51 protein-coding genes (1 of these 51 cut by a window edge) are annotated in these 56,701 nt (G+C 59.3%); 30 read left to right on the top strand and 21 right to left on the bottom strand.

The window, feature by feature from the left end:
* The 13 genes in view from tagH to ACI2JR_RS07040 are tightly spaced (at most 50 nt apart) and all read left to right on the top strand, a layout consistent with a single transcriptional unit that may run on beyond the window.
* Nucleotides 1–1,358 carry the 3' portion of a type VI secretion system-associated FHA domain protein TagH gene (gene tagH, locus ACI2JR_RS07100; protein ID WP_462478215.1) on the top strand. It extends 436 nt beyond the left edge of the window, so the window shows 1,358 of its 1,794 coding nt (coding positions 437–1,794); its start codon lies off the left edge, out of view; its stop codon occupies nucleotides 1,356–1,358.
* Nucleotides 1,358–2,152, top strand: a complete 795-nt coding sequence (locus ACI2JR_RS07095; protein ID WP_132727283.1) for a PP2C family protein-serine/threonine phosphatase — start codon at nucleotides 1,358–1,360, stop codon at nucleotides 2,150–2,152. Before tagH ends, ACI2JR_RS07095 begins: the two co-directional genes overlap by 1 nt.
* Before the next feature lie 21 nt (nucleotides 2,153–2,173).
* Entirely contained in the window at nucleotides 2,174–3,163 is a 990-nt protein-coding gene (locus ACI2JR_RS07090; protein ID WP_132727280.1) for a hypothetical protein, read from the top strand.
* 9 nt (nucleotides 3,164–3,172) lie between these two features.
* Nucleotides 3,173–3,967 carry a type VI secretion system accessory protein TagJ gene (locus tag ACI2JR_RS07085; RefSeq protein WP_462478214.1) on the top strand — a complete coding sequence of 265 codons (795 nt, stop codon included), beginning with the start codon at nucleotides 3,173–3,175 and terminating at the stop codon, nucleotides 3,965–3,967.
* On the top strand, nucleotides 3,964–4,527 hold the full coding sequence (gene tssE / locus ACI2JR_RS07080; RefSeq protein ID WP_132727274.1) for a type VI secretion system baseplate subunit TssE: 564 nt from the start codon (nucleotides 3,964–3,966) through the stop codon (nucleotides 4,525–4,527). The genes ACI2JR_RS07085 and tssE overlap by 4 nt, the downstream gene beginning before the upstream one ends.
* Nucleotides 4,528–4,529: 2 nt before the next feature.
* A complete protein-coding gene (tssF, locus tag ACI2JR_RS07075; RefSeq protein ID WP_132727271.1) occupies nucleotides 4,530–6,401 on the top strand; it encodes a type VI secretion system baseplate subunit TssF in 1,872 nt (623 codons plus the stop codon).
* A complete protein-coding gene (gene tssG, locus ACI2JR_RS07070; protein WP_462478213.1) occupies nucleotides 6,398–7,450 on the top strand; it encodes a type VI secretion system baseplate subunit TssG in 1,053 nt (350 codons plus the stop codon). Before tssF ends, tssG begins: the two co-directional genes overlap by 4 nt.
* 50 nt (nucleotides 7,451–7,500) lie before the next feature.
* Entirely contained in the window at nucleotides 7,501–10,113 is a 2,613-nt protein-coding gene (tssH, locus tag ACI2JR_RS07065; RefSeq protein ID WP_462478212.1) for a type VI secretion system ATPase TssH, read from the top strand.
* A 26-nt stretch (nucleotides 10,114–10,139) separates the two neighbouring features.
* Nucleotides 10,140–11,567, top strand: a complete 1,428-nt coding sequence (locus ACI2JR_RS07060; RefSeq protein ID WP_462478211.1) for a serine/threonine protein kinase — start codon at nucleotides 10,140–10,142, stop codon at nucleotides 11,565–11,567.
* Between the two features lie 50 nt (nucleotides 11,568–11,617).
* The gene (locus tag ACI2JR_RS07055; protein WP_462478210.1) at nucleotides 11,618–13,579 is read left to right on the top strand and encodes a type VI secretion system Vgr family protein; all 1,962 of its coding nucleotides are present in this window, start codon (nucleotides 11,618–11,620) and stop codon (nucleotides 13,577–13,579) included.
* 22 nt (nucleotides 13,580–13,601) lie between these two features.
* Entirely contained in the window at nucleotides 13,602–14,660 is a 1,059-nt protein-coding gene (locus ACI2JR_RS07050; RefSeq protein ID WP_462478209.1) for a PAAR domain-containing protein, read from the top strand.
* 24 nt (nucleotides 14,661–14,684) lie between these two features.
* Nucleotides 14,685–15,119, top strand: coding sequence for a hypothetical protein (locus ACI2JR_RS07045; protein ID WP_462478208.1), 435 nt, complete (start codon nucleotides 14,685–14,687; stop codon nucleotides 15,117–15,119).
* A gap of 22 nt (nucleotides 15,120–15,141) precedes the next feature.
* Nucleotides 15,142–16,215: a hypothetical protein gene (locus ACI2JR_RS07040; protein ID WP_462478207.1), complete on the top strand. Its 1,074-nt coding sequence runs from the start codon at nucleotides 15,142–15,144 to the stop codon at nucleotides 16,213–16,215.
* 177 nt (nucleotides 16,216–16,392) lie between these two features.
* Here the strand turns inward: ACI2JR_RS07040 and ACI2JR_RS07035 are convergent, their stop codons facing one another.
* The 3 genes from ACI2JR_RS07035 to hpxD form a co-directional block, all read right to left on the bottom strand.
* Nucleotides 16,393–16,731, bottom strand: coding sequence for a hypothetical protein (locus tag ACI2JR_RS07035; RefSeq protein ID WP_462478206.1), 339 nt, complete (start codon nucleotides 16,729–16,731; stop codon nucleotides 16,393–16,395).
* Nucleotides 16,732–16,951: 220 nt separating this feature from the next.
* Complete coding sequence (locus ACI2JR_RS07030) at nucleotides 16,952–17,920, bottom strand: PDR/VanB family oxidoreductase (RefSeq protein WP_132727244.1); 969 nt, start codon at nucleotides 17,918–17,920, stop codon at nucleotides 16,952–16,954.
* A gap of 15 nt (nucleotides 17,921–17,935) precedes the next feature.
* On the bottom strand, nucleotides 17,936–18,973 hold the full coding sequence (gene hpxD / locus ACI2JR_RS07025; protein WP_132727241.1) for a molybdenum cofactor-independent xanthine hydroxylase subunit HpxD: 1,038 nt from the start codon (nucleotides 18,971–18,973) through the stop codon (nucleotides 17,936–17,938).
* 127 nt (nucleotides 18,974–19,100) lie between these two features.
* On the opposite strand from hpxD, the gene hpxR reads away from it, so the two are divergent.
* Entirely contained in the window at nucleotides 19,101–20,036 is a 936-nt protein-coding gene (gene hpxR, locus ACI2JR_RS07020; protein ID WP_132727238.1) for a LysR family hpxDE operon transcriptional regulator HpxR, read from the top strand.
* Here hpxR and hpxO read toward each other — a convergent pair.
* Nucleotides 20,015–21,169 (bottom strand): FAD-dependent urate hydroxylase HpxO, encoded by a 1,155-nt coding sequence (gene hpxO, locus ACI2JR_RS07015; RefSeq protein WP_132727235.1) that lies wholly within the window; start codon nucleotides 21,167–21,169, stop codon nucleotides 20,015–20,017. The two genes, hpxR and hpxO, sit on opposite strands and share 22 nt — an antisense overlap.
* 355 nt (nucleotides 21,170–21,524) lie before the next feature.
* Here hpxO and ACI2JR_RS07010 point away from each other — a divergent pair, with 355 nt between their 5' ends.
* The 3 genes from ACI2JR_RS07010 to uraH are packed head-to-tail and all read left to right on the top strand — an operon-like array spanning nucleotide 21,525 to nucleotide 23,711.
* Complete coding sequence (locus ACI2JR_RS07010; protein ID WP_132727232.1) at nucleotides 21,525–22,910, top strand: nucleobase:cation symporter-2 family protein; 1,386 nt, start codon at nucleotides 21,525–21,527, stop codon at nucleotides 22,908–22,910.
* Nucleotides 22,888–23,388, top strand: a complete 501-nt coding sequence (gene uraD, locus ACI2JR_RS07005; RefSeq protein WP_462478242.1) for a 2-oxo-4-hydroxy-4-carboxy-5-ureidoimidazoline decarboxylase — start codon at nucleotides 22,888–22,890, stop codon at nucleotides 23,386–23,388. The genes ACI2JR_RS07010 and uraD overlap by 23 nt, the downstream gene beginning before the upstream one ends.
* Nucleotides 23,385–23,711 carry a hydroxyisourate hydrolase gene (uraH, locus tag ACI2JR_RS07000; RefSeq protein WP_132727230.1) on the top strand — a complete coding sequence of 109 codons (327 nt, stop codon included), beginning with the start codon at nucleotides 23,385–23,387 and terminating at the stop codon, nucleotides 23,709–23,711. Before uraD ends, uraH begins: the two co-directional genes overlap by 4 nt.
* A gap of 52 nt (nucleotides 23,712–23,763) precedes the next feature.
* On the opposite strand, the gene guaD is transcribed toward uraH, so the two are convergent.
* Both guaD and ACI2JR_RS06990 read right to left on the bottom strand, forming a co-directional pair.
* Nucleotides 23,764–25,077 (bottom strand): guanine deaminase, encoded by a 1,314-nt coding sequence (gene guaD / locus ACI2JR_RS06995; protein ID WP_462478205.1) that lies wholly within the window; start codon nucleotides 25,075–25,077, stop codon nucleotides 23,764–23,766.
* Between the two features lie 101 nt (nucleotides 25,078–25,178).
* Nucleotides 25,179–26,675: an NCS1 family nucleobase:cation symporter-1 gene (locus ACI2JR_RS06990; RefSeq protein WP_462478204.1), complete on the bottom strand. Its 1,497-nt coding sequence runs from the start codon at nucleotides 26,673–26,675 to the stop codon at nucleotides 25,179–25,181.
* A gap of 144 nt (nucleotides 26,676–26,819) precedes the next feature.
* Between ACI2JR_RS06990 and ACI2JR_RS06985 the strand changes: the two genes are divergently transcribed.
* The 3 genes from ACI2JR_RS06985 to puuE (ACI2JR_RS06975) are packed head-to-tail and all read left to right on the top strand — an operon-like array spanning nucleotide 26,820 to nucleotide 29,228.
* On the top strand, nucleotides 26,820–27,536 hold the full coding sequence (locus ACI2JR_RS06985; RefSeq protein ID WP_132727221.1) for a GntR family transcriptional regulator: 717 nt from the start codon (nucleotides 26,820–26,822) through the stop codon (nucleotides 27,534–27,536).
* On the top strand, nucleotides 27,536–28,285 hold the full coding sequence (gene hpxA, locus ACI2JR_RS06980) for an allantoin racemase (RefSeq protein WP_132727218.1): 750 nt from the start codon (nucleotides 27,536–27,538) through the stop codon (nucleotides 28,283–28,285). Before ACI2JR_RS06985 ends, hpxA begins: the two co-directional genes overlap by 1 nt.
* A 10-nt stretch (nucleotides 28,286–28,295) precedes the next feature.
* Entirely contained in the window at nucleotides 28,296–29,228 is a 933-nt protein-coding gene (gene puuE, locus ACI2JR_RS06975; RefSeq protein WP_132727215.1) for an allantoinase PuuE, read from the top strand.
* Nucleotides 29,229–29,327: 99 nt separating this feature from the next.
* Here the strand turns inward: puuE (ACI2JR_RS06975) and hpxZ are convergent, their stop codons facing one another.
* Genes hpxZ through hpxW form a run of 4 tightly spaced genes read right to left on the bottom strand, consistent with a single transcriptional unit; the run spans nucleotide 29,328 to nucleotide 32,886 of the window.
* Nucleotides 29,328–29,714, bottom strand: a complete 387-nt coding sequence (hpxZ, locus tag ACI2JR_RS06970; protein WP_132727212.1) for an oxalurate catabolism protein HpxZ — start codon at nucleotides 29,712–29,714, stop codon at nucleotides 29,328–29,330.
* A complete protein-coding gene (locus tag ACI2JR_RS06965; RefSeq protein WP_462478203.1) occupies nucleotides 29,711–31,108 on the bottom strand; it encodes an AtzE family amidohydrolase in 1,398 nt (465 codons plus the stop codon). Before ACI2JR_RS06965 ends, hpxZ begins: the two co-directional genes overlap by 4 nt.
* Nucleotides 31,105–31,293, bottom strand: coding sequence for an oxalurate catabolism protein HpxX (gene hpxX, locus ACI2JR_RS06960; protein WP_132727206.1), 189 nt, complete (start codon nucleotides 31,291–31,293; stop codon nucleotides 31,105–31,107). Before hpxX ends, ACI2JR_RS06965 begins: the two co-directional genes overlap by 4 nt.
* A gap of 9 nt (nucleotides 31,294–31,302) precedes the next feature.
* Complete coding sequence (gene hpxW, locus ACI2JR_RS06955) at nucleotides 31,303–32,886, bottom strand: oxamate amidohydrolase (RefSeq protein ID WP_132727203.1); 1,584 nt, start codon at nucleotides 32,884–32,886, stop codon at nucleotides 31,303–31,305.
* Between the two features lie 353 nt (nucleotides 32,887–33,239).
* Between hpxW and hpxU the strand changes: the two genes are divergently transcribed.
* From hpxU to hpxK, 7 genes are all read left to right on the top strand, one after another.
* Entirely contained in the window at nucleotides 33,240–34,079 is an 840-nt protein-coding gene (hpxU, locus tag ACI2JR_RS06950) for a MurR/RpiR family transcriptional regulator HpxU (protein ID WP_132727201.1), read from the top strand.
* 213 nt (nucleotides 34,080–34,292) lie between these two features.
* Nucleotides 34,293–35,078, top strand: a complete 786-nt coding sequence (locus ACI2JR_RS06945) for a transporter substrate-binding domain-containing protein (protein WP_462478202.1) — start codon at nucleotides 34,293–34,295, stop codon at nucleotides 35,076–35,078.
* A gap of 9 nt (nucleotides 35,079–35,087) precedes the next feature.
* Nucleotides 35,088–35,753, top strand: coding sequence for an amino acid ABC transporter permease (locus ACI2JR_RS06940; protein WP_132727195.1), 666 nt, complete (start codon nucleotides 35,088–35,090; stop codon nucleotides 35,751–35,753).
* Complete coding sequence (locus ACI2JR_RS06935; protein ID WP_165905675.1) at nucleotides 35,753–36,409, top strand: amino acid ABC transporter permease; 657 nt, start codon at nucleotides 35,753–35,755, stop codon at nucleotides 36,407–36,409. Before ACI2JR_RS06940 ends, ACI2JR_RS06935 begins: the two co-directional genes overlap by 1 nt.
* Nucleotides 36,390–37,127, top strand: a complete 738-nt coding sequence (locus ACI2JR_RS06930; RefSeq protein ID WP_132727192.1) for an amino acid ABC transporter ATP-binding protein — start codon at nucleotides 36,390–36,392, stop codon at nucleotides 37,125–37,127. The genes ACI2JR_RS06935 and ACI2JR_RS06930 overlap by 20 nt, the downstream gene beginning before the upstream one ends.
* A 15-nt stretch (nucleotides 37,128–37,142) precedes the next feature.
* On the top strand, nucleotides 37,143–38,384 hold the full coding sequence (locus ACI2JR_RS06925) for a pyridoxal-phosphate-dependent aminotransferase family protein (protein ID WP_132727189.1): 1,242 nt from the start codon (nucleotides 37,143–37,145) through the stop codon (nucleotides 38,382–38,384).
* Nucleotides 38,381–39,643: an allantoate amidohydrolase gene (gene hpxK / locus ACI2JR_RS06920; RefSeq protein WP_132727186.1), complete on the top strand. Its 1,263-nt coding sequence runs from the start codon at nucleotides 38,381–38,383 to the stop codon at nucleotides 39,641–39,643. Before ACI2JR_RS06925 ends, hpxK begins: the two co-directional genes overlap by 4 nt.
* A 382-nt stretch (nucleotides 39,644–40,025) precedes the next feature.
* On the opposite strand, the gene ACI2JR_RS06915 is transcribed toward hpxK, so the two are convergent.
* Nucleotides 40,026–40,859: a helix-turn-helix transcriptional regulator gene (locus ACI2JR_RS06915; RefSeq protein ID WP_132727183.1), complete on the bottom strand. Its 834-nt coding sequence runs from the start codon at nucleotides 40,857–40,859 to the stop codon at nucleotides 40,026–40,028.
* A 250-nt stretch (nucleotides 40,860–41,109) separates the two neighbouring features.
* Between ACI2JR_RS06915 and ACI2JR_RS06910 the strand changes: the two genes are divergently transcribed.
* Complete coding sequence (locus ACI2JR_RS06910; RefSeq protein ID WP_462478201.1) at nucleotides 41,110–41,877, top strand: phytanoyl-CoA dioxygenase family protein; 768 nt, start codon at nucleotides 41,110–41,112, stop codon at nucleotides 41,875–41,877.
* 56 nt (nucleotides 41,878–41,933) lie between these two features.
* On the opposite strand, the gene ACI2JR_RS06905 is transcribed toward ACI2JR_RS06910, so the two are convergent.
* The 5 genes from ACI2JR_RS06905 to ACI2JR_RS06885 all read right to left on the bottom strand — a co-directional run bounded on the left by ACI2JR_RS06905 (nucleotide 41,934) and on the right by ACI2JR_RS06885 (nucleotide 46,952).
* Nucleotides 41,934–42,275 carry a PTS fructose-like transporter subunit IIB gene (locus ACI2JR_RS06905; protein WP_132727177.1) on the bottom strand — a complete coding sequence of 114 codons (342 nt, stop codon included), beginning with the start codon at nucleotides 42,273–42,275 and terminating at the stop codon, nucleotides 41,934–41,936.
* Between the two features lie 15 nt (nucleotides 42,276–42,290).
* Nucleotides 42,291–43,166, bottom strand: a complete 876-nt coding sequence (locus tag ACI2JR_RS06900) for a [formate-C-acetyltransferase]-activating enzyme (RefSeq protein ID WP_462478200.1) — start codon at nucleotides 43,164–43,166, stop codon at nucleotides 42,291–42,293.
* On the bottom strand, nucleotides 43,132–45,429 hold the full coding sequence (locus ACI2JR_RS06895; RefSeq protein ID WP_462478199.1) for a formate C-acetyltransferase: 2,298 nt from the start codon (nucleotides 45,427–45,429) through the stop codon (nucleotides 43,132–43,134). Before ACI2JR_RS06895 ends, ACI2JR_RS06900 begins: the two co-directional genes overlap by 35 nt.
* 105 nt (nucleotides 45,430–45,534) lie before the next feature.
* The gene (locus ACI2JR_RS06890; RefSeq protein WP_462478198.1) at nucleotides 45,535–45,855 is read right to left on the bottom strand and encodes a PTS fructose-like transporter subunit IIB; all 321 of its coding nucleotides are present in this window, start codon (nucleotides 45,853–45,855) and stop codon (nucleotides 45,535–45,537) included.
* A gap of 20 nt (nucleotides 45,856–45,875) precedes the next feature.
* Complete coding sequence (locus ACI2JR_RS06885) at nucleotides 45,876–46,952, bottom strand: PTS fructose transporter subunit EIIC (RefSeq protein WP_462478197.1); 1,077 nt, start codon at nucleotides 46,950–46,952, stop codon at nucleotides 45,876–45,878.
* 308 nt (nucleotides 46,953–47,260) lie between these two features.
* Here ACI2JR_RS06885 and ptsP point away from each other — a divergent pair, with 308 nt between their 5' ends.
* Complete coding sequence (gene ptsP / locus ACI2JR_RS06880; protein ID WP_462478196.1) at nucleotides 47,261–49,762, top strand: phosphoenolpyruvate--protein phosphotransferase; 2,502 nt, start codon at nucleotides 47,261–47,263, stop codon at nucleotides 49,760–49,762.
* A gap of 36 nt (nucleotides 49,763–49,798) precedes the next feature.
* Here the strand turns inward: ptsP and ACI2JR_RS06875 are convergent, their stop codons facing one another.
* Nucleotides 49,799–50,884 carry a tartrate dehydrogenase gene (locus tag ACI2JR_RS06875; protein ID WP_462478195.1) on the bottom strand — a complete coding sequence of 362 codons (1,086 nt, stop codon included), beginning with the start codon at nucleotides 50,882–50,884 and terminating at the stop codon, nucleotides 49,799–49,801.
* An 82-nt stretch (nucleotides 50,885–50,966) separates the two neighbouring features.
* Here ACI2JR_RS06875 and ACI2JR_RS06870 point away from each other — a divergent pair, with 82 nt between their 5' ends.
* Entirely contained in the window at nucleotides 50,967–51,920 is a 954-nt protein-coding gene (locus tag ACI2JR_RS06870; protein WP_165905657.1) for a LysR substrate-binding domain-containing protein, read from the top strand.
* Nucleotides 51,921–51,964: 44 nt separating this feature from the next.
* Here ACI2JR_RS06870 and puuE (ACI2JR_RS06865) read toward each other — a convergent pair whose 3' ends face one another.
* The 4 genes from puuE (ACI2JR_RS06865) to puuR all read right to left on the bottom strand — a co-directional run.
* Complete coding sequence (gene puuE, locus ACI2JR_RS06865; RefSeq protein WP_462478194.1) at nucleotides 51,965–53,230, bottom strand: 4-aminobutyrate transaminase; 1,266 nt, start codon at nucleotides 53,228–53,230, stop codon at nucleotides 51,965–51,967.
* A 47-nt stretch (nucleotides 53,231–53,277) separates the two neighbouring features.
* A complete protein-coding gene (locus ACI2JR_RS06860; RefSeq protein ID WP_462478193.1) occupies nucleotides 53,278–54,558 on the bottom strand; it encodes an NAD(P)/FAD-dependent oxidoreductase in 1,281 nt (426 codons plus the stop codon).
* 2 nt (nucleotides 54,559–54,560) lie between these two features.
* On the bottom strand, nucleotides 54,561–56,048 hold the full coding sequence (gene puuC / locus ACI2JR_RS06855) for an aldehyde dehydrogenase PuuC (protein ID WP_462478192.1): 1,488 nt from the start codon (nucleotides 56,046–56,048) through the stop codon (nucleotides 54,561–54,563).
* Between the two features lie 239 nt (nucleotides 56,049–56,287).
* On the bottom strand, nucleotides 56,288–56,701 hold a 414-nt coding region (gene puuR / locus ACI2JR_RS06850), incomplete at its 5' end, for an HTH-type transcriptional regulator PuuR (RefSeq protein ID WP_462478191.1).

The following is a 56,701-nucleotide window of genomic DNA, read 5'->3' as shown; positions in this document are numbered from 1 at the left end:
TGCCAGCGGAAATCTGGGACAGCCTGATGCAGGAGTTTTCCATTTCCGACAGCATCTCCAGTAACCGGGTGAAACCGCAGCCAGCGGCGGCGCATAATCCTTTTGACGAGCCGCAGGCCGCGGAACGTAACCCGGAAGATCCGCTGGCGATGTTCAACGACAGCGAATCGCCGTTTGTCCGTGAAAACATGGCGACTGACAAATTGTTTGCTGATGACACGCCGTTTAACAGCGACGGCATCTTTGCCGATCTCACGCCGACCACGCTGGTCCCGCCGGTGGAATCATCGGTCGAACCGATGATCAAAGGAAGCGAGGAAGAGCTGGATCCGCTGGCACTGTTTGCCGGGGGGGCGACGACGAAAGCGGCGCGTAACGACGATCCGCTGGGGCTGATGGGGGGGGCGCCGCTGACGCCGGTTGAAGCTTTTAGTGCGGCAGAAACGCCCCTCGCGCCACAGCCTGAAGCGTCCTCGGAGCCGGATGCCGCTTTTGACTCCCCGCTGTGTATGCAACAACCGTCGCCGAAGCCGCCTGCCGTGCAGCAGCAAGAGCAGTTGCAAGATGCGCTTCACGCCTCGCCGACGCCGGGAGAGCGCGAAGCGGCAGAGGCTATTCCGTTGCCTACCCCGCAGGCGGTGGTGCGCCACGCCGCGCAGACGCCGAAAGGGCGCCTGCGCATCGACCCCGTAAGCAACGCGTCACCGGCTGACTCCCGGCAGCAGCCTGCAAACGGCGATGTTCTGCAGGGCGAATTACTGGAAGCGCTGCTGGAAGGAATGGGGCTGGGGGATATGCAGCCGGTCCCGCAGTTCGACCGCGAAAATATGCGTCAGCTGGGACAAATGCTAAGCATGTTCTCCCAGGGGACCGTAGCGCTGCTCTCCTCCCGCTCGATTCTGAAACGCGGCGTCAAAGCCGATATGACCATGGTGCTGGATGATGCCAATAATCCGTTCAAACTGCTGCCATCGGGGAAAACGGTACTGATGCAGATGTTTGGCGCGCGGATGCCGGGCTTTATGCCGCCGAAAAAAGCGGTGCGCGATGCGCTGATCGACCTGCAGGCGCACCAACTGGGGATGATTTCCGGGATTCGCGCCATTATCGCCGCCATGCTGCAATCCTTTAATCCGGAGCAACTGGAGGAAGAGGCGAAACGCGATGGCGCCACCTCGCGGCTGGCGCTCCCGGCAAGCCGCAAGGCCGCGCTGTGGGACTATTTTGTCCGTACCTATGGTGAAACCGCCGGTGAGATTGAAGATGATTTTCACACCCTGTTTGGCGAAGCGTTCCTCTATGCGTATGACATGGAAGTGAATCAGTACAAGGACTCACAGAGCGGATCGGAAGAATAATGGACATTACAACGGCCTCACTTTCCCGCCAGGGGACGCGCGCCAGCAACCAGGATCAGACCGGGGAAAACGTCGGCGATCGTTCCGCCTGCTTTGTGGTGTGCGACGGCATCGCCGGCCTTCCCGGGGGCGATGTTGCCGCGGAACTGGCGCGGAATGCCATTCTGACCCGTTTTGATGGTGAAAATCATCTCAATGCGCAGACCATTCGCGAATATGTCCAGGCGGCGAATCGCGCCATCCTCAACGAGCAGCGCGCGACGCCGGATTACCGGCGAATGGGGACCACGCTTGTCAGCCTGTTTATCGATCGTGATTACAAGCTGGCCTACTGGGCACACGCTGGAGACAGCCGTCTGTACCTGTTTCGCCGCGGCTGGCTATACCACGTCACCACCGATCATAGCCTGGTGCAACAGATGAAAGATGCCGGGCACCAGACCGACGAAATCAACAGCAACCTGCTGTATCGGGCGCTGGGCATGGCCAGTGAAGGGCCGGAAGCCAGCTATAGCGATGTCGTACCGGTGGAAGATGGCGATGCCTTTTTACTCTGTACCGACGGTTTCTGGCACTGCGTGGGGGAAGAACAGATGAAATCATCCCTGCAGATGGTGAACACCCCGCAGGAATGGCTGACCTTGATGAACCAAATTATTCAGAAAAACAACGAAGGCGCTCAGGCTTCGCAGGATAACTACAGCGCCGTGGCGGTATGGATGGGGAGTCCGGAGGAGGCGACGTTATTGCATTCGCTCTCGGACGCCGCTCAGTTTTTCCCTCTGCGGGATTGATACAGGCTTACAAGGATTTTTATGAAACTTTGGTTAATGGGCGCGGCGCTGCTCGCCGTCACCGGCGTTACCCAGGCGGAAAACTACCGGATCGTGCAATCGCCTTCGCAAAAGCTGGACGTCTGGATCGATAACATTCAGGGCAACGCCCCGCAGAACTGGTGTGCCAACGAACTGGCGCTGCGCATTGTCGCCAATGGCAACAAAAACGTGAAGGTACTGGCCAACTTTTTGCCGCGGGTAGGTACGCTGCTGGAGCATCAATGCGCGCGTTTACAGCAGGTGAACTGGACGCTGGTGGACGCCAGTAACGGACATATTGCGCAGGGGACCGCGGCAAAAAATAAAAAATGGGCGGTGCAGGTCTCCGCCGATACTGCGGCTGCGCCTCCTCAGGCGCCTGCCGCCCCGGCGCTATTGCCGCCAGCAGATAAAGCTGAAGCGCTCTCTGCCGCCGCCGACCGTACGCCGTGGCAGGAGTTTACCCTGATAGACGGCTGTCGTCTGCGAACCTTCTGGCAGGATAGCGCGAATGCTCCGGCGCTGTTCATTCCGGCGGGTGCGTCGGGAAGCTGCGAGAAAGGCGGTTGGTTGACGGGACGCTATGTGATTAGCCAGCTGAACGACGGCGCGGAGAAACAGAGTACCGTCACCTTTGTCCATGGCTTCCCGGTCATCGGGCTCAATGAGGCCGTTGAACCGAACAAGCTGCTGATTACCGCCGTGAATAATCAACGCATGGTGGTCAGTCACGAACAGGCCACCCAGAGCTGGATGATTCTGCCCTACGTTTCCGCGCAGAACGGCTGGCGGATGGACGGCACGCTGGCGATTGAAATTTCTGCTGAACAGGCCAACGACGCCGCCCGCCTGCAGGCGCGCGTTGATGCGGTGCGCAAAGTCTGGACTCCGTGGCTGGCACCAGAGACCAAATTAAACGTGGTGCTCATCGATGGGCTGCATCCTCTGTTACGTAACCCGGCGGCGAGCGCCTACCGCGCAGCGCATTAAGGAGCGCCTATGAACACGCTTTATCAACGGCTGGCGGGCGAGTCCGTCGCCTCTGCGCTACAGCGCCTGGAAAATGAGATCAAAGCGGATCCCGCAGACGCCGATCTGCGGGCGGCGTTTGTGCAGTTTCTGTGCCTCAGCGGTAACTGGTCGCGAGCGCAGAGGCAACTGAAAAGCTGGCTGGCGCTGAAACCGCAGGCCCGGCCTACCGTTACCTTGCTGGAACACACCCTGCAGGGGGAACAACAACGCGCTGAAGTGCTGGCTGGCCGGGCGCAGCCACATATGCCTGAACACCCGTGGCCGTGGCTGGCGACGCTGGTCTCGGCGCTGGCTCAGCCGCCGGAAGCGGCTCATCAGCAGCGGCTTCATGCGTTTGAAGAGGCGGAAGCTAACCCCGGCGAACTCGGGTTCCCGGAAGGTCAGGCGCAGCCGTTTGCCTGGCTGATGGACGGCGATGCCCGTCTGGGGCCGGTTTGCGAGGTTATTGTTAACGGTCGTTACTTCTGGTTGCCGTTTAGCGCCATCGCGGAGATCCGTTTTCAGGCTCCGGCCAGCGTTACCGACCTGGTGTGGCGGCATGCGCTGGTGCGTTTGCGTGATGGCAGCGAACAGGTCTGCCAGATCCCGGCGCGTTACCCTCTGACCCCGGCATCAGAAGAACGTTTTATGCTGGCCCGGGCGACGGAGTGGCAGGCGCTGGATGAGGAGGGGATGTTGTATCAGGGACACGGACAGAAAGTGTGGCTCAACGATAGCGCAGAGTTCCCGCTGCTGACGTTAGAAGTGGTGACCTTTGAATGAATAAATCGCTTCGCGATGGCGATGTACTGCTCAGCGGCTGGCAGGCGCGCAGTAAAAAAGAGACGGTGGGCGCACGGGATAAAATGCAGCCTTCGCTGCTTGATCGCCTGACGGACAACCACCCGCAGACGCAGCAAGAGTCGGTTAACAGCAATTTGATTACCCACACGACCTTGCGTCGTCACGTATTGCGCGATCTTCAATGGCTATTTAACACCATCAACCATAGCGACCCGCAGACGCTGGCCGAGCTGGCGCACGTTCGCCGTTCGGTTGTCAACTTCGGCGTTGCGCCGCTGGCCGGGAAGCGGATGTCGGATATTGAATGGCAGGATATTCAGCGCAAATTAACCGAAGCCATTCTCAACTTTGAACCGCGCATCCTGCCACAGGGGCTGCAGGTGCGCTGCGTTTCCGATCCCCGCTCGCTGGATCTGCATAACGTGCTATCCATCGAGATTAAGGGGCGTTTGTGGTGCGTACCGTACCCGCTGGAGTTTTTGTTTCGTAGCGATGTGGATCTTGAGAATGGTCATTTTGAATTAAAAGACGCGGGGTAACGATGGAAGGCAAACTGCTTGAATATTACAACCGCGAACTGGCCTATCTGCGCGAAATGGGCGCCGAATTTGCTGAGCGCTACCCTAAAGTCGCCGGGCGACTGGGAATGCGCGGTATCGAGGTCGCGGATCCTTACGTTGAACGCATGATGGAGGGCTTCGCCTTCCTGACTTCGCGCGTACAGCTGAAAATGGATGCCGAGTTCCCGCGCTTTTCTCAGCGCCTGCTGGAGATGATCGCCCCGAACTATCTGGCGCCGACGCCATCCATGGCTATTGCTGAACTGCAGCCTGACGGCAATAAAGGCGATCTGAGCAAAGGCTTCGTGGTACCCCGCGGCACCATGATGGACAGCCAGACGCTGAAAAAAAATGGCGTTACCTGCAGCTATACCACCGCCCATGACGTGACGCTGCTGCCGCTGCGTATCGAAAAAGCCGAACTGGGCGGGCTCCCGGCGGATGTGCCGCTCGCCGCGCTTGGCATGAGCCAGCGTGGGGCGACCAGCGCGCTGCGCATTCGCGTCTCCTGCGACGGGGCGCAGAATCTTGGGCATCTTGATTTTGACCGTCTGGCGTTTTTCCTCAGCGGCCCGGACATTGAAGCTCTCAGTCTGCTCGAACTGGTGATGGCGCACCAGGTGGGCTGCCTGTGTCAGACAACGGGCAGCGAGCCGCGCCGCCTGACGCTTGGCGATGACGCCCTGCAGCAGGAAGGATTTGCTGCCGATCAGGCGCTGCTCCCGGAAGATCTGCGCAATTTTGATGGCTACCGCTTGCTGCATGAGTATTTTGCCTTCCCGGCGCGCTTTCGTTTTATCAGCGTGAATGGGCTGGGCGAGCTGATAGCCGGCTGCGGCAACGAAAAATCCTTTGATATTATTATCCTGCTGGATAAAACCGACGAACGGCTGGAGCAGGTGGTCGATGCCAGCCACTTTGCGCTACATTGCACCCCGGTGATTAACCTGTTTCCCAAAATCGCCGCCCGCCAGAAGCTGAGCGATAGCCAGCATGAATACCATCTGGTGGTCGATAACATTCGCCCGCTGGATTACGAAATCTATGCCGTCAGAAAAATCCACGCCAGCGCCGACGGCCAGCGCGACGACCGCGAGTTCCGGCCGTTCTGGAGCTCCTGGAGCGGTGACGGCGGAAATTACGGCGCTTATTTCTCCCAACGTCGTGAACAGCGGGTGCTATCGGAACACGCGCTGCGCTACGGTACCCGCACCGGCTATACCGGCTCGGAGATTTTTGTTTCGCTGGTGGATGAGCAGCATGCTCCCTGGCAGGAGGCGTTGCGCTATATTACCGCCGAAGTGCTGTGCACCAGTCGCGATCTGCCGCTGGTACTACAGCAGGAGCTAGGCCAGTTTGTGCTGCCGGACTCATTGCCGGTTAAGTCATTGAAAATGCGCAAAGGGCCAACGCCGCCGCGTCCGGCATTGGCTGAAGGGTTGAGTACGTGGCGGCTGATCAGTCAGCTGCAAATGAACTATTTAAGCCTGATGGATAGCGACAATGGCGAAGGCGCAGCCGCCCTGCGCCAGCTGCTGGGGTTGTATGCCAGCCTGGCGGAAACGGCGATTGCGCGGCAGGTTGAAGGCGTACGCAGCTGTGTGCTGGAGCCGGTACATCGGCGGGTGCCTGAGCCGGGGCCGATTGTTTTTGCCCGCGGCATTGGCATTACTTTAACCGTCGATGAACGCGCATTTTCCGGCTCCAGCCCGTGGTTGTTTGGCAGCGTGATGGAACGCGTTTTTGCGCGGCTGGTATCGCTGAACAGTTTTACCGAGTTTACGCTGTGCAGCCAGCAGCGTGGCGAGATAGGTTACTGGGCGCCGCGGATGGGCAAAAGGGCGCTGATATGAGTGACCCGCAGGCAAGCACCACCACCATCCATCGTCTGACGCCATTAGCCGAGAATTTCTGGCGTGGGGTGATGGCCGCGCCCTGGCAATATGATCTCTTTCAACTGCTGCGGCGGCTGGATGCCCAGGGAGGGGAACGTTACCCGTTAGGCCGCGCGCCGCTGCCAAAATTTGAGTCGTTGCGTATTGGCCAGACCCCGTCCATGGGCTTTGCGCCGGCGACGTTGGCTTCTGCCAGCAAGCGTGAAAACAGCGCGTTGCACGATATTTCAATTCTGAGTTTTGGCCTGTTTGGCCCTAACGGGCCGCTGCCGGTGCATTTGACCGAATATGCTCGCGAACGCATCCATCACCACCAGGATGACAGCCTGAGCGCCTTTGCAGATCTGTTCCATCATCGCCTGACGCTGCTGTTTTATCGTGCCTGGGCGGATGCACAGCCGACAGTTTCTCTCGACCGGAAAGATAACCCACGCTTTGAACGTTATCTGGCGGCGCTCATCGGTATGGGGCAACCTGGACAGATGGAAAAGGGCAAACTCAGCCCGCATGCGCGTTTTACCTATGCCGGGCATCTCACCCGCCACAGCCGCGACCCGGAAGGGCTGGAGAAAATTCTGCGCAGCTACTTTAAGGTGCCTGTGCGGATTATCTGCAATGTTCCGCAGTGGATGCCGTTGAGCCCGCGTGATCGGGCGCAACTGGGGGCTGGACGTCGGCTGCCGCGTCTTGGCGTGTCGGCATTTCTCGGCGTGGCGGTACGCGATGTCCAACATAAATTTCTCCTCGAAATCGGGCCGCTCAGCGCCGATGAATATGCCCGCTTCCTGCCGGGAGAAGCGCAAATTAACGCCTTACGCGACTGGGTTCGCCAGTATCTGGGCATTGAATACCAGTGGGATGTCCGGGTGCTGATTCGCGCCGCCGAGGTCTCCTCAGCGGTGCTCGGCGGCGGTGGCCGACTGGGTTACAGCACCTGGCTTGGCGTACAGCCAGCCCCCGCACCGCGAGGTGACTTAGTGTTTAGCGTGGAGATGTCGCAGACGTGACGCCTCCTTCTCTCTGACGCCCCTTTTTAATGTTATCAATGGAACCGAACATGTCAGAAATCAGCCGTGCCGTCCTTTTCGGCAAACTGGATACGCTGTTATTTACGTCGCTGGAAAGCGCCACCGCCTTTTGCAAACTTCGCGGAAACCCGTATGTCGAGCTGGTGCACTGGCTGCATCAGCTGATGCAGCAGCAGGATGGCGATCTGCAGCATATTGTGCGCCGCTTCGCGCTTGATGAGCAGGTGCTGACCCGGGATATCCTTAAGGCGCTGGATGCCTTGCCGCGCGGCGCCAGCTCGGTGTCCGACCTTTCCGAACACATCGACAGCGCCGTCGAACGTGCCTGGGTTTACGGCTCGCTGAAATATGGCGTCAACCGAATTCGCGGCGGTCATCTGATTATCGGACTGCTGAAGACCTGGAATCTGGCCAATGTCCTGCAAGGGATCTCGTCGCAGTTCAACCGGATCAATGTCGAAGCGTTGAGCGAGGACTTTGATACGCTGCTCTCTGCAAGCAAAGAGAGTCAGCAGGCGGGGCCGGAGACCGGCGATAACGAGGCGCTGCCGACGGCTCAGGGGACACTGGCCCGCTACGGACAGAATCTCACCGAACGGGCAAGGGAAGGCAAAATCGACCCGGTTGTCGGGCGTGACGAAGAGATTCGCCAGATGGTCGATATTCTGATGCGTCGCCGCCAGAACAACCCATTGCTGACCGGCGAAGCGGGGGTGGGGAAAACGGCTGTTGTCGAAGGGCTGGCGCTGCGCATCGCCGCAGGCGAGGTTCCGCAATCGTTGCACAATATCCAACTCTGGCTACTGGATATCGGCATGTTGCAAGCCGGGGCGGGGATGAAAGGTGAATTTGAAGCCCGTCTGCAGGCGCTGATTACTGAAGTGCAGTCCAGCCCGACGCCGATCGTGCTGTTTATTGATGAGATCCATACCTTAATCGGTGCGGGCGGTCAGCAGGGAACCGGCGATGCGGCGAATCTGCTGAAACCGGCTCTGGCTCGGGGGCAACTGCGGACCATCGGCGCAACCACCTGGGCGGAATACAAAAAGTATATTGAAAAGGATCCGGCGCTGACCCGCCGTTTCCAGACGGTACAGATCCACGAACCGGATGAAGAAAAAGCGCTGCTGATGCTGCGTAGTACCGTTTCACCTTTGGAGATGCACCATCGGGTTCTGCTGCTGGATGAGGCGGTAAGCGCGGCGGTTAAACTGTCACATCGCTATATTCCGGCGCGACAGCTGCCGGATAAAGCGGTAGCGCTGCTGGATACCGCCTGCGCCCGGGTCGCCGTCAGCCAGAGCGCCCCGCCGCCGCCGCTGGAGGATTGCCTGCAGCGTATCGCCGCGCTGGATGTGGAGATTGACATCGCCGAGCGGGAAACCCGGCTGGCGATTGGCGACAACCATCGCGTTGAACAGCTGCGGCTGACTCGTCAGCAGCAGGAGGCGGAGCGTGAAGCGTTGACCCTACGCTGGGAGCAGGAGCGGGCGCTGATCAATGAGGTGATCGCTCTTCGCGCCGGGCTGCACGAGGCTGAGCCTGAGGCGCAGCCCGCATTGCGTGCTGCCCTGGCGGAAAAACAGCAGGCGCTGCAAGCGCTGCAGGGCGATATGCCGCTGTTGTTCGCGGCGGTTGATGAAAACGTGGTGGCGGCCGTAGTCTCCGACTGGACCGGGATCCCGCTGGGGCGGATGGTGAAAAATGAGATAGACGCCGTACTGAGCCTGGCCGATACCCTTAATCAACGGGTGATTGGCCAGCGCCATGGCCTGGAGCTGATCGCCCGACGCGTTCGCACCTCGCGCGCTCGCCTTGATGACCCGAATAAACCGGTTGGGGTGTTTATGCTTTGCGGCCCTTCCGGCGTCGGGAAAACCGAAACCGCGCTGGCGCTAGCCGAGTCGCTATATGGCGGTGAACAGAATGTGATCACCATTAATATGAGCGAGTTCCAGGAAGCCCATACCGTTTCTACCCTTAAAGGTGCCCCCCCGGGCTACGTTGGCTACGGGGAAGGCGGGGTTCTGACCGAGGCTGTCCGCCGTCGTCCCTATAGCGTGGTGCTGCTTGACGAGATTGAGAAGGCCCATCCTGACGTGCATGAAATTTTCTTCCAGGTCTTCGATAAAGGCTGGATGGAAGACGGTGAAGGGCGGCATATCGACTTCCGCAATACCATTATTATCCTGACCTCAAACGTCGGGACCGAGCTGATTAGCGCCATGTGCGCTGACCCGGATCTGATGCCGGAACCGGATGCGTTAAGCGGCGCGCTGCGCCAGCCGCTGCTGCAGGTATTTCCTCCGGCGCTGTTAGGCCGCCTGCTGGTGGTCCCGTACTATCCGCTTAGCGACGACATGCTGGGCCAAATCGTCCGCCTGCAGCTGGCGCGCATTCAGCGCCGTCTGCAGGAGAACCACCGTATTACCGCCAGTATCGACGATAGCGTGGTCGCGCAGATCGTTGAGCGCTGTACCGAGGTGGAATCCGGCGGGCGGATGGTCGATGCCATTTTGACCAATACCTTATTGCCGCAGATCGGCCAGATGTTGTTAACCGCCAGCCGCAACAACGAGCGATTCCGACATCTGCGCGTGAGCTTTGAGCAGGGCGAGTTTCATTGTCAGTTTGCCGCGTAACGCAATCATTAAGTGAGTCTTTAACCATGACGGATCACGAAAACCACCGGACTGTCCTGAACGCGCTGCCGCTCGGGTATCGTTTTAACGAGTTTGAAATTAAGGAAGTGATTGGCGGCGGCGGCTTCGGCATTGTGTATCGCGCCTGGGATCATCAGCTGGAACGCACCATCGCGATCAAGGAGTTTATGCCATCGTCGCTGGCGGTGCGGAATGAGGATATGACCCTTGCGCTGCGCAGCGAGCGTTTCAGCAAAGCGTTTTCCGCCGGTCTGAACAGCTTTATTCAGGAGGCGCGCCTGCTGGCGCGTTTTAACCACCCGAACCTGGTACACGTGTTGCGCTTCTGGGTACAGAACGACACCGCCTACATGGGGACGCTATTTTACAGCGGCAGCACGCTCTCGCGCCTGCGGGAGACGCAGCCGGAGCTGATTAACGAAGCCTGGATCCGCCGGATGCTGCCGATGCTGTTCGGCGCCATCAAGACGATTCATGACGAAGGGTATCTGCACCGGGATATCTCCCCGGACAACATTCAGATTCAGGATAATGGTCTGCCGGTGTTGCTCGATTTTGGTTCCGCGCGCCGCACCATCGGCAACCTCGCTGATGAAACGGAAACCATGCTCCGCCCGGGCTATGCGCCTATTGAACAGTACACCGATGATAACGAAAGCGAACAGGGGGCATGGACCGATATCTATGCTGTCGGCGCGGTGCTGCATACGCTGATTGTCGGCTCACCGCCGCCGGTCAGCGTGGTACGTAGCATTCAGGATAGCTATCAGCCTCTGGCGGAACGCCAGCCGGCAGGCTATTCACAGGCGCTATTGCAGGCGGTGGACAAAGCGCTGGCGCTGCGCGTCGAAGAGCGCCCGCAGTCGATTGCGGCCTTTGCCGAGCTGATCGACATGTCGGTATCGAATGTTGACGATGTGCTGACGGTGAAGAAACCCGGCACGATGTTGGCGCTGGTGGAGGAAGAAGGGGAGCCCGTCGTCAATAGTTGGCGTCGTTATAAAGTCCCGGCGATGGTGGCTGCGGGGGTTGTCGTTGGCGTCATTGCCGGAGGGATGCTGTTCAGCGGTGGTCATGAGGCCCCGGCGGAACAGACCGCCAGCGCCCGGCAGGCACCGCAGCAAGCCCGGCCAGTGGCATCACCCCAGGCGAAGGCGGTAACAACGCCTGCTGCGCCTCCCGCCGCGAAAGACGCTGCGCCAGCGGCCGTGGAGGCGGCGCCGGTTGCTCAGATTTATGTCCGTATGCGCGAAGGCGAGAAGCTGAAGCTCAATGGCGAAGTGAAAAGAGCCCTCCCGGCAAGTAATGGTTTTGCCTCGCTCAGGCTGGCGCCAGGCCGCTATGAGATTGTCCTGCAGGGCAACGGGCAGACTCGTTCGCAAAGCCTGAACATTGCGAAGCCGGGGACCTGGCTGATTAATCCGTCTCGTTAATCTCTTGTGCCATGTCGTGCGCGCGTGGCCAGTTAATCTGGATGTTGCTTATGTTTAACCGAATTACCGTTCAGCTCCCGGTGGAGGGGCTGCTTTTCTGGAAACTCTCCGGCCGTGAGGCGATGTCCGGGTCGTTTGCCCTGACTCTGACGCTGCTCGGCACCGATGCGCGTATCGACCGCAGTACGCTGTTGGGCCAGGCGGTTACGGTGACCATTCCCACGCAAAATCTGCTCACCTCCCGCTACATCAATGGCAAGGTGACGCGCGTGGCGGTGAGCGCGACCGAGCTGTCCGGCACCCGTTACGCGGTCTATCAGCTGACGGTTGAGCCGGATCTGTGGCCGATGAAGCGCGACCGTAACCTGCGTATTTTCCAGGGACAGACGGTACCGCAGATAGTCAAAACGCTGCTCGGCGAATATCAGGTGAATATTGAAGACCGGCTGAGCGGCAGTTATCGGGTGTGGGACTACTGCGTGCAGTACCAGGAGAGCAGTTTCGACTTTATCAGCCGGCTGATGGAGCTGGAGGGGATTGCGTATCACTTCCGGCACGAGGCGGACAAGCACACCCTGGTGCTGACCGATGCGGCGGAGCAGTATCAGCCGTTCAGCGGCTACGAGGTGATCCCGTATCACCAGACGTCGTCGGGCGGGAGTACCGATGAAGAGGGGATTGGCCAGTGGGCGCTGGAAGACAGCGTGACGCCGGGGATCTACAGCCTCGATGACTACGACTTCCGCAAGCCCAACGCGTGGCTGTTCCAGGCCCAGCAGAACCCGGCCTCACCGTCGCCGGGGAGCATTGACGTGTACGACTGGCCGGGGCGCTTCGTCGAGCACAGCCACGGCGAGTTCTACGCCCGCATCCGCCAGGAGCGCTGGCAGGTGGAGCATCAGCAGATCCGGGCGACGGCGACGGCGATGGGGATCGCGCCGGGCGCAACCTTTACCCTGAGCAACGCGCCGTTTTTCAGCGACAACGGTGACTACCTGACCACGGTGGCGGAGTATACCTTTGAAGAAAACCGCTACGCCAGCGGCGACGGTGGGGCGACGGTACACCGCATCGACTTTACGGTGATCCCGGCATCGGTGGCCTATCGCCCGGCGCAGGCGACGGCGTGGCCGCGGACCTACGGCCCGCAGACGGCGAAGGTGGTGGGCCCGCAGGGCGAGAGCATCTGGACGGATAAATACGGGCGGATCAAGGTGAAGTTCCACTGGGATCGTCTGGCGAAAGGGGACGACACCAGTTCATGCTGGGTGCGCGTATCGAGCGCATGGGCGGGTCAGGGCTTTGGCGGGGTGCAGATCCCGCGGGTGGGCGATGAGGTGGTGATCGATTTCATCAACGGCGACCCGGACCGGCCGATCGTCACCGGGCGGGTGTATAACGAAGCGAGCATGCCGCCGTGGGCGCTGCCAGCCGCGGCGACGCAGATGGGGTTTCTCAGTCGTTCGAAGGATGGCTCTGTCGACAATGCCAACGCCCTGCGTTTTGAAGATAAAGCAGGCCATGAGCAGATCTGGATCCATGCCGAAAAAAATATGGATACGGACATCGAACATTCTGAGACCCACGACGTGGGGGTGGACCGCAAAAAAACGGTCGGACAAGATGAAAATATTACGATAAAGCGCAATCTAAAATCTGCTGTCGGTAATAATGAAACGCATAATATAGGTAATAAACACATTATAAATGTTGGTAAAGATCAAACGGCGTTAACCCTGGATAAAGAAGGTAATGCGCTGCTTGAATCCGTGACCAGTATTAAGCTTAAAGTGAAAGACAACTATATTCTGATTACGCCTGATGCAATTGAAATAAAAGTCGGGGAAGGCAACCTTACGGCTGAAGCAGTGACACAGGCCATATTCAAAGGTGACGAATTGACATCGCTGGGCGACGGTGTGAATACCGAGTTGAAGGCGAATAACACGGTGAGCATAGTGGGTAGCAATCTTACCGATATCAAAGGCGCGCTTGTGAAAGTTAACAGTTAATTTGCCTACAGAGAACGCGATTATGGGAAAACCTGCCGCCAGAGCGCGTATTGACACAAGTGCGCATACTGGCCCAATTCAAAGCGGAAGCCCGAATGTCATTATTGGCGGATTTCCGGCGGCACGGAAAGGCGACCCGCTTTCATGCTCTCAGCATGGGCAGGGGAGCATCGTCGGGGGTTCAGCGACGGTATTTGTTAATGGGTTACCTCTCGCCCGGCAAGGCGATAAAACGCTTTGTAATACCGCCGGTACTCCGGCAGCAGCGGCGGTCAAACCCGCGCCTCCGCAATACTGGGGAGGAACGCTGGCGAAACAGGCGGGTGAAGATGGCGCCATGCATGGCGATGTTTTTGATGCCCGGGTTCTTGGCGCTTACGCGAGTCTGGAAGATAAAACCGGATTAGGGAAACCGGACACGGCGACTGCGGGCTTTGCCCTGGCAGACATCACCGTCGGGAATATGAAAAGCCAGTCTCTGGCGCGCGGCGAACTGCACACCAAATTGGCTGTCGCCAATGCCAGTGGCACGCTGGTGGTCGATCAGGCCGATTATGCCGGATTAAACGCCAGCGCCTCCGCGACAGGGATGCAATATGGTGCGACGGGCGGTCTTGGAAAAGAAGGTACCCTGTATGGGGGCGTCGGCGGCGATTTTACCGTCGGCACCGCCGAAGCAAAGGCCGTCAGTGAGCTATACAACGGGAATAAAGGGCGCTATGGCTTTAATGCTGAATTAGGGGCAGAAGCCGCCGGAGTTAAAGGAGAGGGCACGGGCAAAGTCGATCTTCTCGGCGTGATTGTTGCCGATGGCAAAATCGGGGGCAGTGTCGGCAGCGCCGGCGCCTCTGCGGGGGTGGCGGCGTATATCGATGAAACGGACTATTCCCTTAACCTGCGGGCTGCAGGCGAGGTCGCGCTAGCGCTTGGGCTCAAAGCGGATGCGAATATCAAAGTGGCGCTCAAACCTATCATTGACTGGATTTATGATGACGATGATAAAAACAACCCGCCCCCCACCGTTGGGGACGACGATGGTGTGATTAAGACGGGGTGTGTTACAGTCCTGGTAGGAGATTAAAATGTGTAAATGGGGAACGTGGTAATGAATTGGTTTTTCTTTATTCTCTTTTTGATTCTGACGTTGGCGCTGATATGGAATGGGAAAGATCAGTTCAGCAAAAAACAGTGGTTCAGGACGGGCTTAATGCTGCTCCTGGTGCTGGTTGCGACGGTGGTCATCAGTTTTATTTTTAAATATCTGGCGCAGTCCTTTTCATTATTTTCTGTGGCAACGGCGAAACAGTATTCGATCATCTTTTCAATGTCATTGCTGTGTCTCTGGGGATTAAAAGTCGTCGTGGTTCTGCTTTGTACTATTTTTGCCGGGATTATGGGCGGCCATAAAACGCACAATGCGCAAAATTATGAAAAGTTATCCTCGGTATCACGTGTTGTCGCCCCGAGCTTACTTATCGTTGCAAAAGGCTTAGTCTCTTTGGGCAGCGTGCTGATATTTTCAGGTTTATGGCTTAAATAAGTACTATGGTTGAGGGTGTACGATGGATACTGAAAAAAAATATCTTTTCCCTCTCGAATTGCAGGATCAGGCGCAAGCGGTTCGGGATGGCTTTTGGAAATGTCTCTACACCTCTGCAGAAAAAGAGATGTTGCATTACTGGATCCTGCTTCCGCAGAGCGTTAAGCCCGTTGAGCTGCGGCCCGTTGTTTTTCAGGACGTCGGGCTAACCAACATCGGGCGCTACATCACCGAGGATACCTCGCCCTACGTTGAAGTCTGGGCGGCTTATGAGCATTGCCGCTGGGAAATGAATGCATCAGACTGGCTGATAAATAAGCTCGATTTGATGGGCGAGAAGATTCTGCACCAGCGGATCATCACGCACCCCTCCGGCAGCGGAAAATTTGCTGATATTCTGACCAGTAAAACGATGACCTCAGGTGATGAAGTTGTTTCACGTTATAGCGTGCAAAAAGATTACAACCCCATAAATGGCGGCGGTAATTACTTTTTAATTAAAACGTCCTGTGCCGCCCGGGATTACAACGCGCTTGCCAATCAAATCTTGCTGATTGCGATCAACTGGGACCTGATGCATCGCAGCAATATGATGCTTGCGGAACTGTTAAAAACCGTCAGCCTGAGTAAAAAAAATGATAGTGGGTTTAAAATTCCTGATTCATGGCAGGTGAGCACGCTGGCTGATAATCGTCTGGTGATAGAACACACGTTTAACGAGATTAATCATGGAGTGATTAATCTCTGTATCTACCGGCAGGATGATTATCACAGCGAAGGCGATATTTTCAAGGTCGCCACTGCACGCTTTAATCAGCACGATCGCGCAGTCTCACTGTCTGCAACGGATATTGTTAGCGTCCCTAACGAGATCAATACCGCCTTTACGGGCGATATCTATACCTGTTCAGGAGAAGTGGTAAGCGCTGCTGAGAATGTCCGGGCGGCTTATCAAATGTGCATTTTTAAAATTAATGATTTGTGGTGTTACGTTGAGGTTGTCGGCCCTCATCGCAATCATCAAAACTACTATTTTGAAGCCAATATACGCTGCCAGGAAATCATTCTGTCAACGTTTCGTATTGAAAAAAGCTAAGTGTTTCTACCGTAGATAGCGGCGATCAAAAAAGCCAGCCAATCACTGGCTGGCAAATACTCGGATAGAACTATATTTTATGGTTGGTGCTAAGTCTGTGCTGAACACCTGTCCGGAAACGGCGCTGCGCGCCACGCCATACCCGGACAGCTGGTCAGCACGTGTGACGTGGCGAGGTCAGCGGGGGGAGAGCCACTTCCTGCAGCTGTAAATAAAGGCGCTGGAACGCTGCGTTAAGGCCGCAATTTCCCGGGGCGTCATGCCATTGCGCAGATATTCAACGATGGCCTGCCGGTCGGCGGCAATATTATGCCGACAGTTATATTTTGCGCTTTCCTGCTCCAGCCGCCGCTGTTTCAGCAGCGCCGCAATCTCAGACTGCTTGTGTCTGGACTGGGCCTGGACTTCCTCGTCGCCGAGTTTTTCTATCTCAGCCCATAGCGCGAAGGCGCGGCGTAATAAACCCTTTCCCTGCAGGCTATCGGCCTGAAGCCGTCTCTTCTGTGTGGTATTCATAATGGCGCCCGGCGTTTTGGGTTATGATGTATTTGTCATACAAATATGGCGGAAATGGATTAATAAGTGAAATGAATAATTTTTATTAAGAACATGACTAACTGGAATGATTTCTTATCTTATTGATTTAAATGAAATTATTTGGCTATGTTCAGGAGGGAGAAAGACGCGATGCCTGAAACGTCAGCGTTGATTTGCAGGCATCGGCGTAGCAGAAAGGTTATAAATCAATCACTAAGCTGGCGGAGCGGCTGCGGGAGCAGCACAGCGCGATATGCTGCGCGCCGGCGCACTTTTCTGCCTCTGACTGCACCGTATCGCGGTGGTCCACCTCTCCGGCGATCACCGGCGTCAGACAGGCGCCGCAAATCCCCATTTCACAGGAGAGCGGAACGGCAACGCCGTTTTCCTGCAGCACCTGGGCGATGGTCTTGTGGCCCGGAACCGGCCAGCTTTCCCCGGAGGAGGAGAGGGTCACGGTAAAGATCCCATCCTCTCCTGCGCCGGCGCTGGGCGGCAGCGGTTGAAAGGCCTCGCTGTGTACCTGCGCCTCGTCCCAGCCTTTTTCCGCGGCCGCCTGACGCACGGCGGCCATAAATCCCGGCGGCCCGCAGAGGTACAGACGCTGGTCGGCCTGCGCCTCGTTCAGCATCGCCGCCAGATTGACCCGCGGGCTGTGCCCTTCGCTGGAGCAATGAATCATCACACTCCCTTCCGGCAACGTCCTCGTCATTTCAGCAATAAAGGCGCCATTTTCCCGGCGTTTAACATAGTAGTGCAGCGTAAACGCTATCCCTTCGTTTGCCAGCTGTAGCGCCATCGCATACAGCGGAGTGATGCCGATCCCGGCGGCCAGCAGGGTCACGTGGCGTGCGCGCTGCAGCGCAAACAGATTGCGCGGCGGCGAGATCGCCAGCGTCTGGCCGGGGCGCAGCGTCTCATGGATATAGCGCGACCCGCCGCGGGAATCGCTCTCCCGCGCCACGCAGATCAGATAACCCTCCGTCGCGGTGTGCGAGCCGGTTAACGAGTACTGGCGGATAATCCCGCAGGGCAGGTGGACGTCGATATGCGCTCCCGGCTGCCAGTCGGGGAGCGGTGCGCCATTTGTTCCTGTCAGCCTGATGGCGAGGCAGTTATCCCCCTGGCGCCACATGCCGTCGACCATCACCTTCAGAACGTCACTCATGACTCTTCTCCCTCTTTACACCAGGAAAAACTCACCGAAGCCCATCTTCTTCAGGCCGCGCCGATAGGCAATGGAGCTGCGGTCGGCGGGGATATGCGCTTCGAGCGTCAGATCCAGCGGCAGCCTCTCCGGACGCTGGGTCTCCACCATCAGCCGATCCTCTTCAAATACCCGCAGGTTGAAGGCATAAACCTCCTCCTCCGGCACGTGCAGGTCGAAATTGCGCGCGATGGGGGCAAACATCCGCGTCACCCGTGACGAAACCGGCGAAGCGGCGTTCATGATCACCAGCCTGGCTTCACCGGGAAAGTGGATGGTCAGGGTGGCGGTAAAGGGCAGGTGCATTTCGAAGTGACGTAGCCACTGAAACCCTTCCGGCGCGCGGAACCCGGCGCTGGCCGGATAGTTGCCGACCGAGCTCCAGTAGTCGGCGACAAAACCGAACGGCGTCTCCTGCGGATTGTAGGTCGGCACCACCTGGTTATCCGGATCGGCGAAGGTCTCGGTATGGATCCAGGCGAAGTGGGCGACGTCAAGAAATCCCTCAACCTGGCGTCCGGCGAAGCCGTTCACTTCAAACGCCGGGCAGGTGAGCTGCTGAAAACCGTCATCGTGCCAGTGGGGCATCGTCGGCAGCGGCTGCGGATTTTCCGGGTCGAAGGCCAGGCAGGTCCAGATCAGCCCGTAGCGTTCCTCTACCGCGTAGCTGGTCAGGTGCAGCTTCGCCGGCACCGGCTGGTCCGGGCTGGAGGGGATGCGGTTGCAACGGCCATCTTCACCGAAGCGCAGGCCGTGATAGGGGCAGACGATCCCTTCTTCATCATGAAAGCCCAGCGTCAGCGGCACGCCGCGGTGCGGGCAGACATCGCGGGCGACCACCACCTGTCCCTTGATGCGATAAATCACCAGCTGTTCATCCAGCAGCGTAGCCTTCACCGGCGCGGGGCCGATATCACAGGCGCGGGCGACCGGGTGCCAGCATTTCGCCAGGCGTAGCCAGTCCTCCGGCTCGAAGGTGCAATGGGCGGGTGGGGTGGGCTGTGGTCTGTTCATGGTCTTCCTTCCTGCTCACATAAATTGATTTGTTTAATTGTTGTGAGTTTATTGTTGTCATATTAGGGTGTTGACATCCATCAGCATTAATTCACTAACCCGTTGCAAAAAAGAGTACAGGTGAGGTATGAGTCCATTTTCGCGTTTTGCGCTCTATTTTTCTGAAGTCGCCCGCAGCGGCAGCCTGCGCCGGGCGGCGGAAAAACTGCATATCTCGGCGTCGGCGATTAACCGCCAGATCCTGCAGGCCGAAGAGGCCTTCGGCACGCCGCTGTTTGAACGGCTGCCGGAAGGGCTGCGCATGACCACCGCCGGGGAACTGCTGTATGACAATCTGCTGCGCTGGCAAAAAGAGTTTCGTCTGACCCGGCAGAAGTTTGATGAACTGCAGGGGCTAAAGCGCGGGACGGTCAGCGTCGGGATGGTGCAGGCGCTGGCGGAGGGCAGCTTTGCCGCGGCGCTGGCCGAAATCATCGGCGTCTGGGACTGGCTGGAGCTGGTTTTACAGGTGGCGGACAGCCATACGGTCAGCGAAAAAGTGCGCCAGGCCGATCTCGATTTTGGCCTGATTCTTGACCCGGAAGGCCAGGCGGGGCTGAGCGTGCTGGCGTTTGTTGAGCTGGAGATGGGGGTGGTGCTGCGCCCGGATCATCCCCTTGCCGGCTCGACGGTGCTGTCACTGGGGGAGCTCAGCGAGCAGCGCCACATCCTCCCCGGCGCGCCGCTGATTGTTCATGACCGGGTGGGGATGCTGTATCGCCACTATGATTTTTCCCCGACCAACGCCATCAGCTGCAACGATATCCGGTTGATTAAATCGCTGGTGCTCAAAGGCAGCGGCGTGACGGTGCTGAGCCTGCTGGATGTGCTGGACGAGGTAAAAAGCGGGCAGCTGGCCTTTATTCCGCTGCGCAATAAGCTGCTGCGGCCGCTGACGCTGGCGCTGTGCACGGCGCCATCGCGCCAGCTCTCTCGTCCGGCGCAAATGGCGATTCAGAAACTGACGGCGGTGATGGAGGAGATGCTGGCCGTCCGCGAGCTTCAGCCTAACGGGCCGCCCTGAATCGTCTCGCACAGGCCGTTGATAATGCGCTCGCCGGTCTCCTCTTTCAGCTCCTGATACCAGGCCTGAGTCAGCGCCATATCTTTGCCGTGGGTGATATCGCAGCGCTTGCGCGCCTTGAGGATCAGGTCGCGAACCCGCTCGCAGCGCAGCGCCTCATACTGGCGCAGCGCGGAGACGATATCCTTGTTGTCGCGGAAAATCGCCCCCAGTACCACCGCATCCTCCATCGCCGCGCAGCCGCCCTGGCCGATATCCGGCGTGGTGCTGTGTCCGGCGTCGCCGAGCAGCGCCACCTTGCCGTGCACCAGCTTGTCGAACGGTTCAATATCGTGAATTTCAATACGGTTGGTGGTCTCCGGATTGAGGGCGGCGATCAGTTTTTGTACCGGCGGCGCCCAGCCGCTGAAGTAGCGGGTCAGATCCGCGCGCAGGGTACTGCGATCCTCGGCCAACCCGGCGGGCAGCGGAACATCAAAGAAGAAATAGAAGCGACCGTTGGCCACCGGCATCAGCGACACGCGTTTGCCCTCGCCGACAAAGGTTGTCCACTGATCGGCAGGGGCGATGCTTTCATCGATCTCCACCAGACCGTTCCAGTTGACGTAGCCGGCGTAGCGGCGCTCGGGCGTATATCCGAGGACATAAGGCCGCAGGGCCGAGTGGCTGCCGTCGGCGGCAATCAGAAAATCGCCGTGGGCCGTCGTGCCGTCGGTAAACCACACGGTCACGCCATCGGCGCTTTCTTCCGCGCGGGTCACCCGTTTGCCGAACTGCACGGCGTCACGTCCCCAGAAATCGAGCATTTCCCCCTGCAGTTCGCTGCGTGAAACCGGGCAGGGACGGCCCCGGGTCCGTTCAACCAGCGGCGCCAGGCTAAAGCGGGTCAGGATCTCACCGCGCTGATACTCCTGATAGGCCAGATAATGCATTGGGCCGCCGTAGGTTTCGATAATCTCGCCCATGCCCAGACTGTGCATACATTTCACGCCGTTGGGCCAGATGGAAATCGCCGCGCCGACCGGTTTGATCTCTTTCACCGCTTCAAACACTTCGCAGGTTATTCCCGCGTTCTTCAGCGCTACCGCTGCACTCAGACCGCCAATACCGGCGCCGATCACTAATGCTTTCATTCTCTTCCCCTTATGTTGCGTCGTTATGGGGTTGAGCAATTTGCGTACCAGATCGGCCGGGGCGCGAAAATCGGGGGGGGGTGGCCGAAATCGCGCAGGGGTTGCATCGTAATGGTGCATTATCAGGTCATTGTTGCCTTTTTATGAATCAAAAATTTCCATATTTAATTTTAAGAACCTAACGTTTCAGTGGCGTCAGAAAGACGTTGCAGGAGATAGCAAAAGAGCGTCGTTTTTAGTTCATTGATAAATAATGATTAATTTTGCCTTTAACAACAATTTTCCCGCGAAAGGCGACTCTGGCCTGCTTTGTGCACCAGGCAGATAACGCTTATTCACAACGGGATGTCATAACATGTCTGATGACCAGAACAGCAGCTTACTTTACGGCCTGGAGCAGCGGATCCCGCCCCTTCCGGCCTTCTTCAGCGCCCTGCAGCATGTGCTGGCGGGGCTGGTAGGAATAATCACCCCGCCGCTGATTATTGGCGCTACGCTGGGGCTCGGCGAATGGCTGCCGTATCTGATCAGCATGTCGCTGCTGGCCTCCGGTATTGGCACTTTTCTGCAGTCCAACCGCATCTGGGGCATCGGCGCCGGGATGATCTGTATGCAGGGCACCAGCTTCGCCTTTCTCGGCGTCGCTATCGCCGGAGGGATGTGGGTCAAGGCGCAGGGCGGCGGTCCGCAGGATATTATGGCGATGCTGTTCGGCGTTAATTTTGTTGCCGCACTGGTGCCGGTTATCGTCAGCCGGTTTATTGAGCCGCTGAAGAAGCTGTTCACCCCGATTATTACCGGGAGCGTGATTGCGCTGATTGGTATCAGCCTGATCAAAGTCAGCGTCATTAACTGGTGCGGCGGCGAACAGGCGAAAGATTTTGCCAGCCCGGGCAATATTGCGCTGGGGGCCGGGACGCTGGGGGTTATTGTGTTGCTGAGCTGCGCCAAAAACCGCTGGCTGCGTCTCTCCTCCGTGGTGGTGGGGATTGCCGTCGGCTGCGCGGCCGCGGCGCTGAGCGGCAAGTTTCATCTCAGCCCGATCGGCGAGAGCTGGTTCCGCTTACCGGCGCTGTTCCCCTTTGGCTTCCAGTTTAACAGCGCGATCTTTTTACCCATCGCGCTGGTCTCGCTGGTGTGTATTCTGGAGGCGGTGGGCGATCTGACCGCCAATTGCCTGATCTCCCATCAGTCGATTGATGACGGCGCGTTCCGCTCGCGGCTGAAAGGCGGGATCCTCGCCGACGGTATCAGCTGCATGGTGGCCGCCATGCTTTGTGCATTTCCGAATACCACCTTCGCGCAAAATAACGGCGTGATCCAGATGACCGGCGTCGCCAGCCGCTACGTCGGGCGCTATATCGGCGCGATCCTGATTATGCTGGGGCTGTTCCCGCCGTTTGGCGAGATTCTGCGGCAAATCCCCACCCCGGTATTAGGCGGAGCCACCATGGTGATGTTTGGCTGCGTGGTGGCGGCGGGGATCCGTATCATTACCCAGACGCCGCTCACCCGTCGCGATATGCTGATTGTCGGTCTGGCGTTTGGTTTTGGTCTCGGTATTGAAGCGGTTCCGGCGTTTCTCTCTCACTTCCCGCCGATCGTCGGCAACCTGTTTGGCTCGGCGGCGACCAGCGGCGGGCTGGTGGCGATTGTCCTGAATCTGGTTCTTGCGGAAGAAAAAACCGCGGTAGCGGCGGTAACGCCAGGGAGCAATGATGATCGCGCTCAATCACTTTAATCAACTGGCGCACGCGGACGCCGTGCGCCTTCTGGAACCCTGCGTGGCGATTCCCGCGTGGACCGCGGCGCTGGTGGCGGGACGTCCGTACCCAAGCCTTTCCGCTCTGACGGCCTGCGCGCAGGAAAGTATGCGGGGCTGGGGGGAGGCGGAGCTGACGCAGGCGCTTAGCGCCCATCCGCGGATCGGTGAGAGAGCGGCCGGGGAGCAGGCGCACGCCGCGCTGTCGCGCCAGGAACAGTCGGCGGTCAACCCCGACGATGCGCTGCTCGCCGAGGCTTTGAAAGAGGGAAATGCCCGCTACGAAGCCCGCTTTGGCCGGGTTTTCCTGATTCGCGCCAAAGGGCGCAGCGGGGAAGAGATCTTGCAGGCGCTGACCCAGCGCCTGCAGCACAGCGAGGCGCAAGAGGTTCAGGCGGCGCTGGCGCAATTACGTGAAATTACCTTATTAAGACTGACAGGAGTCGTTGGCCCATGAATACGCTGAGCACCCATATTCTCGATATTTCGACCGGTAAACCCGCCGAAGGCGTCGCGGTGAGCCTGCTGCGGGAGGGGCAATGCCTCGCCGCCGGCGTGACCGATAGCCATGGCCGCATTGGCGAGCTGGCGCCCGGCGCGCTCGGTCCCGGCGCTTATCAGCTGGTGGCGGAGCTGGGGGCGTGGTTTGCGCGCGACGGTCGCCGGACGCTGTATCCCCGGGCGCAGATTGATTTTGTTATCGATGAACCGGCGGATGACCATTTTCATCTGCCGTTTTTGATCGCCCCCGGCGGCTGGTCAACCTATCGGGGGAGCTAGTCTGAACCCTGCGGCCCGGCTCAGGTCGTCACGCCTGCGCCGGGCATTACCATCAGATATCCCCCTGCCATACGCGCTCGCCATTGACCCATGTCTCGCTGATATTGCGTTCATCGCCTAAGGTCATCAGCACAAACAGCCGCTCAAACACCTCCTGACAGCGGCCGATCCGCAGTTTTTGCAATGGCGTTACCGCGGGGTCGATAACCACAAAATCGGCCTCTTTACCGGGCTGGAAATTACCGATCTTGTCATCGAGACGCAGGGCGCGGGCGCCCCCCAGCGTCGCATGATAAAACGCTTCGCTGGCGCGCAGGCGGTAGCTCTGGAGCTGCGCCACCTTGTAGGCTTCGCCGAGGGTACGTAGCATGCTGAAGGTGGTGCCCGCGCCAACGTCGCTGCCGATGCCGATGCGCACCTTCTGCTGCCAGCTGGCGGGCAACCGGAACAGCCCGCTGCCGAGAAACAGGTTTGAGGTCGGGCAGAAGGCGATCGCCGAGCCGGTCTCATGCAGGCACCGCCACTCCTTGTCCGCCAGATGGATCCCGTGGGCAAACACGCTGCGCTCGCCGGTCAGCTGATAGTGATGGTACACATCCAGGTAGTGCTCATGCTCCGGCCACAGACTCTTCACCCACGCTACTTCATTGAGGTTTTCGCTCAGGTGGGTCTGGAGCCAGGTATCCGGAAACTCTTCCCGCAGCCGCTGAACCGCCGCCAGCAGCTCCGGCGTGGAGGTGGGGGCAAAGCGCGGGGTGATGGCGTAGCCGAGGCGGCCGCGCTGGTGCCAGCGCTGGATCAGTTCGCGGGTCTGCCGGTAGCTCTGTTCGGCGGTTTCAGTCAGATAATCCGGCGCATGGCGGTCCATCATCACCTTGCCGGCCAGCAGGCGCATATTCAGCCGCAGGGCTTCGTTAAACAGCGCATCGACCGACTCCGGGTGCAGCGTACAGAAGACCAGCGCGGTGGTGGTGCCGTGGCTCAGCAGCTGGTTGACAAAAAATTGCGCTATCTCGGCGGCGTAGGCTTCATCGGCGAACTGGCTTTCCACCGGGAAGGTGTAGGTGGTCAGCCACTCCAGCAGCTGTTCGCCGAAGGCGCCGATCATTTCGGTCTGCGGGTAATGGACGTGCGCATCGACAAAGCCGGGCAGCAGCAGCTTACCGCGCAGGTCGGTGTAGCCCTTGCGCGGATGCAGATACGCCTCGCCCACCTGCCACGGCAGCAGCGCCTGGATTTTGCCCTCGTGAATAAACAGGATGCCATCGTCAAGATAACGCGCATGGCGGGCGATATCGTCAGCGCTCTCGGCCGGTTGGGCAATATCAAAAAACGCGCCGCGTAGGGCGGTGTGGTATTCAATCATGGTGCAGCCTTATCAGTTCCGTGAAGACAGACTTATAGAGCAAGAACAATGCCAGTTTGCCTGAAGTGAACAGGCCGCGGCGAGGACCGCGGCCGGAGGGGTTACTCTTTCTGGGCCACGACGCCGGCGTGGAAACGTGACGCGCCGGCGGCCTGACGCTCGTCGCGGGCAATCCAGCGATAGGCGACGCCGCTGAGGAACACGCCGATAAACCAGCTGAAGTTGGCCACTTCATGCAGGGCCGGGATAAAGCTGATGATCAAACCGATGGCGACCGAAGGCAGCAGGGCGGCAATCGCTTTTGGGTTAAAGCCGTTGCGATACCAGTATTTGCCTTTCGGCGAGTCATCAAACAGGTCGTCCACCGAAACCTGTCCGCGCTTAATCAGGTAGAAGTCGACGATCAGGATGCCGAACAGCGGGCCGATAAACGCGCCTAAGACATCAAGGGTGTAGTGAATCAGTTCGGGCGAGTTGAACAGGTTCCACGGCGTCAGCAGAATTGACCCTACCGCGGCGATCATCCCGCCGGTACGGAAGCTGATTTTCTGCGGCGAGCAGTTGGAGAAGTCAAACGCCGGTGAGACAAAGTTGGCGACGATATTGATCCCGATGGTGGCTGTAATCATTGTCAGCAGGCCAATGGCGACCGCCAGATCGTTACCCACGCGGCTGACGGTTTCAATCGGGTCGGTAATCATCCGGCCGAACAACGACTGGGTGCCGGAGACAATCACCACGGTGACGATCGAAAACAGCAGGAAGTTGAACGGCAGGCCCCAGCGGTTACCGCGACGGATTTCGCCCATGCTTTTCCCGTAACGTGAGAAGTCGCCGAAGTTCAGCAGCGGGCCGGAGAAATAGGAGACCACCAGCGCGGTGGCGGTGATCATCTGCCAGGTCTGCTCGCCGGCGGTCAGCGATTTGCTGGCCAGGGTAAAGGAAATGCCGTCGAATCCGGTTTTGTATACAATCCAGCCCGCCAGCGCCAGCATCACCACGTAGACCGCCGGTCCGGCGATATCAATAAAGCGCTTAATGGCGCTCATTCCGTGCCAGAAAACCATCGCCTGCAGCAGCCACATGGTGGCGAAACATAGCCAGCCGAGATGCGACAGGCCAAGGAAGGTGGCTGCGGTTAATGTCGCCAGCGCAGGCCAGAATTTGAGCAGCACCAGCATCAGCGCGTTGGCCGCCAGATAGGTCTGAATGCCGTACCAGGCGAAGGCGATCAGCCCGCGGATCACCGCCGGGATATTGGCGCCGAAGACGCCGAACGCCTGGCGACAGATCACTGCATAGGGCACGCCCGCCATCTGGCTAGGCTTCGCCACCAGGTTCGCGCACAGCTGGACAATGCAAATCCCCACCAGCAGACAGAGAAGCACCTGCCAGCTGGCCAGCCCGAGGGTGAAGAAACTCGCCGCCACCACATAGCCCCCCATGCTATGCACATCCGACATCCAGAAAGAAAAGATGTTGTACCAGCTCCAGTTCTGGTCGCGCGTCGGCGCCAGATCCTCATTACACAGCCGTGGACTGTAGCCGACGGTGGAGTCAGCGCCCTTAACCTGATGGGTATTTTGTCTATTTGGCATGAAACCTGCTCCTCTGAATGAAAACCCTTGTACGTTGCTGACAGCAGCTGTTGCAGGATTCAGGCCAGAATGGTTAATTTTGTATACAAGAAATTTATTTTATGTATACGATTGGATATCAAAAAGTAAATCCGGAGTGGGTGAATGCGTAATGAAAACCGTCTGCAGGCCGCGGCAGAACTGCATGACAAGGATGAATCCATCTATCAGGCCCTGATGACGGCGATTGTCGAACATCAGCTGCTGCCAGGCAGCAAATTGCCGGAAGAGGCGCTGGCGGAGGCGTTTGGCGTGAGCCGGACCGGGATCCGTAAAGTGCTGCAACGACTCAATGCTGTGCAAATGGTGACATTAACGCCCAAACGTGGTGCACAGGTGGCCAGCCCGACGGTGGAAGAGGCGCAGGAGATCTTCCGTACCCGTGCGCTGCTGGAGGTGGCGAATCTGCCCGAGGTGCTCGCCCGCTGTCAGCCGCCGCATCTGGCGGCGCTGGAGGCGATTATTCACCAGGAGCAGCAGGCGCATGAAGCCTACGATGGCCCGGCGGCGATCCGCTACTCCGCCGATTTCCACATCCAGCTGCAGGCGATATCCGGTAACCAGGTGCTGACCGAAATGGTTACCCGCCTGAGTCAGCGTTCTTCCCTGGTGATTGCCGCCTGGGGGGCGCCGTGGCGCCAGGGCTGCCGCTGCGACGATCATCAACAGCTCGTCGGCCTGCTGCGGGAAAAAGCCCTGCCGGCTCTCAGCGCCGCGTTGACGCACCATTTTGAACATATCGTCGCCAGCTTGTGTTTTGAACGCGCTGGCGAATGCCTGCCTGATTTCGCCCGGCTGTTTGCCGGTTACAAGGAGCCGTAATGGCCGCACTCTGTATACAAGTGATTAATCCCAACACCAACGTCGGGATGACCGAAACCATCGCCACCGCCGCTCGGGCGGCCGCCGCGCCGGGGACCGATATCGTCGCGGTCTGTCCGCAGGACGGCGTCCCGTCCATCGAAGGTCATTTTGATGAGGCGATTGCCGCCGTCGGCGTGCTGGAGCAGATCAAAGCGGGGCGCCAGCAGGGCGTGTCGGGCCACATCATCGCCTGTTTTGGCGACCCGGGGCTGCTGGCCGCGCGCGAGCTGGCGCAGGGGCCGGTGATCGGCATTGCCGAAGCGGCGATGCATATGGCGACGCTGGTGGCGACCCGCTTTTCCATCGTCACCACGCTGCCGCGCACGCTGATTATCGCCCGCCATCTGCTGCAGCAGTATGGTTTTCAGGACCACTGCGCCGCGCTGCACGCCATTGACCTGCCGGTGCTGGCGCTGGAAGACGGCAGCGGCCTGGCGCAGGAGAAGGTGCGCGCGCGCTGTATCCGGGCATTAAAAGAGGACGGCTGCGGGGCCATCGTGCTGGGCTGCGGCGGGATGGCGACGCTGGCCCAGGAGCTGACCCGCGAACTGCAGGTGCCGGTGATCGATGGCGTCAGCGCGGCGGTGAAGATGGTCGAGTCGCTGGTGGCGCTGGGTCTGTCGACCAGCAAGCGGGGAGACTTAGCGTTCCCGGAGGCGAAAACGTTGAGCGGTAAATTTCAGGCATTGAATACATTTTCAATTTAAGGGGTGGGAGATGACGTCAGCAGAACAGAATTACCCTCGCGACCTGCGAGGATACGCCGGTCAGCCGCCGCACGCGCAGTGGCCGAACCAGGCGCGCATCGCCGTGCAGTTCGTACTCAATTACGAAGAGGGGGCGGAAAACCATGTCCTGCACGGCGATGCGGGATCCGAACAGTTTCTCTCCGATATTATCGGCGCGGCCAGCTATCCCGATCGCCATATGTCGATGGACTCGTTATATGAATACGGCAGTCGCGCCGGATTCTGGCGCATCCATCAGGCGTTCCGCGCGCGCGGGCTGCCGTTGACCGTGTTTGGCGTCGGGATGGCGCTGGCGCGTCACCCGGAAATCGTGGCGGCGATTAAAGCCGCCGACTACGACGTGGTCAGCCACGGCTGGCGTTGGATCCACTATCAGCATATGGATATCGACATGGAGCGCGAGCATCTGCACAAGGCGGTGCACGTCTTAACCGACCTGTTCGGCAAGCCGCCAACCGGCTGGTACACCGGGCGGGATAGCCCCAATACCCGTCAGCTGGTGGTTGAGCACGGCGGTTTCGATTACGACAGCGACTACTATGGCGATGATTTACCCTTCTGGACCGAGGTGCAGTGCGGCGACGGTTCGCGCAAGCCGCATCTGATCGTCCCCTATACCCTCGACGCCAACGATATGCGTTTCGCCACCGCCCAGGGCTTCAACACCGCCGAGCAGTTTTACACCTATCTGAAAGACAGCTTTGATGTGCTGTACGCCGAGGGGGAGCAGGCGCCGAAGATGATGTCGATCGGCATGCATTGCCGGCTGTTAGGCCGCCCGGGGCGCTTCCGGGCGTTGCAGCGTTTTCTGGATTATGTGCAGGAGCATGAACGGGTGTGGGTCTGCACCCGTCAGCAGATCGCCGATCACTGGCGGCAGGTGCATCCATACCGGCCTTAGTGTCGGTTTCCCCGGCGCCAGCGGCTGACTCGGGAAACCGGGTCGGCGGATTGTGCGGTAGCCCGGCTATGCGCAGCGTCAGCCGGGCGAGGCGCGAGGTTAGCTCAGCAAACTGACCTGCGCGGCGACAATGCGCCAGCCAAACGGAAAACGGACCCAGGTTTGTTGCTGGCGGCCGATGCGATCGCTGCCTGCGCGGGTAAACTCGGTGCTGCACACCGCATAATCCTCGCCAAAGGTGGTGATCACCGTATGGCGTAATTCGCGCTGTAGCCCCGCCGCCGGGCGAGCGGCGCGAAAGGCGCGAATTTCATCGATCCCGTAGAGGTTCTCCCCGGCGCCCAGGCGCACCGTGCGCTTATCGTGCCAGAACAGCTCATCCAGCACTTCAATGTTGTTGCTGATCAGAGCCTCTTCATAGCGATAAAAGGCCGCCGTGACTTCGGCCAGCACCAGCGGCCGGTTAATATTATCCTGATTCATCATGCTGCTCTCTCCGCAGGTCGGGCATCGCTGATGCCCATTGCTTCCAGGACACGCGCCGCGCGCAGGCAGGCCTGTTCATTAAACGGCGCGGCAATCAGCTGCACCCCAATAGGCCGTCCCGCAGCGGTGCGTAGCGGCACCGTAACTACCGGCAGCCCTAAAAAAGAGATCGGCTGGGTGAGCATGCCCATGCTGGCGCGAATCGGCAACGCCTGGCCGTTGATTTCCATGGTGTGCTCACCGATGACGGTGGCGCTGCACGGCGTTGCCGGGGCGATCAGCACATCGGCGTGGGCAAATAGGGTTCTTGCCGCCTGGCGGGCATGGCGGCGAAAACGCTGCGCCTGCAGGTACCAGGCGGAGGGGATCATCGCTCCGGCCAGCAGACGTTCCCGCGAATTCGGTTCAAAGCGCTCCGGTTCGCGCCGCAGCGCCGGCAGGTACTGGTTGCCCCCTTCGGAGGCGCTGATAATAAACGCCGCCGAACGCGCCAGTTCGGCTTCGGGGAACAGATGCTCTTCCCGGGCATCGAGGGCCTGGGCGACGCGAGCCACCGCGGCACGCGCATCGTCATCGCACCAGCGGGTAAAATAGCCGCCGAGCACCCCGCAGCGCAGCCCTTCCGCACCGCGCTCCAGCAGGTGGCTGGTGGGGGCAACGGCGCGATCGGCCTGAAAATCATCGTCAGGATCGCGCCCCTGCAGGACATCGTATACCGTTGCCAGATCGTCGACGTGACGGGCAAACGGGCCAATATGGTCGAGGCTGGCGACGAACGGGTGGCTACCGGCGCGCGACAGACGGCCAAACGTCGGTTTCAGGCCAAAGATCCCGCACAACGAGGCTGGAACGCGGATCGAGCCGTTAGTGTCGCTACCCAGCGAGAAGTGAACCAGCCCGGCGGCAACCGCCGCCGCCGAACCGCCGGATGAGCCGCCGGCGATGCGTTGCAGATCGTGCGGATTATGCGTGGCGCCGTAGTGGCTGTTTTCCGTGGTAAACCCGTAGGCGTAGGCGTCCATATTCAGCATTCCGGAGAGCAGGCCGCCCGCGGCGTGGATCTGGCGGACCGCCCAGCCGTCCACGGCGGCAGGCGGCTGGGCGCTGAATAGCCGGGCACCGGCGAGAGTCGTTTCACCGGCGACATCAAACAGGTTTTTTACCGCATAGGCGATCCCCGCCAGCGCGGGCAGCGGCTGCTTTGCCCGGCGCAGGGCGTCAATATGATCGGCTTCGGCGAGCATCCGCCGTTCGGTGATCTGGGTCCAGGCGTTGAGCTGGGGGTTAACCCGCGCAATATCGTCCAGGGTACTGCGGGCCATCTCTCTGGCGCTCAGCTCGCCGTCGGCCAGCGCGCGCTGAATATCGGCGATAGTCATCTCATTGAGCTTCATGCTTTGTACACTCCGGCAATCTCCAGGCGCTGATCGAGCGGGTAGGCCATCAGCGGTTCGGCCATCGCGGCAATGCGGCTGAACTGCAGCTGCAGTTCGCCGCGGCGGGCGTCGTCCAGCTCCAGCGCGAGGATCTGTTCCATTTGCGCCAGGTAGGTATTCCAGTCGGGGATCGTGGTCTTCATGGTTAACTCCTAATATCCGGCGGCTGCGCCGTTACTGCGTGGATCGGCGGCCCCTTCAAACAGGCCGTTGGGGTGGCGGACGATGGCGCCGGCGTGGCCCATGGCTTCGCTGAAATCGGGCAGGATCTCGACGTCATGACCCAGCTCCCGCAGGCGGGCGATGCTCTGCGGCGTAAAGCGCCCCTCCAGCTTCAGCGAGTCTGAGGTTTGCCCCCAGGTGCGACCTAGCAGCCAGCGCGGCCGGGAAATACTCTCCTGCAGCGGAACGCCCTGCAGGACATAGCGGGTGAAGATGGCCGCCTGGGTTTGCGGTTGCCCGTCGCCGCCCATCGAACCATACACCATCACCCGGCCATCGCGGAGGCGGGCGGCGGCGGGATTGAGGGTATGGAACGGCTGTTTACCGGGGGCCAGCGCCAGCAGGTGGGCGGGGTCGAGGCTGAACGACGCCCCGCGGTTTTGCCAGACAATCCCGCTATCCGGCAGCACGACGCCGCTGCCGAACTCATGATAGAGACTTTGAATAAAGGAAACCGCCAGCCCGCTGCTATCCATCACCCCCATCCACACGGTATCGCCGGGGCCTTTCCCCGCTCCCCACGGGGCGGCGCGCTGGTCATCGACCTGCGCGGCCATCTGCTGCAGCGCCTGCGGATCCAGCAGGCTCTGCATATCGACAGCAAGATGTTGCGGGTCGGTGATATGGGCGTCGCGCAGGGCAAAGGCCAGCTTGGTGGCCTCGACGATCCGATGCACGGTCTGCGCGTCATCGGCTTGATCCATTGCCAGCCGATCGGTAATACCGAGGATCGCCAGCGAGACCAGCCCCTGCGTCGGCGGCGCCAGGTTCCACAGCTCCCCGTGCTGATGCGCAAGTTTCAGCGGCGCAGGGCGGCGGGCGTGATGCCGCTGCAGGTCATCGAGGGTGATGGGGAGCCCATATGTTGCCATCCCTTCAGCCAGTCGCTCCGCCAGCGGACCGCGATAAAAGCTATCGAGACCCTCTTCGACCAGCCGCGTCAGCGTGGCGGCCAGCGCCGGCTGATAAAAACGGCTGCCGGTTTCCGGCGGCTGGCCGTTGACCAGGAAGGTCTCCGCGAAGCCCGGCAGGTCGTGGAGTTCGGCGAATTTACTGGCGGTGGCGCTGGACTGAGACGCGGTTACCGGCGCGCCATCGGCCGCATAGCCGATCGCATCTTCCAGCAGGCGGCCCAGCGGCAGCGCTTTCCCGGTCAGCGAGTGTGATACCTTCAGGGCCTCATCCCAGCCGCTGACGGTACCGGCGACGGTCAGCGCCGCCTGCGGGCCGCGGTGCGGAATATGCGCCAGTCCGGCATAGGCCTCCGGCGTCGCCAGAGAACCCGCCGCGCCGCTGGCATCTATGGCGATGGGCTCGCCTTCCGGCGGCACAATCAGCCAGAAACCATCGCCGCCCAGGCCATTCATATGCGGGTAGACCACGGCGATAGTCGCCGCGGCGGCCACCATCGCCTCGATTGCGCTTCCGCCTTCGCGCAGTACGGCAAGCGCGCTTTGGCTTGCCAGATGATGGGGGGCGACAGCCATCCCGTGGGCGGATACATTACTCTGCATGGGTTGTCCTCATGATCCAATCGTGCAATGAGGTTTGCAAAAGCTGTTCCACTTTGAAAGTAAAGTTTCAGCTATCCAGGCAGCGGCCTTTTTTCTTAAACTGGCATGCATTGTGAAAGGGCTTACATGTCTATACCCGGCATACGACAGGTTGCATGGGTGTTGGTTTTCCTCGCTCTCCCCCCGTCACTTACGGGAGCAAGCTGCCGGGGATTCCCGCATCGCCGCGTGATTCGACCTTTGGCCTCACCCCTGCGGGGCCAGCGCGCGCTGTTCAAAACGGTTAACCGTTTTACCCTGTAAGCCGAGGTATTGAGGGGATCGTTTGATGAAACAAAAGTTACAGAGGCTTTATGGAACAACTTGATGAACGCCTGAAAGGGCAATATGCGTCATTGTCGCCTCAGGAACAGCGGGTGGCGGATTTTATTTTCGATCACTTTGACGACCTGATTAGCTATAACAGCGCGGAGCTGGCGCAGCTGAGCGGGGTATCCAAAGCCACGGTGAGCCGTCTGTTTAAGCGGCTGGGGTATGAAAAGTATAAGGATATGCGCGACGAACTGCGCACCTTACGCCAGAGCGGGATGCCGCTCACCGATCACCGCGACGCGGTGCAGGGTAACACGCTGCTGGCGCGCCATTATAAACAGGAAATGGCGAATCTGACGCAGTGGGTCAACGCGCTTGACGCGCAGCAGTTTGCCGAGGCGATTAGCGGCATGGTCAAGGCCCGGCGTATCGTCATTATCGGGATGCGTAACGCCTATCCTGCGGCGCTGCACCTGCGTCAGCAGCTGCTGCAGGCGCGCGGCCAGGTGCTGGTTCTGCCGCAGCCGGGACAGAGTTTAAGCGAAGAGCTGGTGGATCTTTCGCCGGACGATCTGGTGGTGGTGATGGCGTTTCGCCGCCGTCCGCGCATTATTCGCCCGCTGCTGCAACAGCTGCAGCTGCACGGCATTCCGGTGCTGTTGATGTGCGAGCCGCAGGCCTACAGCCTGTTTCCGCTGGCGCGCTGGCAACTTTGCGCGCCGCTGGATAGCGTTTCGGCCTATGACAGCTACGGCGCGGTTAACAGTTTAATTAACCTGCTGGCGAATGCGTTCCTGCATGAAATTCTCGATAAAGGTCGCCCGCGGATTCACGAAATCGCCACCCTCTATCAGCAGCTGGATGAACTTGAGCAGCGATAATGGGGCCTCAGGCTGGTGCTTTGCATTGTTTTGGTGCAATAAAATAGTGGGGAAATGATCGCCATTTTCTCACTTTTTTTCGCTATATCTTGTTTCTTCTCTTTTTTCTCACGCTTTTCAACGCCCCCCTCTCATTTTTTGTATCTGGCACATTAGTTGCAGAAGTTTATTTAAAGAATCTTTTGTTTCATACTAACGTAACGGGTAAACATCATGAAAAAACTGCTGATCGCACTGGCCGGGGCCGCTTGTCTGTTCACGCAAATCACAGCGGCGAAAGCCGACCAGCTGCAGGATATCGAAAAGCGCGGCGTGATTCGCATTGCGGTTCCGCAGGATTTCCCGCCGTTCGGTTCGGTGGGGACCGATCTCCAGCCGCAGGGCTATGACATCGATATGGCGCGTTATCTCGCCAAACAGATGAAGCTCAAGCTGCAGCTGGTGCCGGTGACCAGCGCCAACCGGGTGCCTTACCTGCAAACCGATAAAGTGGATCTGGTGATCTCCAGCCTCGGCAAAAATGCGGAACGCGAGAAGGTCATTGATTTTAGCCGCCCCTATGCGCCGTTCTTCCTTGGCGTATTCGGCCCGAAAGGGGAAGAGCTGAAAGATGCGGCGGCGCTCGGCGGCAAAACCGTCGGCGTCACCCGTGGCGCGGTGGAAGATATGGTGCTGACCAGCATTGCGCCGAAAGAGGCGCAGATTAAACGCTATGAAGACAACAACACCACGCTGTCGGCTTATCTGTCAGGCCAGGTGCAGTACGTGGCGACCGGTAACCTGGTGGTGGCGGCGATTTCCCGGCAAAACCCGGCTAAAGCGCCGGTACCGAGCTTTATGCTGAAAGATTCGCCGTGCGTGATCGGCCTGAAGAAAAATGAGCCGGCGCTGAAAACGAAAGTCGATGCGCTGATCGAGCAGGGAATTAAAGACGGCACCCTGAACAATTTGTCCCGGCAGTGGCTGAAAGCGCCGTTGCCCGCAGACTTTGCCGAATAAGGCCTGCGAATGACGGAACAACTTCATTTTTCTGAGCTTTGGCCGCACTGGCCGGAGCTGCTGGCGGGGCTGTGGGTGACCATTCAGCTGACGGTGCTGGCGACGGTCGGCGGCCTGGCTATCGGCATCTTCGGCGCCGCTATTCGTAGCGGGCGCGCCACCTGGTTCAGCCGTCTGTGGGGCGGCTACGTGGAGCTTATCCGCAATACGCCGTTTGTGGTTCAGCTGTTTTTCATCGTCTTCGGTCTGCCTAACCTGGGGCTGAAGATGACGGCGGGCGAAGCCGCGCTGCTGGCGATGGTGGTGAACCTTGGCGCCTACAGCACCGAGATCGTTCGCGCCGGGATCCAGGTGACGCCAAAAGGCCAGTGGGAAGCCGGCCGCGTACTGGGGCTCAGCCGCACGCAGACCTTTATTCAGGTGGTGCTGCCGCCGGCGCTGCAGCGGATTTACCCGGCGCTGGTGAGCCAGTGCATTATCGTGATGCTGGGGTCGTCGGTGGTGTCGCAGGTTTCTTATGAAGAGCTGACCTTTGCCGCCAACCTGATCCAGTCGCGGACGTTTCTGAGCTTTGAGGTCTATCTGGTGACGACGGGGATCTATTTAGTGCTTTCGATAACAATGCGTCAGCTGCTGATGGCGGCAGGACGGAAATGGCTGAGGGTCCAGGCATGATCACCACCTTTACCGATTGGGACATCGTCCGTAACCTGCTGCTGGCCGGGCGCTGGACGGTGCTGCTGTCGCTGGTGGCGTTTATCGGCGGCGCGCTGGTGACGTTGCCGCTGCTGCTGCTGCGCCTCACCGGCGGACGGCAGGTTAAGCGCCTGATTCGCGGCTATATCGAGCTGTTTCAGGGCACGCCGCTGCTGATGCAGCTGTTTCTCGCCTTCTTCGGCGTGGCGCTGTTCGGCATTGACGTCTCGCCGTGGACCGCCGCGTCGCTGGCGCTGACCTTCTACACCAGCGCCTTTTTACTCGATATCTGGTTCGGCAGCATCCGCGCGTTGCCGAAAGGGCAGTGGGAAGCCTCGCGCTGTCTGGGGCTCAGTTTCGCCCAGACCCTGTATCGCGTGGTGGCGCCGCAGGCGCTGCGCATCGCCATCGCCCCGACCGTCGGTTTTGCCGTCCAGGTGGTGAAAGGCACCGCGCTGGCCTCGATTATCGGCTTTGTCGAGCTGACCAAGGCCGGAACGATGCTCACCAACGTGACCTATCAGCCATTTAAAGTCTTTGCGCTGGTGGCGCTGGGCTACTTCATTCTGTGCTACCCGCTGTCCCGCTACAGCCGCTATCTGGAGAATAAATTCAATGCCTCTCATCACCATTAATCAGATGCAGAAGTACTACGGGGATAACCACGTGCTCAAAGGGGTCGATCTGGATATCGATATGGGCGAGGTCATCTCGATTATCGGTCGTAGCGGCTCGGGGAAAAGTACGCTGCTGCGCTGCATCAACGGGCTGGAAGGGTACCAGGAAGGCAGCATTAAGCTGGGCGGAATGACCATTACCGATCGTGATTCACAGGCGCGGGAAATCAGCCGCTCCATCGGGATGGTGTTCCAGAATTTTAATCTGTTTCCGCACATGACCGCGCTGGAGAATGTGATGCTGGCGCCGCGGCGGGTGCTGAAAAAAAGCGCCGCGGAATGTCGCGATCTCGCCCGGCGCATGCTGGAGAAGGTGGGGCTGGGCGACCGCCTGGACTACTATCCCTCCAGCCTCTCCGGCGGCCAGCAGCAGCGGGTGGCGATTGCCCGCGCGCTGGCGATGTCGCCAAAAGTCTTACTCTGTGACGAGATTACCTCGGCGCTGGATCCTGAACTGGTGGGCGAAGTGCTCAAGGTGCTGGAGCAGCTGGCGGCGGAGGGGATGACGCTGATCCTCGTCACCCATGAAATGAATTTTGCCCGTGAAGTGGGCGACCGGGTGGTGTTTATGCATCAGGGGCGGGTCTGGGAACAGGGCGACAGCAAAACGCTGTTTGCCAACCCGCAGACTAACGAACTGAAGCAGTTTATCTCATCCGTGCGCGGCCTGAATTAATCAAAGGAATCTAAGATGGATATCGCTCAATTTTCGCAAATCAATCCGCCGCAGCGTCTGCTGATGGGACCGGGGCCGATTAACGCCGATCCGCGCGTGCTGCGCGCCATGTCGAGCCAGCTGATTGGCCAGTATGACCCGGCGATGACCCACTATATGAATGAAGTGATGGCCCTTTATCGCGGCGTGTTTCGGACCGATAACCGCTGGACGATGCTGGTGGACGGCACCTCGCGCGCCGGGATCGAGGCGATCCTGATTTCGTCAATTCGCCCCGGCGACAAAGTGCTGGTGCCGGTATTTGGCCGCTTTGGTCATCTGCTATGTGAAATCGCCCGCCGCTGCCGGGCGGAGGTCCATACCATTGAGGTGCCGTGGGGCGAAGTCTTCACCCCCGACCAGGTTGAAGAGGCGATCAGGCGCGTGCGCCCGCGTCTGCTGCTGACGGTGCAGGGCGATACCTCGACCACCATGCTCCAGCCGCTGGCGGAGCTGGGAGAGATCTGCCGCCGTTACGACGTGCTGTTCTACACCGACGCCACCGCGTCGCTGGGCGGCAACGCCCTGGAGACCGACGCGTGGGGTCTGGATGCGGTATCCGCCGGGATGCAGAAATGCCTCGGCGGCCCGTCCGGCACCTCGCCGATTACCCTCAGCGCGCGCATGGAGGAGGTGATTCGCCGCCGCAAATGCGTGGAGGAGGGCATTCGTACCGACGCCCATCTCGATGGCGTCGATGAGATGGTTTACTCCAACTACTTCGACCTCGGCATGGTGATGGATTACTGGGGGCCGGAGCGCCTGAACCACCATACCGAAGCCACTTCCGCGCTGTTTGCCGCCCGCGAATGCGCCCGGCTGATTCTGCAGGAAGGGCTGGATAACGGCATCGCCCGACATAAGCTGCATGGCGATGCGTTGGTCAAAGGGATCCAGGCGATGGGGCTGGAAACCTTCGGCGACCTGAAACATAAGATGAACAACGTGCTGGGGGTGGTGATTCCGCAGGGGGTCAACGGCGACCAGGTGCGGAAGCTGATGCTGGAAGATTTTGGGATTGAGATCGGTACCTCCTTCGGCCCGCTGCATGGCAAAGTGTGGCGTATCGGCACCATGGGCTACAACGCGCGTAAAGATTGTGTGATGACCACGCTCAGCGCGCTGGAGTCGGTGCTCAACTATCTGAAGTTCACCACCACCCAGGGCGCGGCCATGCAGGCGGCGTGGGACCATTATCGCAGCGAGAGCCCGCTATGAGCCAACCAGCACGCCAGCAGGCGGAGAGTTCGGAGGCCGCGGCACGGGTAATGGCCCGCGCCGATGAGCTGGCATCGATCAGCGAAACCCCGGAGGGGCTGACCCGGGTCTATCTTTCACCGCAGCATCTGCAGGCCAATCAGCGGGTGGCCCGCTGGATGATGCAGGCGGGCATGACCGTCTGGCAGGATAGCGTCGGCAATATTTGCGGGCGCTATGAAGGGCAGCAGGAGGGGGCGGCGGCCATTTTACTCGGCTCTCACCTGGACACGGTGCGCAACGCCGGGCGATATGACGGCATGCTCGGCGTCCTGACGGCCATTGAAGTGGTGCATCACCTCCATCGCCAGGGTCGCCGTCTGGCGAAAGCCATTGAAATTGTCGGTTTCGGCGATGAAGAGGGGACCCGTTTCGGGATTACGCTGCTCGGCAGCCGCGGCCTGACGGGAAGCTGGCCGGAGGGCTGGCTGGCGCAGACCGATGGGGATGGCATCAGCGTGGCGCAGGCGATGGTCAACGCCGGGCTCGACCCGGCCCGTATTGGCCTGGCGGCGCGCCCGGTAGCGGATATTGCCGCCTATCTGGAGCTGCACATTGAGCAGGGTCCGTGCCTTGAGCGGGAAGGGCTGGCGCTGGGCGTGGTGGAGGCCATCAACGGCGCGCGTCGCCTGAACTGCCGCTTTACCGGCGAGGCGGGGCACGCGGGGACGGTGCCGATGAGCCATCGCCGCGATGCGCTGGCCGCTGCTGCCGAGTGGATGATGCTCATTGAAACGAGCACCCGCCAGCAGGGCGGCAACCTGGTTGCCACCGTCGGCACGCTGCGCTGTTCGCCCGCGGCGGTCAACGTTATCCCTGGCGAAGTGGCGCTGACGCTGGATATTCGCGGCCCGCACGATCGGCCGCTGGACACGCTTCTGAGCTCGCTGCTGGCGGGGGCGCGAGAGATTGCCGCGCGTCGTCACCTGCAGTTCGGGGCGGAAGAGTTCTACCGCATTGCGGCCACCGCCTGCGATTCGACCTTACAGGCGGTGTTAACGCAGGCGGTACGCGACGTGCAGGGAGCGTCTCTGTCGCTGCCGAGCGGCGCAGGGCATGATGCCATCGCCATCGCCGAACGTTGGCCGGTCGGTATGCTGTTCGTGCGCTGTAAAGGCGGCGTCAGCCACCATCCGGCGGAGTCGGTAACCGCCGCTGATGTTGGGCTGGCGATTGCGGCATTCGGCCGGGCGGTGCAGACGCTGGCGGACAGCGAGTAATCCGTTGGCGCGGCGCAAGATAAACCCCGCCGGGATGGTGGGGCTGCCAGCCGCGCCACTGACTTCGTCGCCATGGATGGGGAGCCCGTTGGAATTATTCCGCGGGGTCAGTCTATTCTTGTGGTCAGCGATCCGTGACGCCGTTAAGTTCTCTCCGCATTATTATTTAACCCTCAGAACATTATCGTTTTTATTCGCCGGGCATCGGCAGGCGACTATGCTACTTTTTGAAACTTTGTGGTTGTTGCCGCATTAACGTGCCGTACGTCGACGCGCGTTCTCAATCGTTGAACGATGAGCCTCAGGACGCTTTGATCAAGAAAGTCGATCGGGCGCTGAACGCCGCCAGGCAGAGCGGCCGCGGGCGGTATGGGCCTCGGAACTATCCCTGCTGCGCGCTGCGGCAGTGACGGCGATATTCGGAAGGCGAGCGCTCGGTGTAACGCTTAAATACCCGGCAAAAATAGTTGCTGTCGACAAACCCGCAGTTGTGGGCGATCTCTTTGACCTTTAAGTCATAGCCGCGCAATAGCTTCTTGGCCTGCTCGAGGCGGACGCTGGTCAGGTATTCATTAAAGCCGACGGAACCTGATTTCTGGAAAATATGCGAGAGATAATTCGGCGTGATGTGAAAGCGCTTCGCTACCGATTCGCGGGTGAGCGGCTGGCGGAGATTCTCCTCGAGATAATCCTGCACCGCCATAAACAGATCGCGACTGCGGCTGACCCGCATTTCAAGTCCCACCAGCTGCTCCAGGCAGTGGCTAAGCAAAGCCGACACCACCAGCCTGGCGGTGACCGGGTCCGGCTGCAGGCAGATTTCATTCAGGGCCAGCAGCAGATAGGAGCCGACGCGGGGGCCAAGACGGGCGACGTTTTGCTTCCCGGTACGCAGCTGCTTGCCATCCCAGCGCTGGATACAGAACCCCAGCTTTTGCCTGCCGAATAAGATACTCAACGTTGAGGCCGGGCCGGTCCACTGCGGTAGCGTCCATTTTCCCGCCTGTACATACAGCACCTGCGAGGTGGACAGCAGCGCATCGGACAACGGTAAACCGTGCTCCCGCAGCTCGCCTTCGAGCACGATCTCCAGACGCGGAAAAGGGACCTTGTAAGCCAGCTCCGGGACGGAAATATCCGGCTCAGGGAATCGGACCTGCAGTTTCTCTTTCTGATGGACCAGGCGATTCAATATGTCCGGCAGATCTTCAATCATCCCATAACCCCGAATAAGAACTATTATCCTGTTGATTATAATCTATTTTATAACGGCTAACCTCTTATGGATCGCTTTACGCGGAGCGGATTAGCCCGCATCCGGCAGGCGAGCGGTAGAATTTGATGGTAGTCACACTTTGCTCTCCCGCGTACGGATGTCCAGTTTTTCGTAGGAATCGCCTCATGTATTTCCCCTGGCCGACGTTTAGAGTTTATTTCGTGTTATCGAAAGGTTAAGGAAAATAACTATGGAACCACAATCTGCCGTTTATCTCGATGCGCTCGGCGCCAATATCGCGCTATCCACAAAGATGAAACACGAGCTGGATACCCTCGGATATACCGTTGTGCCGCATGTCGCTGACCCGGAATGGCTGGCAGCGATGCGCGACCTTATCGACGCTATCGTCGAGCGAGAGGGGGATAATCTGGCCATCGAACACCATCAGGAGGCCACGGCGACGCGTATTGCCAATCTGATTAACAAAGGGGCTATCTGGGAGAAAGTATGGTCCCACCCGCTGGTGCTTTCGGCCTGTCGCTATGTGTTCCAGGGAGACTTTAAAGTCTCGAGTCTCAATGCGCGAGAAGCGCTGGTTAACGGTGGTCACCAGCCGCTGCATGCGGACTGGAAAAAGCCGCGCCCGGATTTTCCGAAAGTGCATCTGGTGAATACCATCTGGGCTATTGATGATCTCAGCGCCGAAAATGGCGCGCCGCGGATCATCCCCGGGACGCACCTGCGCCCGGAACTGCCGGAAGATGTGCTGGACGACCCGGAACTGGCGCATCCTGATGAAGTGGTGTTTGCCGCCCCGGCGGGCAGCGTGATGATTTATAACGCCCATACCTGGCACGGCGGGACCTGCAACAGAATCGGCAGCAGAAGGCGCGTGCTGCATGGTTTATATATCGACAGACAGGATACTGCCCAGCAGGATCAACAGCGCTGGATTAGGCCGGAAACCGCAAGCCGCCTGACGCCTGCGCAAAAATGGTTGCTTGATGTCGAGTGAATCGGCAAAAGGCCAGGCTGGTTCAGGTAAACCAGCCTGGCTCAGCCGGTGCTCAATCAGGGGATATCGACGCTGACCACCGGCTTTTTCATCACCTGTTTAATCGCCTCCACGATGTGCTGCGGCTGGAGCAAAAACGTTTTGATGCTGGTTTTCACCGTTCGGACGCCGCAAAACCGCTGGCCGTCGTCGATTTCAATATCGGTGACCAGCAGGACGACATCGGCATGGGCAATATCGTCGGGCGTAATTTTATGCTCAATGCCTAACGCGCCCTGAGTCTCGATTTTGATCTGCCATTTCTCATGGTGAGCCAACTTTTCCAGACGTTCCGCCGCCATATAGGTATGGGCCACGCCGCTTACGCAGGCGGTGACGGCGACAATCTTGAGTTCCATAGCATCCTCCGGATATTAACCACCGACGGTTACGCGAAAACCGGCTTGTTCGGCCATGGTTTTAAACACCGCTATCTCTGACGCCGACGGCGGACTTATCTTCGCCATCGCCCACGTTTTGCCCAGCAGCTGATATTTCGGTTCGCCATACTGATGGAACGGCAGCAGGTGAATGTCGGGCAGTTTAAACGGCGCCAGGAAGGTCAGAATATTGTTGAAATTCTCTTCGCTCAGGGTAAACCCGGGAATTAACGGCACTCTGGGGATAACGCGAACACCGGCCGCCGCCAGTTGGCTGAAGTTGGCTAAAACGCGCGCGCTGTCCATCGATAGCCGTGCCCGGGCCTGCTCCGGGTCGATGATTTTCAGGTCAAACAGCACTTCATCGCACTCGCGTGCAAGCGCGTAAACGCGGCTGAAGGCCGCGTCACCCGCGGTTTCTATCGCCGTGCTGATCCCCCACTGCCGCAAGGTGTGCAGAAAGCGGCTGGCGAATCCGGCCTGCATTAACACCTCGCCGCCCGAGAGGGTGACGCCGCCGCCGGAGGTGCGGAAGAAGATCTCATCTTTTAGCACTTCTTCGAGTAACGCTGCGTGGGTGACATCGCGACCAATCTGCTGCCACGCGCCGGAGGGGCACTCATCCATGTCTTGCTGGCAACGCGCGCAGTGCAGGCATGTGCTTTCCCGCCGCACGGTTTCGATTTTTGCTGAAATAGATTCCGGATTGGCGCACCACGGGCAGGTATGCGGGCAGCCTTTAAAAAAAATGACGGTTCTGATCCCCTGACCATCGTTCAGAGAGTAGCGCTGGATATTGAAAATGCGCGCCCTGTCGGCGCGCGTATCCATAACCTCACAGCTGATGCGTGGTGCGGTGGATAATGTCATCCTGAATCTCCTTTGATAGCTCGACAAAGAAGGCGCTGTAGCCCGCGACGCGTACCACCAGTCCGGCGAAATCCTGCGGACGCCGCTGCGCTTCGCGCAAGGTGTCGGCATTGACCACGTTAAACTGAATGTGCTGAAGCTTCAGCTTGGTGAAGGCCTGTAAAAAATCCGCCAGCTTATGCAGCCCGCCATCCCCGCTCAGGGTCGCGGGAGTGAACTTCACGTTGAGCAGCGTGCCGTTGGAGAGCAGGTAGTTATCCAGCTTGCTGACCGATTTCAGTACCGCCGTTGGCCCCTGAGAGTCCTGGCCGACCATCGGCGACAGCCCACCGTCGGCAAGCTGCTCGCCGGCCAGACGGCCATCCGGCGTGGCCCCGACAACGGAGCCCAGCGGTACGTGCGCCGATACGGTGTACGACCCCGGAGTGAAATGTCCGCCGCGCGGGTTGCGGTACTGTTCAACCTCTTTGCAGTAAAACCGCAGCAGGTCGGCGCTGATATTGTCGACTTTATCGATATCATTGCCATATTTCTCAAAACGATGAATCAGACGGGCGCGAATTTTTTCACCTTCCGGCGTCTGAAAATTGGCTTTGAGGACCTGGAGCAGTTCATCGAAGCTAAGGCGTTGCTGGTCAAAAACCATCCCTTTCAGCGCATGCAGCGAATCGCTGAGGTTGGCGATGCCGATTCCCTGAACGCCGGAGAAATTGTAGCGTGCGCCGCCTTCGGTGATATCTTTGCCGTGCTGAACGCAGTCCCGCACAAATGAGGAGAGCAGGGGAACCGGCGCCTGGTCCCGGTGGCCGAGATCGCAAATATTGCTGCCTTCGACCATCAGCTTGATGTAATAGCGAATTTTAGCGCGGATCTGCCCAAGCAACCCTTGCCAGCTGATATCGGCATTGCCTTCATTTTCCAGCATCACGATCTCCATCACCTTCAGCAGGTTGAACATCGCAATATCATGCAGGCCGTAGGTGCGCCCGGGGATGGAGAGTTCGACGCAGCCCACGACGGCATAATCTCGCGCATCTTCCAGCGAGACGCCGCGATTAAGAAATGCCGGGATGACCACTTCATCGTTGAAAATTTGCGGGATCCCGGTGCCTAAACGGATCGTTTCCGCCGTTTTGTGCAGGAACGGGCGGTCGATCAGTTCATTGACCCGAACCCCGAGGTTAGGCTGCGGCAGCCTGACGTTCTGATAGGCGTCGAGCGCGAGGAAGGAAAGCACGTTGACCGCGCTGCGCCCGGTTTCGCTCAGGCCGCCGAGCAGCGCGGTATAGCCGGTCGGGAACCCGGCAAAATAGCGGGCGCTGCTGGATGAGCGCAGCAGAACGATATCGTTGCATTTGACCCACAGCGATTCGAGCAGCGCTTTCAGGAACGCGGGATCCTGTCCGCGATTTAGCGACGTCTGGTAGAACGGCAGCATATATTGATCAAAACGCCCCAGTGAAATAGAGCTGGCGTTGGACTCGTATTGCAAAATGATGTTCATGTACCAGAACAGCTGGCAGGCCTGCCAGAAATCTTCCGGGCGATGTACCGCATTATGGCGCGAAATGTCGGCGATCGTCTCCAGCTCCCGGCGGCGCTGCGAATTATCGCAGCCGCGGGCCATCTCGTCGGCAAGCGTGGCGTAGCGCAGCATATGGCGCTGCGAAGCTTCTAGCACGATCAGCGCCGCCTGATAAAAGTGGTTCTGCGGATGCCGGCGGGTCAGGGTTTGCATTTCCGTCACCAGCGCCGCCAGCCCCTTATTTAACAGCCGGGGATAATCAATAATGATATGGCCCTGGCCCTTGTCGGTTTGGTTGATGCTGAAAATCTGCGTGCTTACCGCCTCTGTCACTTCGGCGGTCATCCGGCCATTAATAACGTCTTTCATCGAGCGTTGTTCCCAGTAGGGGAACAGCTCTTCACGATAAATGCGCTTATCCTCTGCGCTGATGGCGAAGCGATCCTGGGCCCGGGTCGGGAACTGCTCCAGCTCGTTGAGTAACCAGTAAGGATCCATCTCCGGCGAGACGATCCCGGCGCGCGGTTTGATGGTGCGGTTTCCGGCTATCAGTTCGTCGTCACGTATTGAAATCTGGACATGGTCAAGGATCCACGCGGTGGCCTTCGCCCGGCGAAGCATCACCGGCTCGCCCCCGGTCTGTTTATGACTTGCGGTGTATAGCAGGGCGCGCTCAAGAGAGATTTCCCGGGGTTGGGCAAACAGGCTGTCTATTAAACGTTGGGTGCGATTGGTCATGACTCACTCCATGTAAGCGCCTCTCTCAGCAGGCTAATTGGCCCATGCGATGATGGCGCCTGCTGAGCCAGGCGCTGAGTCTTGCGCAGCTTCGCCGCGCGTTATTCAGGCCTTCTGTGCAAGGTGGCTATCGATTTTGTTCATGATGGCGTCGGCGCGTTTCACCGCATCGCTGATATTGACGCGGACGATGGTTTTACCGGCGAAACGTTCTTCGAACTTGATACCGATATCTTTGGTCAGGATAACCATATCGGCGCTGGCGACATCGTCCGCCGACAGTTCGTTCTCAATGCCGATGGAGCCCTGGGTCTCGACTTTGACCTGCCAGCCTTTGGCTTTGGCGGCGCTTTCCAGCGCTTCAGCGGCCATATAGGTGTGGGCAACGCCCGACGGGCATGCGGTAACGGCGATGATTTTAGTCATAGAATTTTCCTTCCAGCGTTTCAGTTAATTTCGAAATCCAGATCCAGCTCGTCGTCGGCCCTGGCTTCTGACGCTTTCTTTTTAGTCAGCGCTTTGAGCATGATGACGCTGGCGGCGCTGACAAATGCCCCGACCAGCAGGCCAACGATAAACCCGCCTTTCCCCTCGACGACCGGCAGGACAATCAGTCCGCCCCAGCCGGCGTAACACTGAACGCCAAGCAGAGCGGTCGCTGCACAGCCGCTGGCGGCGCCGATCATGATTGACGGGATAACGCGCAGCGGATCGGCGGCGGCGAAGGGGATCGCCCCCTCGGAGACGCCGACGCAGCCCATCACCAGCGCGGCTTTCCCCGTTTCACGCTCCTCCGGGGTGAAGTATTTGCGGCCAATCAGGGTCGCCAGGCCTATGCCCAGCGGCGGGACGGCGATACCGACCGCCGCGATGGCGACCACGCTATAGACCCCTTGCGAAACGCAAATCAGCATGAAGGCGTAGGCCACTTTATTGACCGGGCCACCCATGTCGAAGGCCAGCATCAGGCCCATGATGATGGCGAGTAGCACGATGCTGCCCTCGCGCATTCCCTGCAACCAGCTGGTCAGACTGACGGTTAGCGCGCCGATGGGTTCACCCAGACCCCACATCATGATCCCGGCGGTAATGAAGGTGCCGACGATCGGGATGACAAAAATTGGCATCACGGAGCGCAGCACTTTATGCACCGGGATCTTCTTCAGGTAATAGACCACCAGCCCGCCGATCATCCCGGCAATCAGGGCGCCGAAAAAACCGGCGCCAAAGCTGTTGCCAACCCATGCGCCAATGGCGCATGGGGCCAGCGCCGCGCGGTCGGAAATGGAATAGCCGATATAGGCCGCCAGAAAAGGCACCATCAGCGTCAGGCCGGCGACGCCAATATCAAACAGTTTTTTCAGGTTGGGATCGGTTGCGGCGTCGGGGACGGCACCCTTGCCGTATAACATCACGGAGACCGCGAGCAGGATCCCGCCGGAGACAACAAAGGGAATCATGTGTGAGACGCCGGTCATGAGATGCTGGCGTGTATTTTTTAGTATTTGCACCAGTTCGTTCATTGCTTGCTCCTGAGCGGGATATCGCTCGTGACAGTATTGATGCCTCAACAGTAGGAAAACGGCGGCGGAGAAAATAGTAGAGAAAAAGTGCATTTACTGGATATTTGTAAGATGCGAATGAAATTGCGATCCACCTCAAATCTTCATGTTGTCGGGTGATAGTTGCGGCAGAATGCCCGATTTGTGACGCGGAACGAAAAAAAGAGCGCTGTGTACAATTATCCAGTAATTGAGTGTTTTTTCGCGTAGTCCCGGCGACGCGCTTTCATTACTTTTGAGTCATTAACCTATTGCTCAGGAGAGAGGCGATGGCTCAGGTCATTAACTTCATATGCGATTTGCCCAATGGCGTACACGCCCGCCCGGCCAGTCTGGTGGAAACGTTGTGTAATACATTTTCATCTTCTGTTGAGTGGTTGAACCGCCGCAGCGATCTCCGCGGCAATGCCAAAAGCGCGTTGGCGATTATCGGCACCAACACCATTAAAGGTGATGAATGTCAGTTAATTATCAGCGGTGACGATGAACAGCAGGCCTTTACTACGCTGTCGGCATTTATGCAGGAGCAATTTCCCTACTGCGACGCGCCGTTGCCGGCGGGGGACAGCATGGATATTCAGCCGATACCTGAATCGCTATCCCGTCTCAACCCGACCTTATTTCATGCGCTGCCGGTGTGCGCCGGCAGCGCGGGCGGCACGCTGACCCATCTGAAAGCGTTTGATCTGCGCGACTCAGGAACGCTGCCCGCTGCCGGGAATATTGAGCAGGAGCAGGCGCAGCTGGATAAAGGCCTGCAGCTGCTGGTCAAAAATATTGAACTGCGATTGCTGGATAACGACGGAACCGCCAGCGCCATTCTTGATGCGCATCGCTCGCTGGCGACGGATGCTTCCCTGCGTCAGCATCTGCTCGGCGGGTTGCTGACCGGCCTGAGCTGCGCGCAGGCGATCGTCGCCAGCGGCGAACATTTCTGCGCGCAGTTCCGCGACTCCGGCAACCGCTATTTACAGGAGCGCGTGCTGGACGTGCGCGATATCTGTTTCCAGCTGCTGCAGCATATTTATGGCGAGTCCCGCTTCCCGGCACCGGGTCAGCTGACTGAGCCCGCTATTTGCCTTGCCGACGAGCTCACGCCGGGTCAGTTTCTTGAGCTGGATAAAACGCTGCTGAAAGGGCTGCTGCTGTGCTGCGGAGGGACTACCTCGCATACGGTGATTCTGGCGCGTTCGTTTAATATTCCAACACTGGTTGGCGTTGAGATGGCGGCGCTGCAGCCGTGGGTCGGCCAGCCGGTGTATATCGACGGCAATGCCGGGCTGGTGGCGGTCAATCCGGATGAGGCGCTCACGCGCTACTATCGTCAGGAAGCCTGGGTTGCGGCGCAAATTCGCAGCCAGCAGCAGGCGTGGCTGGATAAAGAAGGGCTCAGCAAAGATGGCATGCGGCTGGAAGTGGCGGCGAATATCGCCCACTCCGTTGAAGCCGCCGCGGCCTTTGACAACGGGGCGCAGGCGATAGGGCTGTTCCGCACCGAAATGCTGTATATGGACCGCCCCAACGCGCCGTCAGAGGACGAACTGTATAACATTTTCTGCCAGGCGCTGGAGCCGGCTAACGGCCGCAGTATCATCATCCGCACCATGGACATCGGAGGAGATAAGCCGGTGGCGTATCTTAACATTCCGGTGGAAAACAATCCCTTCCTCGGCTATCGCGCGGTGCGTATTTACGAAGAGTATCAGGCGCTGTTCCGCACCCAGCTCAGGGCCATTCTGCGCGCCTCGGCGCACGGCTCGCTGAAAATTATGATCCCGATGATCTCCTCGATGGAAGAGATTCTGTGGGTGAAAGACCAACTGGCCGACGCCAGGCAATCGCTGCGCGATGAGCATATCCCGTTTGATGAGAAGATCCCGTTCGGCATCATGCTGGAAGTGCCCTCGGTGATGTTTATCATCGACCAGTGTTGTGAAAAAATTGATTTTTTTAGTATCGGTAGCAACGACCTGACGCAATATCTGCTGGCGGTGGATCGCGATAACAGCAAGGTGACCCGCCACTACAATAGCCTGAACCCGGCATTTCTGCGCGCGCTGGACTATGCCGTACAGGCGGTGCATCGCCAGGGTAAGTGGATTGGCCTGTGCGGCGAGCTGGGGGCGAAAGGTTCGGTCCTGCCGCTGTTGGTCGGACTGGGGCTGGACGAGCTGAGCATGAGCGCGCCGTCGATACCGGCCACGAAAGCCCGTCTGGCTCAGCTGGACAGCCGGGCCTGTCGCCAGCTGCTAAACCAGGCCATGCAGTGTCGCACCTCGCTGGAGGTGGAACATTTACTCGCCCGCTTCCGTATGACTCAGCAGGATGCGCCGCTGATTACCGCGCAGTGCATCACCCTGAACAGCGACTGGCGCAGTAAAGAGGAGGTGATGAAAGGCATGACCGACAATCTGCTGCTGGCGGGGCGTTGCCGCTATCCGCGTAAGCTGGAGGCCGATCTGTGGGCCCGCGAGGCGGTGTTCTCCACCGGGTTAGGCTTCAGCTTTGCGATACCGCACAGTAAATCAGAGCATATTGAGCAGTCGACCATCAGCGTGGCGCGCCTCGCCCAGCCGGTGGCATGGGGCGATGATGAGGCACAATTTGTGATCATGCTCACGCTGAACAAGCACGCGGCCGGGGATCAGCATATGCGCATCTTCTCGCGTCTGGCGCGGCGCATTATGCATGAAGCGTTTCGCCGTGCCCTGGTAACCGCCGACAGCAGCGAGGCTATCGCCACGTTATTGCAGCATGAGCTGGAGCTATAGTTCCCCCCGGCGGCGCGGCGCCACCGGGGATGTAGGTTATTGCAGAATCGCCTGGCAAATGGCTTCGCTGACCTGCCGGGTAGAGGCATCCCCTTTCATATCCGGCGTTTTCGGGCCGCGGGCGATAACCTGCTCAATGGCCGCCAGAATGCCGTTATGCGCCGCCTGGTAGCGCGCGTCGCCCGCGCCGAGGAAATCGAGCATCATCGCGCCAGCCCAGATGGTGGCAATCGGGTTGGCGATGTTTTTACCATAGATATCCGGCGCTGAGCCGTGTACCGGCTCGAACAGCGACGGGAAGGTGCGCTCGGGGTTCAGGTTTGCCGAAGGGGCGATACCGATGGTGCCGGTGCAGGCCGGGCCGAGGTCGGACAGAATATCGCCGAACAGGTTTGAGCCGACCACCACGTCGAAGCGTTCCGGCTGCAGGACGAAACGGGCGCACAGGATATCGATATGCTGCTTGTCCCAGTGAATATCGGGATAATGGCGGGCCATGGCCTCCACCCGCTCATCCCAGTAGGGCATGCTGATCGCCAGGCCGTTGGATTTGGTGGCCGAGGTCAGCGTTTTACGCGGGCGGCTCTGCGCCAGTTCAAAGGCGTAACGCAGGATCCGGTCTACGCCGCGGCGGGTGAAGACCGACTCCTGAATCACCAGTTCATGCTCGGTGCCGGGGTTGACGCGACCGCCGAGGGAAGAGTATTCGCCTTCGGTATTTTCACGAACGACATAGAAATCAATATCCCCGGCCTGTTTACCCGCCAGCGGGCAGGGGACGCCGGGAAACAGGCGCACCGGACGCAGGTTGACGTACTGATCGAACTCGCGGCGAAATTTGAGCAGCGACCCCCACAGGGAGACGTGATCCGGCACGGTGTCGGGCCAGCCGACGGCGCCGAAATAGAGAGCATCAAAGGTTTTAAGCTGTTGATGCCAGTCGTCGGGCATCATTTTGCCGTGGCGGGCATAATAGTCGCAGCTGGCCCATTCAATCTGCTCAAAGCTTAATGCCAGATCCCAACGTTGCGCCGCGGCTTGTAATACGCGAATGCCCTCAGGAAGCACTTCTTGACCAATCCCGTCTCCGGGGATGGCGGCAATACGACAGGTTTTCTTCATACCGGTTCTCACTTATCAACCATCAAAATTGACTTCCCCCTTATCCTATAATTGACTGCTTCATAATTAATCATGCTAACTGGTGAAACATAAAACACAGATCATGAACAATCTGCCGCTGCTAAATGATTTACGCGTGTTTATGCGGGTTGCCCGTCGCGCCGGATTTGCCTCCGTCGCCGAAGAGCTCGGCGTTTCTCCCGCCTTCGTCAGTAAACGCATTGCGTTGCTGGAGCAGACGCTGAATGTGGTATTGCTGCATCGCACCACCCGGCGGGTGACCATTACCGAGGAGGGGGAGCGCATCTATGAATGGGCGCAGCGTATTTTGCAGGATGTGGACCAGATGATGGATGAACTGTCCGATGTACGCCAGGTGCCGCAGGGTACGCTGCGGATTATCAGCAGTTTTGGCTTCGGCCGCCGGGTGGTCGCCCCCGCGCTGTCGGCGCTGGCCCGTCAGTATCCTCAGCTGGAGCTGCGTTTCGATGTCGCAGACCGGCTGGTGGATTTGGTGAACGAAGGCGTCGATCTCGATATTCGCGTCGGTGATGATATTGCCCCTAATCTGATTGCCCGCAAACTGGCGACCAACCAGCGGATTCTCTGCGCTTCGCCGGCGTTTCTGGCCCGCTATCCGCAGCCCAGGCAGCTCAGCGATCTGGCGACCTTGCCCTGTCTGGTGATTAAAGAGCGCGATCGGCCCTTTGGCGTGTGGCAACTGCATGGGAAGGAGGGAGAACAGGCCATCAAGGTGACCGGCCCGCTCTCCTCTAACCACGGGGAGATCGTGCATCAGTGGTGTCTGGATGGGCAGGGCATCTCTTTGCGATCGTGGTGGGACGTGAGTGAGAATATTGCCAGCGGGCATCTGGTGCATCTGCTGCCAGAGTATTATCAACCGGCTAACATCTGGGCGGTATATGTCTCGCGGCTGGCGACCTCGGCGAAAATTCGAACCACGGTGGAGTTTTTACGTCACTACTTTCAGCAGCACTATCCGCAGCAGTGTGTTGCCAGCGGCGACGTCAGGTAAGGTCGCGTCGCCGAGGGCAGGCGCCGTCGGCGACACGGGGAGCGTTAATCCCGGATGACGTTTTGCAAAATGGTCAGCGCGCTGGCGAACTGCGCATCGGGGATGGTTAACGGATAGAGGAAGCGAATCACGTTGCCGTACTGGCCGCAGGTCAGCAGCAGCAACCCCTGTTCCAGCGCCCGTTGCTGAATTTTCTGCGCCAGCGCTGGGCAAGGTTCGCCGGTCGCCGGGTCAACGAACTCGGCGGCAATCATCGATCCCACGCCGCGCACTTCCGCCAGCCCCGGGCACCCGCTCTTCGCCTCATTGAGGGCGGCGGTTAAACGCTTCCCCAGCCGCCGGGCGCGCGCGCAGAGCGCTTCCTGGTCGATGATGTCCAGCACCGCGTGGGCCGCGGCCACCGCCAGCGGGTTACCGGCATAGGTCCCGCCCAGGCCGCCCGGCGCGGGCGCATCCATGATCTGCGCGTTGCCCACCACGCCGGACAGCGGCATGCCACCGGCCAGGCTTTTGGCCATCGTCAGCAGATCCGGCCTCTCGGCATAATGGTCCATGGCGAAGAGTTTGCCGGTACGGGCAAATCCGCTTTGTACCTCATCGGCGATCATCACAATCCCGTGCTCATCGCAGATGCGGCGAATGGCGGCAACCAGCTCAGGCGGCGCCACGTTAAAACCGCCTTCGCCCTGTACCGGCTCAAAAATAATCGCGGCGACCTGACTGGCTGCAATATCGGCTTTAAACAGGCGTTCGATAGCGGTAATTGCATCCTGGGTGCCGATCCCCTGCTGAACTGAGGGATAAGGCGCGTGATAAACGGAACCCGGGAAGGGGCCAAAGCCCAGCTTATATGGCGCGACTTTGCCGGTCAGCGCCATGGTCATATAGGTGCGCCCGTGGAAGCCGCCGCCAAAGGCGATAATCCCCGGGCGCCCGGTGTGGGCGCGGGCGATTTTAATTGCGTTTTCTACCGCTTCTGCGCCGGTAGAAAAGAAGGCGGTTTTCGCCGGGCCGGTGACCGGGGCCAGTTCGTTAAGCTTCTCAGCCAGTGAAACATAGCTCTCGTAGGGGACAATCTGATAGGCGGTATGGGTAAAGCGCTGCAGCTGTTGCTGCACCGCGGCGACCAGCGCAGGGTGGCGATGCCCGGTATTGAGCACCGCAATCCCGGCGGCAAAATCGATATACTCCTGGCCTTCGACATCGGTCAGCGTCGCATTTTCAGCGGACCGGGCGAAGAACTGACACATGACGCCCACCCCGCGTGGGGTGGCGGAAAGACGACGTCGATGAAATTCGCTGTTGCTCATGGTTAATACCCTTAGTTAAACATCATTACCTGGACCTGCGGGCAAACTTACACCCCGAGACGGTCGCGCAAGCTGTAGTACGCCGCGCCCATCGCGGTAAACGGAATACGCAGGCTCCGGCCGCCCGGGAACGGATAGTGCGGCAGGTTGGCAAAGGCGTCGAAGCGCTCGGCGTCACCGCGCAGCAGCTCGGAAATCAGGCGGCCGGCGAGGTGGGTACAGGTCACGCCGTGGCCGCTGTAGCCCTGCATGTAATAGATGTTTTTGTCCAGGCGGCCGAACTGCGGCATCCTTGAGAGCGTCAGCAGGAAGTTGCCGGTCCAGCGATAATCGATTTTCACCCCTTTCAGCTGCGGGAAAGTCTTCAGCAGCTTTGGCAGAATCAGGCGTTCGACGTCATCCGGATCGCGGGCGCCGTAGACCACGCCGCCGCCGTACAGCAGGCGGTTATCGCCGGTCAGACGGTAGTAGTCCAGCAGGTAGTTACAGTCTTCCACGCAGTAGTTTTGCGGGATCAGCGAGCGGGCCACGTCCGCGGACAGCGGCTCGGTGGTCACCACCTGGGTGCCGCACGGCATGCTGCGTTTTGCCAGTTCCGGCTCGATTTTATCGCCCAGGTAGGCATTACCGGCGACGATGACGTAGCGCGCGGTCACCTGACCGTGGGCGGTGGTGACCACCGCCGGGCTGGTGTGCTGAATCCGGGTGACCGGCGACTGCTCGTAAACCCGGCCGCCGTTCAGCCGGATGGCATCCGCCTCGCCGATGGCCAGATTCAGGGGATGAATATGGCCACCGCTGCGATCGAGCAGGGCGCCGGTATAGCGATCGCTGTTCACTTCGCGGCGAATGGCGCTGGCGTCCAGCAGCTCCAGCTGGCTATTGCCGTAGCGCTCCCAGTTCGCCTTCTGCTCTTCCAGAGTCTCCAGCTGTTTGTGGTTCAGCGCGACAAACAGACCGCCGGGGCGATAGTCGCACTGAATCTGATAGCGCTGGATGCGTTCGCGGATGATCTCGCCGCCTTCGAACATCATGCTGCCGAGCATTTTGGCCGCATCCGGGCCGTAGGTTTTTTCAATGACGTCGATATCGCGGCTGTAGGAGTTAACCAGCTGGCCGCCGTTGCGTCCGCTGGCGCCGAAGCCAATGCGCGCCCCTTCCAGCAGCACCACATCGTAGCCCATTTCGGCCAGATGTAGCGCCGAGGAGAGGCCGGTATAGCCGCCGCCGACAATGCAGACGTCGCAGCTGATCGATTCATTCAGCGCCGGAAAGTGGGCGTATTTGTTGGCGCTGGCGGCGTAATAACTGGTGGTATGTTCGGTCATGATTAAGACTCCAGAGTCATCCAGATCGTTTTCAGTTCGGTGAATTTTTCCAGCGCGTGCAGAGACTTATCGCGTCCGTTGCCGCTTTGCTTATAGCCGCCAAAGGGGACGGTCATGTCACCATCGTTATAGTTGTTTACAAAGACGGAGCCCGCTTTCAGGCGGCGGCTCATGCGGTGGGCGCGGGAGAGGTCGCGCGTCCATACCGCCGCGCCAAGGCCGTAGTGGCTGTCGTTGGCCAGCCGCAAGGCCTCCTCTTCTGAGGCGAAGCGGGTAACCACCAGCACCGGGCCGAAAATCTCTTCCCGGCTCAGGGCGGAGGCCGGATCGACATCGACGAAAATGGTCGGGCCGACGGCGGCCGGCCACGGGTTTTTTCGCCCGTCGACCAGCAGCGTACTTTGACTTTCACCGACGCGAATAAAGCTGTGCACGCTGTCGGCATGGGTGTTATCGATCAGCATACCCATGGTGGTGTTCGGGTCGAGCGGGTTGCCCGGCTGCCAGTGGCGAGCCTGTTCCTGCAGGCGGCGGAGAAACTCATCGGCGATGCTGTCTTCAACCAGCAGGCGGGTCCCGGCGATGCACACCTGGCCCTGGTTATAGAAAATACCGCCGGCGGTGGCGTTGACCGCTGTTTGCAGGTCCGGACAGTCGGCAAAGACGATGTTGGCGCTTTTTCCGCCGGCTTCCAGCCAGACGCGTTTCATATTGCTGTCGCCGGCATCTTTTAATAGCTGCTTGCCGGTACGGGTGGAGCCGGTAAAGGTGATGACCTCGACGTCCGGGTGCAGCGACAGAGCCTGGCCCGCTTCGTGGCCAAACCCGCTGATCACGTTCAGTACGCCGTCCGGCAGCCCGGCCTCTTTCGCCAGGGCGGCAAGACGCAGGGCGGTAAGCGGAGATTTTTCTGAAGGTTTCAGGATCACGCTGTTGCCGGTGGCCAGCGCCGGGCCGAGTTTCCAGCAGGCCAGCAGCAGCGGGAAGTTCCACGGGACCACGGCGGCAATGACCCCCACCGGCTCGCGGACGATCATCGCCAGCTCACCGGCGCCGGTCGGCGCGACTTCGCCATACACTTTGTCGATAGCTTCCGCATACCAGCGGATGGCGCGGGCGGCGCCGGGGATATCGTCGCGCAGGCTGTGGCGGATCGGTTTACCGGTATCCAGGGTCTCCAGCAGCGCCAGCTCTTCACGATGGCTTTCCATCAGGTCGGCCAGCTTATTGAGCACCGCTTTACGCTGCGCCGGCGAGGCCTGCGACCAGTCGCCGCGATCGAACGCTTCGCGCGCGGCCGTGACGGCAAGCTCGACATCGGCTTTTTTCCCGCGGGCAACGTGCGCCAGCGTTTGCTGGGCGGCGGGGTCGATGGTTTCAAAGGTGGTATTATCGACAGCAGAGCAATATTTGCCATTAATAAATAACCGCGTTTCTATCTCGATGCTTTTCGCTTTATCCTGCCACCAGGACAGAGGTTTGAAATCCATATAAGACTCCTTAATCACATAATCGAATAGTGGGCATGACAGACAGCACAGGGCGTAGGGCGTCCCCGGAGTCAGATACCGTCTTAAGCGCGTGTATATTTGCGCGGATTATTGCGGCCAGCAGGAAATAATCTTCCGCACAACGCTGTGTATTATTTGCGTGTTCTTCGCTCCGCCGGAAACAGGGCATCCGACGGAGCAGGCCTGAAGAAAGCCTGAAATATTCTCAGGCTAAAAAATCAGAATGTGGTGGGAGTATGGGCACTGATAATTCGGCAAACGCCTGCCGAGGTATTACTGAAACTGTGCGGTATGCCGGTGTTGATGGCATAGCTTTGCCCAGCAACCAGGTGGTACGCCTGGCCGTTAATCACCAGCACGACTTCACCTTCCAGTATGGTGCCTATCTCTTCACCTTGATGCTTGATCCTCTCCCCGGTTGTGGTTCCAGGCTGGTAAGTTTCAAAAATCATCGCCAGCGTACGGTTCGGATTTCCGTTGTGCACCAGTTTCATCGAAACCCCCTGACTGCCGATTTCGATAAGATCGTCCTGATTAATAACCACCTGCGGTTCATCAGGTTTTTCTGGTTCAGAAAAGAATTCCGATAGCGACAGCCCATAAACTTTCAGCAGCTTTTGCAGCGTACTGAT

Origin of the sequence: Klebsiella sp. NPDC088457, assembly GCF_044900465.1 — a bacterium.
Classification (GTDB): Bacteria; Pseudomonadota; Gammaproteobacteria; order Enterobacterales; family Enterobacteriaceae; genus Klebsiella.
This window is presented reverse-complemented; position numbering and strand designations above follow the sequence as displayed.

Excerpts from the sequence above, each read along its gene's own strand:
- hpxU (WP_132727201.1), top strand. The coding sequence starts at position 33,240 with ATGGAACAACTTGATGAACGCCTGAAAGGGCAATATGCGTCATTGTCG.
- ACI2JR_RS07085 (WP_462478214.1), top strand. The coding sequence starts at position 3,173 with ATGAACACGCTTTATCAACGGCTGGCGGGCGAGTCCGTCGCCTCTGCG.
- uraH (WP_132727230.1), top strand. The coding sequence starts at position 23,385 with ATGAATACGCTGAGCACCCATATTCTCGATATTTCGACCGGTAAACCC.
- tssG (WP_462478213.1), top strand. The coding sequence starts at position 6,398 with ATGAGTGACCCGCAGGCAAGCACCACCACCATCCATCGTCTGACGCCA.
- ACI2JR_RS06875 (WP_462478195.1), bottom strand. The coding sequence starts at position 50,884 with ATGAAGAAAACCTGTCGTATTGCCGCCATCCCCGGAGACGGGATTGGT.
- tssE (WP_132727274.1), top strand. The coding sequence starts at position 3,964 with ATGAATAAATCGCTTCGCGATGGCGATGTACTGCTCAGCGGCTGGCAG.
- hpxX (WP_132727206.1), bottom strand. The coding sequence starts at position 31,293 with ATGAAGACCACGATCCCCGACTGGAATACCTACCTGGCGCAAATGGAA.
- ACI2JR_RS07035 (WP_462478206.1), bottom strand. The coding sequence starts at position 16,731 with ATGAATACCACACAGAAGAGACGGCTTCAGGCCGATAGCCTGCAGGGA.
- hpxR (WP_132727238.1), top strand. The coding sequence starts at position 19,101 with ATGAGTCCATTTTCGCGTTTTGCGCTCTATTTTTCTGAAGTCGCCCGC.
- puuE (WP_132727215.1), top strand. The coding sequence starts at position 28,296 with ATGACGTCAGCAGAACAGAATTACCCTCGCGACCTGCGAGGATACGCC.
- hpxW (WP_132727203.1), bottom strand. The coding sequence starts at position 32,886 with ATGCAGAGTAATGTATCCGCCCACGGGATGGCTGTCGCCCCCCATCAT.
- ACI2JR_RS07060 (WP_462478211.1), top strand. The coding sequence starts at position 10,140 with ATGACGGATCACGAAAACCACCGGACTGTCCTGAACGCGCTGCCGCTC.
- ACI2JR_RS06930 (WP_132727192.1), top strand. The coding sequence starts at position 36,390 with ATGCCTCTCATCACCATTAATCAGATGCAGAAGTACTACGGGGATAAC.
- ACI2JR_RS06890 (WP_462478198.1), bottom strand. The coding sequence starts at position 45,855 with ATGACTAAAATCATCGCCGTTACCGCATGCCCGTCGGGCGTTGCCCAC.
- ACI2JR_RS07045 (WP_462478208.1), top strand. The coding sequence starts at position 14,685 with ATGAATTGGTTTTTCTTTATTCTCTTTTTGATTCTGACGTTGGCGCTG.
- ACI2JR_RS06985 (WP_132727221.1), top strand. The coding sequence starts at position 26,820 with ATGCGTAATGAAAACCGTCTGCAGGCCGCGGCAGAACTGCATGACAAG.
- ACI2JR_RS07040 (WP_462478207.1), top strand. The coding sequence starts at position 15,142 with ATGGATACTGAAAAAAAATATCTTTTCCCTCTCGAATTGCAGGATCAG.
- ACI2JR_RS06905 (WP_132727177.1), bottom strand. The coding sequence starts at position 42,275 with ATGGAACTCAAGATTGTCGCCGTCACCGCCTGCGTAAGCGGCGTGGCC.
- ACI2JR_RS07050 (WP_462478209.1), top strand. The coding sequence starts at position 13,602 with ATGGGAAAACCTGCCGCCAGAGCGCGTATTGACACAAGTGCGCATACT.
- ACI2JR_RS06900 (WP_462478200.1), bottom strand. The coding sequence starts at position 43,166 with ATGACATTATCCACCGCACCACGCATCAGCTGTGAGGTTATGGATACG.
- ACI2JR_RS06860 (WP_462478193.1), bottom strand. The coding sequence starts at position 54,558 with ATGACCGAACATACCACCAGTTATTACGCCGCCAGCGCCAACAAATAC.
- ACI2JR_RS06965 (WP_462478203.1), bottom strand. The coding sequence starts at position 31,108 with ATGAAGCTCAATGAGATGACTATCGCCGATATTCAGCGCGCGCTGGCC.
- tssF (WP_132727271.1), top strand. The coding sequence starts at position 4,530 with ATGGAAGGCAAACTGCTTGAATATTACAACCGCGAACTGGCCTATCTG.
- ACI2JR_RS06910 (WP_462478201.1), top strand. The coding sequence starts at position 41,110 with ATGGAACCACAATCTGCCGTTTATCTCGATGCGCTCGGCGCCAATATC.
- ACI2JR_RS06885 (WP_462478197.1), bottom strand. The coding sequence starts at position 46,952 with ATGAACGAACTGGTGCAAATACTAAAAAATACACGCCAGCATCTCATG.
- tssH (WP_462478212.1), top strand. The coding sequence starts at position 7,501 with ATGTCAGAAATCAGCCGTGCCGTCCTTTTCGGCAAACTGGATACGCTG.
- ACI2JR_RS07055 (WP_462478210.1), top strand. The coding sequence starts at position 11,618 with ATGTTTAACCGAATTACCGTTCAGCTCCCGGTGGAGGGGCTGCTTTTC.
- puuE (WP_462478194.1), bottom strand. The coding sequence starts at position 53,230 with ATGAGCAACAGCGAATTTCATCGACGTCGTCTTTCCGCCACCCCACGC.
- ACI2JR_RS06940 (WP_132727195.1), top strand. The coding sequence starts at position 35,088 with ATGACGGAACAACTTCATTTTTCTGAGCTTTGGCCGCACTGGCCGGAG.
- uraD (WP_462478242.1), top strand. The coding sequence starts at position 22,888 with ATGATCGCGCTCAATCACTTTAATCAACTGGCGCACGCGGACGCCGTG.
- ptsP (WP_462478196.1), top strand. The coding sequence starts at position 47,261 with ATGGCTCAGGTCATTAACTTCATATGCGATTTGCCCAATGGCGTACAC.
- ACI2JR_RS07095 (WP_132727283.1), top strand. The coding sequence starts at position 1,358 with ATGGACATTACAACGGCCTCACTTTCCCGCCAGGGGACGCGCGCCAGC.
- guaD (WP_462478205.1), bottom strand. The coding sequence starts at position 25,077 with ATGATTGAATACCACACCGCCCTACGCGGCGCGTTTTTTGATATTGCC.
- ACI2JR_RS06990 (WP_462478204.1), bottom strand. The coding sequence starts at position 26,675 with ATGCCAAATAGACAAAATACCCATCAGGTTAAGGGCGCTGACTCCACC.
- hpxO (WP_132727235.1), bottom strand. The coding sequence starts at position 21,169 with ATGAAAGCATTAGTGATCGGCGCCGGTATTGGCGGTCTGAGTGCAGCG.
- ACI2JR_RS07090 (WP_132727280.1), top strand. The coding sequence starts at position 2,174 with ATGAAACTTTGGTTAATGGGCGCGGCGCTGCTCGCCGTCACCGGCGTT.
- ACI2JR_RS07010 (WP_132727232.1), top strand. The coding sequence starts at position 21,525 with ATGTCTGATGACCAGAACAGCAGCTTACTTTACGGCCTGGAGCAGCGG.
- ACI2JR_RS06915 (WP_132727183.1), bottom strand. The coding sequence starts at position 40,859 with ATGATTGAAGATCTGCCGGACATATTGAATCGCCTGGTCCATCAGAAA.
- puuC (WP_462478192.1), bottom strand. The coding sequence starts at position 56,048 with ATGGATTTCAAACCTCTGTCCTGGTGGCAGGATAAAGCGAAAAGCATC.
- hpxD (WP_132727241.1), bottom strand. The coding sequence starts at position 18,973 with ATGAACAGACCACAGCCCACCCCACCCGCCCATTGCACCTTCGAGCCG.
- hpxA (WP_132727218.1), top strand. The coding sequence starts at position 27,536 with ATGGCCGCACTCTGTATACAAGTGATTAATCCCAACACCAACGTCGGG.
- ACI2JR_RS07030 (WP_132727244.1), bottom strand. The coding sequence starts at position 17,920 with ATGAGTGACGTTCTGAAGGTGATGGTCGACGGCATGTGGCGCCAGGGG.
- hpxZ (WP_132727212.1), bottom strand. The coding sequence starts at position 29,714 with ATGATGAATCAGGATAATATTAACCGGCCGCTGGTGCTGGCCGAAGTC.
- ACI2JR_RS06945 (WP_462478202.1), top strand. The coding sequence starts at position 34,293 with ATGAAAAAACTGCTGATCGCACTGGCCGGGGCCGCTTGTCTGTTCACG.
- ACI2JR_RS06925 (WP_132727189.1), top strand. The coding sequence starts at position 37,143 with ATGGATATCGCTCAATTTTCGCAAATCAATCCGCCGCAGCGTCTGCTG.
- ACI2JR_RS06895 (WP_462478199.1), bottom strand. The coding sequence starts at position 45,429 with ATGACCAATCGCACCCAACGTTTAATAGACAGCCTGTTTGCCCAACCC.
- hpxK (WP_132727186.1), top strand. The coding sequence starts at position 38,381 with ATGAGCCAACCAGCACGCCAGCAGGCGGAGAGTTCGGAGGCCGCGGCA.